Here is a 46029-nt window from a genome sequence, read left to right on the forward strand (position 1 = left end):
ATCGCTCGAGAGAGAAATTGTGGTGCATTGTGTGTATTTACAGGCATTGTGCGTCAAGAAGAATCTAAAGAAAAATTCCAAAGAGATTCTAAAGCACAACCTAACACAGAATCTCATGCACATACACAATCCCACGGAGGCATAGATTCTCATAATCCTTGCGCACAGATGGTAAGTGCTTTAAGTTTTGAAGTGTATGAGCCATTGTTGTATAAGTGGTTTCAATCTTGGCAAGCAAAGGCAAAGGAAATGGGCGCGTTGCTGCTTATGGCACATTCTGTAGGCGATGTTTCCCATACACAAAGTTCTTATATGTGTGCGGTTATTTCAAGGCAGCGTCGTGTAGCCCTTGCGTTGTATGAAGAGTTTATCGAGGATTTTAAGGCAAATGCACCCATTTGGAAATATGACATTATTGGTGGAGAAAAGGTTTTTGCACTAAGTCGTAGTATGCCTATCAATGGTAGCGGAGTGCTTGGGTAATGCCAAAAATCGTAGCTTTTAGCGGTAAAAGCAATAGTGGCAAGACTACACTAATTTGTGCTATTGCTGAAATATTGCGCACTGAGGGCAAACGCGTTGCGATTATCAAACACGATCCTAAGGATAAAGCAGAGTTTGATACGCAAGGCAAAAAAGATGGCAAAGATAGCTATAAGTTTTCTTGCGTGGCACAACATGTCGCAGTGATTTCTCCAAAAAAGAGCGTAATGTTTGGATTTTGTGATGATATGACTCCTAGCACTGAATCTATAAGTGCGTATGAATTACGCGAGTTTCATCGTGCATTGGAGTTTTTTAACGAATGCGATTATATTTTTATCGAGGGGCTTAAGTCCTTGCCTTATAAGCGTATCATTGTGGCGCGTCAAGAGTTAGATAGACAATATATATCTTATGGTGTTGCGATTGCTATGGATTTGGCATTACAAGAGCGTGTGGATAAAGATATGTTGGGGGGTTTAGAAATTTTGGATCTTAATAATCCACGTGAAATTATAGATTTTATCAATAAGGAGTATTGATGCAAACAATCAAAATAGGCATTTTGGTATCCTCTGATCGTGCCTCTAGTGGTGTGTATGAGGATATTTCTGGTAAAGCAATTAAAGAAGTGCTAAGTAGCTTTATCGCAAATGAATGTGTTTTTGTGTATGAAGTGGTGAGTGATGATTTTGCGCCATTGCAATCTGTGCTAAAAAAAATGTGTGATGAGGAAAAATGTGATTTGGTCGTTACCACAGGTGGCACGGGACCTGCACCACGCGATATTATCCCTGAAGTTACGCAGAGTGTGTGTGAAAAAATGCTACCGGGTTTTGGGGAGCAAATGCGTGCGGTGAGCTTGCAGTATGTGCCCACCGCGATTCTCTCTCGCCAAAGTGCTGGTGTGCGAGGTAAAAGTCTCATATTAAATCTCCCTGGTAAACCAAAGAGTATCAAAGAATGCCTAGAGGCAGTATTTCCGGCGATTCCATATTGTATAGATTTAATAGGCGGGGCGTATATCGAGCCAAATACGCAAGTTATCACGGCATTTCGCCCAAAATCTTAAAATGGAGTGAGATTCATAATGCTTAGATTTTATATACAAAGACTAATTTATAAGGTGCTTTGTTGGTTTATTCCAAAAAAAGCGTGGCGTATAGGGCTTGGTAACAAATTTGGTTTTGGCGATCGTTTGGTTTCTTATAAGGAAGTTGATATATATGTCCCCAAAGCAGTGTTAGATTTTATGCATACACATGCACCTACGGATATAAATCCTTTTAAACATTCATATAAAACACAATTACAACCTACACCATTACAAGAAATTCTTGCTAACAAAACTTCTTTTGCCTCCCCCCCCCCCTAATAGTTTAGAGGATTTACAAGCCAAAGCCAAACTTGCGCATACAAAAGTAAGACATAAGGGATATTTTGAACTCGATCCAGATTCATCTAATCCCAAATCTCCGCGCAATCCTTGGGCGTATATACGCGTAAAAAATGAAGCCCACACGCTTAGGGCAAGTTTGTATTCTATTTTGCCAGCAATACAAAGAGGTGTGATAGGGTATAATGATTGTGATGATGGGAGTGAGGAGATTATCCTAGAATTTTGCACAGCGTTTCCAAGCTTTATCCCTGTGAAATATCCATATAGCGTGGATATTTATGAGCCACAAAAAGAGGAGAATAAGCTGTATGCATATTATAATTATGTTTTGAGTGTGATTCCAGAGAATGAGTGGTTTACTAAAATCGATATAGATCATATCTATCATTCTCAAAAGCTTTATAAGAGCTTGTATCTGTTAAGAAAGCCTTGGGAAGTATTAATATGGAATGTGTTGGATTTTGATATAAGTGATAATAAAGTGTATGTTAGAGATATGAAATGTCGTAGAGAATATGATCATTGGGTATGTTTTAGATCTAGAATTCATTTTCGTGAAGCAATAGCGGCATGGAATGGCGTAGATTCAAGAAAGGGATCTTTTGAGGTGTGTTTATTACCAACGATAAAGAGGTGTATTCTTCCAGAGCTTACAAATTGGCATTTTCCATTTATAAAGGATTCTCGTAAGATAGCTGTTAAGAATCATAAATGGCTTTTACCAAAAGAGTGGCATAGCCCAGAAATAGGGACTATGATAGATCCAATTATGCTAGATTCTACACTTATTGAAGAGCTTTGTAAGGATTTTGAATAACTTGAGAGTGAGGGCAATGGGGAAATGCCATTGCCCTTATGTATGATAAGATGTGCTTTAAGAATCTTTTTTGTCTAAAACTTCAAATGCTGGTAGCACCTCGCCTTCTAGTAATTCCAAACTCGCACCACCACCTGTAGAAATAAAACTCATATTATCACGCTCACCGGCTTTATCGATCGCATCGGCAGTATCACCACCACCAATGAGGCTAAAAGCATAGGTATCGCTCACGGCGTGGGCAAGGCTAAAAGTCCCGCGTGAAAATGCTCCAATCTCATAGATTCCTAAGGGTCCATTCCAAATGATTGTTTGAGAATCTCGTACCACCTCACCAAAAAGTCTCGTTGTAGCTGGTCCGATATCCACTGCCATATAGCCCTCTGGTATGTCTTGAGCAGGTGTAACTTTAATATGCTCGTGTTTTTTAATGTCATCAGTGCTTACAACATCTACAGGAAGATAGATTTTAACTTTCTTTTCTTTTGCAGTATCAAGAATCTTGCGCGCTTCGGCTACGAGGTCATCTTCCACGAGAGATTTTTGCATATCAAAGCCACGCGCTTTAAGAAATGTATTGCTCATCGCACCACCGATAATAATTTTGTCTATAGAATCTAAGATATTATAGAGTAGGCTAAGTTTGGAGCTAACCTTACTTCCTCCTACGATAAGCAACACCGGCTTAAGTGGATTAGCCAAGGCTTTAGCAAATGAATCTATTTCTTTTTTGAGCAAAAGTCCTGCAACTTTTTCTTTGACATATTTTGTAATTCCATAGGTGCTAGCGTGCGCTCTGTGGCTTGTGCCAAAAGCGTCATTGACATACACATCACATAATGTGCCAAGCTTTTGTGAAAGTTCATCGCTATTTTTTTCTTCCCCTTCATAGTAGCGAATGTTTTCTAGCAAGATTACTGCATTTTCTGTGCTAATGCTTTCTTGCAAAACTTTTACAGATTCTATACTATCAGCAAATGCCACATCTTTACCCAAAAGGCGCTCAACACGCTTAAGAATGTGTTTTAATGAAAATTCTGGAGTATGCCCTTTTGGTCGCCCCAAATGGCTAACAAGCGTGATGTTTTTTGCACCATTATCAATGCAATAATTTATCGTAGGCAATGCCTCGCGGATACGCGTATCATCAGAAATATTAAAATCATCATCCATTGGGACATTGAAATCCACACGAATAAGCACACGCTTACCCTCCACATCTATGTCACGTATGCTTTTTACGCCTTGCATAAGTTGGATACCTGCTACTTGTTTCATAATCATTCCTTTAGTATATTTTGTGTGAAGTATTGTATCTTATCTTTGCTAGAAGAAGCTAAAAACTCCCAAGTTTCTCACCACCAAGTATATGAAAATGCAAATGAGGCACTTCTTGTCCACCATCTCTACCTATGTTACTTATGATTCTATAACCGCTTTTATCAATTCCTAAGACTTTGACTACTTCTTGGATAAATGCACTAAGTTCTCCCAAAAGCTTAGGATCTGCTTCTTGAAAATCCTTGATACATTGTTTTGGAATCGCAAGAACATGAATTTTTGCTTTTGGTGCGATATCATAAAATGCCAAAAACTGCTCATTTTCAAGCACTTTTTTGCATGGAATCTCTCCAGCGACAATTCTTTCAAATATTGTCATTTTTTGCTCCTTGTGTGAGAATAAAAAATTATAACATATCCTTTTTTAAGTTGGTAGGTTTATGCCATAGTGTGTGAATGACTTTTATAGCTACACTAAAGAGTATGCCTTCAAAAATCGCCCCAAAAATGCACGAGGTATAGAGGGATTGCGAGATAATCCCAAATTTTAATCCCATACTTGACGTAATGACCAAAAATGTAAGAGGCATACAATCACTAAGTGCGAAGAGTAGGGTATTTTTGATACTTTTAAAGAAGCGTAAAAACACAAGCAAGGAAGCGCTAATGCGAATAAGTAGCATACCACATATAAGATAGAGCGCGTGCAAGAGAATCCAAGGAGATTCTAAGACGCTAGGAATATGTATTGTTGTGCCTACATAGACGAAAAAAAATGGCACAAAAAAGCCAAATCCCATATCATTTAGTTTTTGGGGGAGTGTGTGTTTGTATTTAAAATATGTAGAGAGAATAACACCTGCGATAAATGCCCCCAAAACCTTTTCTAAATGCAATCCTGTAGTGAGCAAGATAAAGATAAAAAGTAGCATAAACACAAAGCGCAAATCTTGGGAGTTACTATCATTGTACGGGAGCAAGAGAAGCTTTAGATTAGGAAACCACCAAAATAAAATATTAGCAAGTTTAAAAATACCTACAATACATACTAAAAAAATCGCCAAAATTAAGAGATTTTCACCCAAGCGCCAATTAAAGCCATAACGATACACGCCCTCTAGGGTTACAAGCACAGAGATACTAATTACTTCGCCAAGGACACCAATTTTTAGCGCGAGGTTGAGCCAAGGTTTGTTTTTACCATAATCTCGGATAAGCGCCATAATCATTCCCAAGCTCATCACAGGCAAGATCGCGATAAAAATCAGTGGTAATTGCAAGGTGATAACTGCGATTGTAGAGAGAGAATATAAACTTATAAAATAAAAAAGTGCTTGATAGAGAAATTTAGAACCCATAGAAAGAAAAGATTTTAAATCCACTTCTAACCCACATAAAAACATCAAAAATAAAAGCCCTATGTCTGCTACAAGCGTAATGTAACTATTATGTGAATCTATAAATCCTAAATATTGCCCTATAATCCCCAAAAGAATTTCTGTTACAACTATAGGGATTTTTGTAGCAGTGCTTAGCGGTACGGCTATAGTGATAAGAATAGCAATGGCGACAAATGGCAAAAGTGGCGTGATAACTTCCATATTAATTCCTAGTGCGTAATCCAAGTGCCTCTAAGAGTGCCTGTGGGAAAAGCTTGTATTCTAGTGTGTGGATTCTAGATTCAAAATCTTGCAGGGATTCATCAGTAATTTTTGGGAGTTTTTCTTGCATGATGATTGTCCCAGAATCTAGCTCTTCACTCACCCAATGCACACTTACGCCCCCAAAATCTTGATTGGATTCAAAGCTATCTTTGATAGCATGCGCACCTTTGTGATAGGGCAAAAAAGAAGGGTGAATATTAATAGCGCGTATGTGTTGCGTAAATATAGGCGTGAGGATTCGCATAAATCCACTAAGCACACACAAAGTAGGATCATAACGCTTAATCTCACGCACAAGCAATGTGTCATATTCATGGCGTTCTAAGCCTTTGTGAGAGAGCACAACACAAGGAATATGAAACTCTTGGAGTGCTTGTATGCCTTTGGCTTGGGGATTATTACACAGCGTGCCAACAACCTCAATGCGACACGCACAGCCTGTGTTATCGACAAATTCATGCAAATGAAGGGTGCGTATGAGGTTTATCATATTGCTCCCTGTGCCGCTAAAGAGGATAAAAAGCTTATGTGTTTTCATGCAAATAAATCTTTGTGTTTTTGGCGTAGAGATTCTATGGTTTCAATCATTTCATCGATACCATATGGGCTTTCTTCATCATATTCTGCCGAATCTAACAATTCTTCATATAATTCTAACGCATCTTCTAGTTTTTCTTTTTTGACACCTGCATAATACAATGCCACACTTAGCGTATCAATAAGCTGTTCGGCGAGTTCTTGGATTGAGATTTGTGAATCTTTCATGAAATATTCCTTGTGTTATAAAAGTTTTTGGAGAATTTGTTTTTTGATATCTGCATAAAAAAAACTCTCCCTAAAGCCATCAAGCTTCCCTCCCGCAGCGTTTTTATGCCCACCACCATTAAAATATTCTTTACTCAGTGCGCTCACATCACACTTGCCATTTGCACGCAAACTCACATTGCCCTTGCTATTAATGTCAATGTAGAAATCATATTCAGGATTTGATCGCAAAAAAAGATTTGCCAATACACTAATGCCACCCATACTATAGCTTAAAAATCCTAGTTTGTCTTGAAAATGCAAGGAGCATTCTTGTTTTTTGGTTTCTAAAAGTCTTACTTGAGCACAAGAAGTGATGTGATCCATTGTTTGTGTTTGTGGATTACCGCCTAGGATTTGTTTTTTGAGGCAAAAGAGCGCATTATCAAACTCCACGGCACCATTTTCCCTTTCTAAAAAGTCTTTGGTAGATTCAATAAGGCGGAATTTATAGAATCTATGCTCACTATCAAACATAAAGCGGTTAAGTTCATTGCTTGTGCTAATCATATTCATAGCGACTTTACCAAATTCAAAGTTGTATCCATCTTCTAGCCAAATATCTACAGAGTTTGTCATCTCCACGAGATTTTGTAACCAAGCTTTGTGGCTTGGGTTTTTGAGTGGATAGAGCTCCAAAAGCCTCTCCCAAGTGATTTTGGTCGCACAACGCGTAGAATCCAAAAAATACCACGGATATTTATTGGCGCACTCTTGCCCACTAATATGATGATCTAAGAGCATAAGCGTAAGGTCATAGCCTTGAGATTGCAGGTCTTGGACGCGTTGATGAAGATTGGTAGCTTCAGTAAGCGTGAGGTTTAAATCTGTGATAAGGATAAGAAAAGTATGAGATTTTTGGGAGTGGAATTTGGCATTAAGTTTGTGCGCTAAATCAGAAGTAATAGATTCTAAAATCATTTCCAAACGCACCCAAACTTCTTTGCCATAGTTTGCGTTAAAAAACTCTATGTCTTCAAAAAATTCTCTAGCGATAAATTGACAAGTGTAGCCATCTAAATCTGTGTGTGAGAGATGAAAAACCTTCATAAAAATCCTTATAATGTCGTATCAATTTCAGAAAGTAGCTCGTATTTGATATGCGTATCAATTTCGGCATTGCTAAGCACCACGACTTTGCTAAGCGTATGGAATCTGTGGCGGTATTGTTCTATGAGATTTGAAACTCCCTTGCGGAGTCGATAATCTACAAGCAACACAGCAGGCACAATACCACGATCGCTTAGTTTTTGGGCTTCTGTGCTTATAGCGACACTTAGCGCTTCGGTTTCTTCGGCATTAAGTAAAAGCATACGATCTTTGAGTTTGCCAAAGAGGAATTGCTCCACGCGTGCAGAGAAAATCATAGCCTTAAGAATATTGTCATCGGATTTGTATAAATCCGTGATTGTCCTAGAAAGTCTCGCGCGCACTTGTTCTACGAGGGCATCTGTGTCGTTTTGTAATTGTGGATATACATCTACAAGAGTTTCTAAGATTGTGATCATATCGCGGATAGGCACACCCTCTTTAAGTAAGCTTTGGAGCACTTTTTTAATGGTGCTAAGCGAAATGTTTTGTGCTTCAGATACGATTGTTGGGTATCGGTTGGAGAGTTTATTCATAAGGGTTTTTACTTCATCAATCGTGATAAACTCTTCGGCATACTCTTTGATGAGTTCTGTAAGGTGCGTGGTAATCACACTTGCAGGATCGATGATAGTATAGCCTTGAATTGCTGCTTCATCTTTTTGGGACATATCAATCCATAATGCGTCCATACCAAAGACTGGCTCTTTGACCGCAATGCCCTCGAGATTGCCTTTATCCATAACCATACCCACATCCATTGCAAGCATTTTGTCTGGGATCACACTACCGCTCCCAATAATCACGCTTTTAAGGATAATATTATAGGTATTTGGATCAAGATTGAGATTGTCTCTAATGCGCACTTGTGGAATCAAAAATCCATAATCACTTGCTATTTTTTTGCGCATAGATCGTATGCGCTCTAGTAAATCACCATTTTGACGCACATCAACAAGTTTAATAAGATTATACCCAAGGTGAATCTCCAAAACCTCCACTTTGAGGGCTTCATTAAGCATTGCCTCTTCTTGTTCGCGAATTTCTTCCTCGCTTTTTTGTTCTTTTTGTCTTTTGTGGCGCTCTATATCTTCTGGAGTGCTAGGATTATCTTGGACAGGGGGTTTTGCTTTGATATTAAAATATTTATCAAGCCAAGATTCTATGGTATGGAAAAAACTCTTTGAATCTTCTCTACTTGCAAGCCATGCAATAAGAAAAAAGAATATTCCCACAAATCCAAGTGAAATAGGAAGTCCCGGCACAAGCGCAAACATACACAAAATAAACCCAACAATAAGTAAAATTTTGGCATTACCAATAATTTGTGTGACAATATCACTCGCAAAGCTTGTTTCACTGCTTTTTGCTGCACGCGTTGTGATGATACCTGTGGCTGTAGCGATGATGAGGGCAGGGATTTGTCCTACCAAGCCATCACCAATGGTAAGGATTGTGAATGTTTGTGCGCTTTGGGCAATACTAAGATTGTATTCAAACACCCCAATAAGAAAGCCACCGATGATATTTACAAGCGTGATGATAATGGAAGCAATCGCATCGCCTTTGACAAACTTGCTAGCTCCATCCATTGTGCCATAAAAATCTGCTTCTTGCTGGAGAGATTCTCTTCTTGCGCGTGCTTCTTCTTGAGTGATAAGTCCGGCATTTAAATCCGCATCGATTGCCATTTGCTTACCGGGCATTGCATCAAGTGTGAATCTCGCTCTTACTTCTGTGACGCGCGTTGATCCATTAGTAATCACGATAAGATTGACAATCACAAGAATACTAAATACAATCACCCCTATGACATAGTTTCCTTCTGCAACAAAGCGACCAAAGGCATTAATAATGCTACTGACATTATTTGCGCCATTATGTCCTTCAGAGAGAATCATACGCGTGGTGGCGACATTGAGTGCGAGGCGATAGAGGGTTACGATAAGCAATATCGTAGGAAATGCCGAAAATTCGGTGGGTCTATCGATATAAAGTGCCATAAGAATGATAAGCACTGAAAGCGCCAAAGAAATACTTAGCAAAAAATCAAGCACATAGCTAGGTAATGGCACGATAATGATCGCCATAATGACAATCACAAAAAGCACAACACTTAAGTCTTTTGATCCCATAAGTGTGCGCATAAAAGGCATAATTTTTTGCGATAAGATTCTTTGTATAGTATCTGCCAAATTTACCCTTTTAGAAATACTGCAAATTTCTTTATGCTAGGATTGTAACGAGATTTATGTAAAACTTTGCTAAGTAAGCGCAAAAGTCTCTATCTGTTTGTCTTTAAACGCACACATATGTGTGTAACCAAGCTCTAGGGCAAGATTTTTACAAATCTCATAACCTGCGCCTACTTGCTCTAAGCTATGCGCATCTGATGAAAAGGTGATAGGGATTTGCATATCTTTTGCCATTTCTAGGATATGTTGCGATGGGTATTGTTCTGCGCAGGGCTTACGCAATCCTGCGCTATTAATTTCTAATGCGCATGCATTGTCTTTGATAGATTCTAGAGTTGTTTTAAGTTTGTGGTGCAGGGTAGGGGGTGGTGGATTGTTAAAAACTTTTAATAAATCAAAATGTCCAATGATTTGAAATAGCCCACTTTGTGCCATTGCTGTAATAGAATCTAAATAATCACTCCAACATTGTGTCATATCTGTGTGCTTGTAGTGTCCGATAAATTCAGGATTATCAAACCCCCAATCATTTAAAAAATGCACAGAACCTATAAGATAATCTACTTGGGCGTTTTGCACTTGGGATTCTATGAGATTTTCTTTGCCCTTGATAAAATCTACTTCTAAGCCTATGCGTATATCAATGCGTGTTTTGTAGGATTGGCGCAAGGATTGTAGGGTCTCAAAATACTCTGGAAGTTGTGCCAAAGACATACGATATTTGGTGTCAAATGCCATAGGCGCGTGGCAAGAGAAACCATAAACATCAATCCCAAGGGCAATGGCTTTTTGTATGTATTCCTCTGGCGTGCCTGTAGCATGTTGGCATAAAGGCGTGTGATTGTGCAAATCAATACGCATGATTGTAACCTATTGAAAAAAATAATAAAACCATTCACCACCAAAGCCATAATTATATAAAGACCATTCTTTTTCAGGATAGTCTCTGATAACTTGGAGATACAATACATATATTTTAGATACAAATGCAATCACGCAACCCAGAGTTAGTAAATACTTGTCATTGCGTAAAACTAAAAACAAAAAATATCCAAGTGGAATATAGAGGTAAATGGAGCTAAAGCGATGCAATAAGTGCACCAAAGATATTTGTGTACTTAGCAAAAATATTGCATAGCCTATGATAATCCATCTCCATTGTGGATCAATGTTGTGGCGATAAAAAAATCCTAGTAATATAATCCCAAGAAGTATAAATGTTTTGATATTATAAGGACTAAATTTTTCTACATAACCTACATAAAATGGAAGTTTATTAGTCAAGATATCGGGCAGAAATGAGACATAAGAGAAAATTAAAGAAAAAAAAGAGCTTGTAAGCAAGAGCATACTTCCTATACCAATAATATATAATCCAAATTTATGGTGGTATCGCAAGAGATATAATATTATAAAAAAAATTGGTGCTGTGACATGACAACAAAATGCAATAGCTAAAAATAGTAGCATTTTTGGTTTAGTGGTTTGACTAAAGGCAAAAAGTATAAAGATTGTAGAATAAAGTTGGCGTAACAGATGAGTGGACATATAATAATAAAACATCAAAAGTGCTAAGAACACACATAATGCAGCTTCCTTTTTGTCGAATTTCTTGATTTCATAGATTTCTAACCATAGATAAAAAAGCAATGCAATACTTGCAGCATTAAGAAACATAAATGTTAAAGGTTGCATATCGCCAAAAATGAGGGTCCATATTGCCCAATAAAGAGGAACAATAAATTCAAAACCCTTGTTAAAAGCAAAAATACCATCAATAATATCATAATACATAAGGTATTGGTAAACTCTGTAATAGTTCACAACATCAGACATAAATGGGACATCACCAAAGCTTAGCACACCACTAAAAATTATGCAAACTGCTAAAAGCACACGCGTAATACTACTAGGATAAAAAAATGCTATGCCAAAGAGTATTATAGCACTAAGAAAAAATGCTATAGGTGCGCTAAACATTAGCACAGCATATGAAATACAAACCATGAGCATTTCAATAAGGATACGTATAGATGAAGAATTCAGAGAATTTGATGTATATTGTAATTGTGTATTCATTTATTTGACCCCTACATATAGTGTGGCTACATTGGCGCTATAGCCCTTAAGGAGGAGCGTGCGTATGCCTCGCTCTTGCATAAGTGCTTCTAGTTCATTTGCGCTTACAAAATTTTGCATAGATTGTGGCAGATATTGGTATGCTTTGAGATTTGATGAAATGATCCCACCTATAAATGGAAGGATTTTGGTTGTGTAAAAACTCATACATTTTTGGAGCAGGGTTGTGTTTTGTGGTTTGAAAAATTCTAAAATCACCACTATACCATTTGGCTTTAGCACACGCACAAACTCATCAAGTGCTTGTTTGTATTCCAAAACATTGCGCAGTCCAAAGGATATAGAGAGAATATCAATGCTTTGATCTGCAAATGGGAGTTTTTTTGCTTCGCCCTTGAGTAATTCTATGTTTGTGTCAAGATTATGCAGTTTTTCTTGTGCGACTTTTAGCATTTCCTCGGAAGGATCATATCCATAAATTTGCTCTATGTGTGTATCTTTTGGGGCATTATGAATCCAAGAAGTAATCATATCACCACTTCCACAAGCTATATCAGCTATGACGATGTTATGTCGTGTTTTTAGCTCCAAAAATGCGAGACGACACGCCTCCTTGCGCCATGCCCTATCAATCCCCAAACTCATAGCGCGATTTGCTAAGTCATATTTTGGTGCGATCGCATTAAACATATCAATGATTTGTGTTTGCTTATCTTGCATAGTTACTCCATAGCGCTTTTTGCTTGTGTGATAAAGGCTTCTAAACTTGCAATTTGTGCAAGTGTTTGCGCGCTTGCTGTGCCGCCTAAAGAATTGCGCGCCTCCATGCTAGATTCTATGTCAAGCACCGCACTTGCGCCATCTTTGATCCGAGAATCTATACTTTGGAGCTCTTGTTGTGTGAGTGTGCTTATATCCACGCCCTTTTTTTCTGCATATGCCACGACTTTGCCTGTGATATGGTGAGAATCTCTAAATGGTATCCCACATTCGCGCACCAAAAAATCCGCCAAATCTGTAGCGCTTAAATGCCCTTTGGTAGCCATTTTCCGCATATTTTGTGTATGAAAGGTTGTTGTAGCTAGACATTCTTTGAGGATTTGGAGTGAAATTTTGGCAGTATGCACACTATCAAAAACATTTTCTTTGTCTTCTTGCGTGTCTTTATTATAGGCAAGAGGGAGAGATTTCATCACACTTAAAAGCGCCATAAGATTCCCAAAGCTTCTCCCGCTTTTTCCACGCAAAAGCTCTGGGACATCGGGATTTTTCTTTTGTGGCATAATCGAACTACCTGTGCTATAGGCATCACTTAGTGTGATAAAGCCAAATTCTACGCTGCTCCAAAGCACAAGTTCCTCACTTATGCGTGAGATGTGCATCATCAGCATAGCAATATCATAGAGTAAATCAAGCGCAAAGTCCCTATCGCTTACAGAATCCATAGCATTAAGTGTGGGCGCGCTAAATCCTAATTCCTTGGCGACAAATTCCCTATCATTGCCATAAGGTGTGCCTGCGAGCGCACCAGATCCTAGAGAGGAGAAATTGTTGCGTATAAAGCTATCTTGAAATCTCTGCACATCGCGTTGTAGTGAGCAGCACCACGCTACAATATGAAATGCAAGGCTGACAGGTTGGGCGTGTTGGAGATGTGTCATACCGGGCATAATAGTGTGCGTATGGTCTTTGGCAATAGTAAGGAGGGTTTGCATGAGTGCCAATATAGAATCTCTAAGAGATTTGTTAGCCCTAAGACTAAAGAGACGAAAATCAAGTGCTACTTGATCATTTCTGCTGCGTGCAGTATGGAGTTTTTTGCCACTTTCACCGATGAGTTGTGTGAGTTTGGATTCTATTGCCATATGGATATCTTCATCGCTGTTGCTAAAGACAAATTCTCCAGATTCAATCATAGTAGCGATTGTATCTAAGCCACCCATAATTGAATCTAATTCATCTTGCGTTAAAATCCCTATGTTTTTTAGCATTTTGGCATGTGCTCTTGATCCTTCTATATCTTCACGCCACATTTGCCAATCAAATCCAATAGAGGCATTGAAGTCTTCAAGCAGTTTGCTAGATTCACTCTCAAAACGCCCACCCCATAGTTTTGCCATACGCACTCCTAAAATGGTTTGATGACTACAAAAATCACGATTGCTATAAGACAGAGTGTGGGAAATTCATTAAAGATTCTAAAAAATTTGCCACTTTTTTGACAGCTGCCATTGCCTAGTGTTTTGATGAAATATCCACATAAAAAGTGATATATCACAAGAAACACTACAAATAAAAGCTTGGCATGAAACCACCCACCATTGGTAAAAATACTCGTATTTGCAAGTATGAGTGCCATACCGCTAAAGATTGTTACTACAAATGCAGGCATACCTATATAAGCATAAAGGCGTTGTTCTTGTAATTTTACAATTGCAATAAAATCTTTGTTGTCTCGATGTTGGGCGTGATATACAAATAACCTAGGGAGATAAAATAACATCGCCATCCAAGAAATAAGTGCAAGAAGATGCAAGACTTTGAATTCCAAATAATATGTGCTAAAAAACTCCATAAATAAACTCCTTAACAAAGATATGATTATAGCGTATTTTTTAATGTATCTAGTGCTTTTTGTGTCCCAGAGCACAAAATTTCTATGCTAGATTCTCTAAAATTTTGTTTTGAGAGTGTGATATCAAGATTTTTGGCAAGATATTGTAATTTGGAAAACTGCGTGTAAGGAATGCAAAGAGCAAGAGTGTGTTTTTGGATAAAAGGAATGAGAGTGTGCGCGGCTTTGGCGTTATGGAGTGCTGCATGTGTCGCAGCAGTGTAGGCTCTTACCAATCCTCCTACCCCAAGCAATGTGCCACCAAAATATCGCACAACTACACAGCCTACATTCACAAGGCATTCACCCCTTAGGACATTGAGACAAGGCACACCTGAGCTACCTTTTGGCTCTCCATCATCACTAGAAGATTCTATGATACTAGCTTCTGTATTGTCATTTTGTGCATACGCAAAAGCCCGCATAGCACTTACAAAATGCACAGCCTTAGTATGCTTGGGTTTGAGTGTTTGTATATAATGTTGCAAGATAAGCTTTGGCGTGGGCGCGTGTATATCGCATTCTATAGGAAAGATAAAGGCTAAAAATTTTGATCCCTTAGATTCAAACATACCCTCTGTATCTTGTGTGAGAGTAAAGCATTGTTTGGTAGAGGGGTTTTGCATGTGTTTAGGGTATGAGAAAATAGGCTTTGAATCTATTGGCGAGAATAAGCATATTTTGGGACGCCTTGCTATCGTATAAATCTGGATTTGTGATTTGTCCATAGGTGCTTAGGCGATCTTTGTATTCTTGTAGCGTGATGATGTCGTATTCCCCTTCAAGACTACGCAAAAACTCAAATTCATAATCCATAACTTCTTGAGATTCACAAAGTTTGCGCGTAAAGGTGCGCTTGGTGATAATAAGCTTATTTTGCTCAATTTGTATGTTAGCTGTGTAGTTATTACACCCCGTATTGCCATAGATTCTATTTTGTTGCGTGTCAAAAATCATAGTAGCATCTTGTGGTGCAAAAAGCACTTTGGTATCGATACTTAGTCGATAAGCTTTCCATTCTTTATCCGAGAGGGTTTTTGGTTTGATATTTGTAGAGCACGCCCAAAACAAACATACATATATTATCGCACAAACACAGGCACTAAGATATTTCATTTATACACTCTTAGGGCATATAAAGGTTACCAAGCCACGCTTTTGCGGTGTGTTTTAGTGCATTGACATCATCACTTGCAAAAAATTCTAAAGAATGCAATGGGCGTTGTGTAGGTAAATGATAGGTGCTTTGAATATATTCTACAATCGCTTCACCACTATGAATAAGGATTGTATCTTTACCAAAATATGCGCTAAGAGCGTGAGCAATGAGCGGAAAATGCGTGCAACCTAAAATAAGTGCATCAGGGGGATTGTATCCACTAAAGTAATATTCTAGCAATGCTTGCATAGGTTTGCCATCATAGATTCCCTCTTCGACAAATGGCACAAAAAGCCCCGTTGCTAGACTTTTTACATTACAAAAACCTTTTTCTTGGAGTTTGGTAGCATAAAGATTTGAAGCAATTGTAGCTTTTGTGGCAATTACAAGGATAGAAGAATCCTTAGAAGAGAGTTTGTTTTGTGTAGCAAGCACACCGGGCGTGATAACTCCTATAACTGGGAATGGAGCATTTTGACTAAGTGAATCTAGCGCGTATGCACTTGCAGTATTACAAGCTACAACAAGCATATCGATATGTTGAGAGACAAAAAAATCAAGTGCTTGGAGAGAAAATCGGATAATGGTTTGCTTGTCTTTGGTTCCATATGGGACACGAGCGGTATCGCCATAATATACGATAGATTCAAAAAGTTTGGCTTCCAAAAGACTTTTTAAAACGCTAAGTCCTCCAACACCACTATCAAACACGCCGACTTTCATAGCTTTACTTATTCTTGGGGATTCATAGCATTTAAAAATTCTTCATTATCTTGAGTTTGTTTCATTTTACTATAGATGAAACTTAGTGCTTCCACATCATCCATTGTATGCATTACATTACGCAACATCCATACTTTTGTGAGCTTATCTTTGCCAAGTAGCAACTCATCTTTGCGTGTGCCGGATTTGAGAATATCAAGTGCTGGATAGATTCGGCGATCCGCAACACTACGCGCAAGGACAATTTCGCTATTTCCTGTGCCTTTAAATTCCTCAAAAATCACCTCGTCCATGCGCGATCCTGTATCAATAAGTGCAGTAGCGATAATAGTGAGACTACCGCCTTGCTCGATATTGCGAGCCGCACCAAAAAATCGCTTTGGTTTATGCAAGGCATTTGCATCAACCCCACCGCTTAGCACTTTGCCACTAGAGGGCGTGGCGGCGTTATATGCGCGTGCTAATCGTGTGATAGAATCTAATAAAATCACGACATCTTTGCCCATTTCTACCTTGCGTTTAGCGCTTTCTATGACAAGTTCAGCGACACGAATATGATTTGTTGCAGGGAGATCAAATGTTGAGCTAAATACTTGTCCTTTGACGCTACGCTCCATATCGGTTACTTCCTCTGGGCGTTCATCTACCAAAAGCACCATGAGTTCAACTTCTGGGTGATTTTTGGCTATACCATGCGCGAGTTCTTTCATAAGTTCAGTTTTTCCTGTGCGTGGTGGAGCAACAATAAGTGCGCGTTGCCCCTTGCCTATAGGCGTGAAGAGATCAAGCATTCTACCTGTTACCATATCGGATTGATATTCAAGTTTAAGTTGCTCTATAGGGAAAAGTGGTGTGAGATTATCAAAAAGTGGGCGATTTTTGATTTCATCAAGTGAGATAAAATTGACCGCTTCGATTTTTAAAAGCGCATAGTAGCGTTCTTGATCTTTTGGTGGGCGCACCTGTCCCATTACTATATCACCATTTCTTAGTGCAAAACGGCGAATCTGGCTCTGTGAGACATAGGTATCGTTTTGGCTATTACTAAAGCTTTTATCAGATGCACGCAAAAATCCGTGTCCATCAGGCATAATTTCTAAGATTCCTGTAAGAAGAATGTAGCCACCTTGCGTAACTTGGGTTTTTAGAATCTCAAAGATGAGATCTTGTCGGAGATATTCTTGTGGATTTTCAATACCGAGTTTTTTAGCAATTTCAATTAGTTTAGCAACAGAGCTTGATTTAAGATCTTCTATTTTATAACCTTCTACTGGTGTATGCGTTCGTGTTTTTTCATTAGCCATTTAAGTCCTTAGTGAAGTAAGTTGAAGTTTTAGAGCAGTAAAATTAGCCATTGTAGCGATTTTTTGCTTAATTCTGCGTAAAGATCGCTATTTGCTTCATTTTATAATTGCATATTTTCAAGTAAAAAATCTTGATGAAAACGATACATTTTGTTGCGGACCTTGATAAGAATTCCTGCGTCCATAAGTTGCTTAAAGGTTTTGACAATCGTTGGTTTGCTGACATTAAGATGTAGCAAAATATCTTCATACGATCCGTGAAAAATCTTATCTTCATCGCAATGTTCGATGAGGAATTTAACAATTTCTATTTTTTTGCCACCAACAAAGGTAGAAATAGCCTTAATAAGGAGACTTTGTGCTTCTATTTCTTTGGCTTGGACAAAAGGTAAAATCGCCTTTTGCAAGACTTTTAGTAGCGAATCTATTTCGATAGGCTTTAGAATATAGTTATCTACTCTAAGATTAATAGCTTCCAAAAGATATTTAACTTCAGTGTGTGCGGAAGTAATGACAATAGGGACATTTGGTTGGGTAGAATGGCGGATAAGCCCCACAAGATCTAGTCCACTAAGTTTTGGCATTAAAATATCAGTAAGCACTACATCAATTTTGTGCTGATTAAATAAATGCCACGCTTCTTGTCCATTTTTTGCCAAAATAAGTCGTCCAACATAATCTTCTAGCACCATTGCAGTGAGTTTTAGCGTATCTTGATCATCTTCTGCATAGAGGATCGTCAAATCTTTTAAGCTACGCTTAGGGTGATTCATACTTTATCTCCTTGTGTGGTTTAGCTTTATGGTGCTGTGGTAGCGGTTTGTAAAATACACGCACTATAAGGAATAATGATACTAAAAGCACTTCCTTTAGATTCCTTATGAGCAATATCGGAATCTTCTTGAAGCTTAAAAGTGATATTTTGCACCGCGATACTGCCAAAAAATTGTTTTTCAATAATTTGTTTTGCCATATAAAGCCCTATTCCTGTTCCTGCCGATTTGTGCTTGGTTGTAAAATAAGGCTCAAATATTTTTTGTATGTCATCAAGCTTGATACCTCCTGCATTGTCCTTGACATTGATAGCTAGATTTGTATCACAAGGCGTAATGCTAATCTCTACAAAACGCTCATCATTAGGAATCTTAGATTCTTTAAACGCATCTATGGCGTTATTAAGCAAAACAAATACCACTTGCGTAAAAGCATTTTCGTAGCCTAAAATTGTAAAATCCTCTTGCACATTGGTGCTTACTTGGATATTTTCATCATACAGCACCCCAGAAAGAAGCTCAAGAGAATCTAAAAGTGCTTTTTTGATACTAAAGCATGTTTTTTCTTTGTCGGGGCGGAAAAATGTGCTAAAACTCTCGATAGTTTCGGACATATTTTTCGCGATTTTGAGACCATATTGGGTTTGTGCATATAGAAATTCTTTATCAAACTTGCCTTGATCGTATTTGGTTTTAAAACTCTGTATAAGAAGTGTGAGAGAATTGAGTGGTTGTCGCCATTGATGAGCGATATTATGAATCATCTCTCCCATAGAGGCTAATCGCGCTTGTTGATACAAAAATAAGTCTTTTTGCTGATTTTGTTTCACTTCATATTCTATGGACTTTTGGAGATTATTATTGAGTGTTTGAAGCTCGATAGTTTTTTGTGCCACAAGGTTTTCTAGTGAATTATAGGCATTATTAATAGAATCTGTAATGGCTTTAGAGAGTATGAGAAACATACAGGCTAAGACAAGCAAGAAAAATCCCAGAATCTTAAGGCTAAAGTCATAGAGCGAATCGCTCACTTCTTTGTTGATTGTTGCGAGTTCTATATTGCATCGCACAAGTTTAGTAAAAAGATCGTAGCGAGATATATTGTGTTCTTGCAATGCCTCATCAATTTGCGCGATTATTTCTCGCTGCATATTAGAAAGCCTTATAATCTCTTCTTTTTGTTCTCTTAAAAAACTAGCTTGATACCAATGGCGGATTTTATTAAGGAATTTGTAGCGGTTTTCTTTTTCTTGTAAATCGTGTTTATAGGTCTGCCAAAGTATTTGGACATTATCATTATTGGTGCGTGAATCTAAAAAGGAGTTTTGCATCTCTTGTGCATAGAGCATACTCATTTTTTGTGTGGGATAGTTGCTATCATAATCTGCCTTTAGTCCCATAAGTGCCAAAAGTCCCATAACCCAGCAAAGCACAAAAATAACAGCGATGAGATATAGTAAGATATGTGTTTTGCCTTGAATGGTGATTTTTTGGAGTTTATTTTGGATTGATTGTAGCACATTGTGTCCTTTGTTTATAGTTCTTTTTTAGTGGGCTTTGTTTGTCGTTGGCGTAATGCTTGAGTAATTTCTGTTGGCGTGAGATCGCGTATATGCGCAAAATCACCATAGATTCTAAGAAGTTTTTGTATTTGAGCAACACTAAGATTTTTTTCTATACCCAAAGCTTGGGCTTGTGTAAGGTTTTTTAGCTTTTTACTCCTGTGGAAAGTGATTGCATAGCGATGTGCTTCATCGCGCAATTTTTGCAAAAATTGCAATCGTTTATCGCTTGGTAGCAATCGCATTTCTGTTGTTTGTGTATGTTCTTGTGTCGTGTGTTTAGAATCTAGCATATACACACAATCACTAGCACTTCCTTTCGCCCGATGTGCGCGTCCATTGAGTTTGTGCTTGGCAATTCCTAAGATATCTATTTGCACTCCTGCGCTTTCTAAAATCTCTTTTGCTATAGCAATCTGTGCCGCACCGCCATCAAGTAACCAAAGATTTGGTGGGGGATTAGATTCAAAATCTAGGGCTCTGCGCGTGAGCATTTCTCGCATTTGCGCGTATTCATCAGTGCCCTGCAAATGATAATGTCTATAGGCATGTTTTAAAAATCCATCATTTTCATACACGACCATTCCTCCCACACAGGCGCTTCCACTATGGTGTGAGGTATCAAAAATTTCTATGCGATAGGGGAGATTTGAGAGCGCAAAAAGTTCGCGCAAGGCTTGTAGTTCTTGCGTGTAGTGTTGTTTTTGTTGCTCTTGTAAGCGCATAAGTTCTTTGGCATTTGTGCGTGCAATATTGATAAGTTCGTGCTTTTTACCTCTTTGGGGTTGAAGTATGGTAATTTTTTTGCCTGTGCGTTCTTGCAAGATTTTTTCTAAACGCATTTTTTCTTCAAAGATACCAATGTCATAGGGCAATAAAATAGAATCCGGCAGCAATGGCGCAGGGGCTTTATAATGGTTGAGTAGGGCTTGGGTGTATAGAGAGTGCAAGACTTGAGATTGATCTAATTGGGGAGATTCTGTAGTAAGAGATTGCAAGGATTCATCATGGATAGATAAAAAATCACTCGAGCTTATGCATCCATTGCGGATAAAAAGCTTCATCATTATGCCATAATGATTACTCTCCGCACAAAACACAAAGACATCAAGATTACTATAATCTAGCAAATCGATATGAGAAAATGCCTGCATTTGAGTGATTTTAGCGATACTATCGCGTATTTTTGCGGCTTCTTCAAATGCACAATGTTGTGCGAGCGTTTGCATTTTGGATTCTAAGATAGTAATGAGCTTTTTTTTGTGCTGTAGTAAATCAATGGCTTGCTCAAGGAGTTGGGCATATTGTTCTTTGTTGATCTTGCCCTCACACGGAGCTAGACAACGCTTAATCTGATAAAACAAACATGCTTTTTTGCCTCGAAGACAAGACTTTTTTTGCACCAAAGGTAAGGATTGCAAGATACTTTCTAGCAAATCACGAGCCCCAGTGCTAAATGGTCCAAAATAGGTGATATTGCGTTTTTTAAGTAGTGTGCGTGTGATCTCTAGTGTGGGAAAATCCTCATTATAATCAATGTAGATATATGGGTATGTTTTATCATCGCGCAATAAAATATTATATTTTGGTTTGAGGCTTTTGATAAGAGAGTTTTCCAAAATGAGCGCATCTTGTTCGCTTGGAGTGATAAAGGTTTTTATTTCAGATACTTGCGATACCATAGAAGCTATGCGTGGGCTTAGTTTTGCGCTTGGTGTGAAATAACTCTTGATACGCTTTTTAAGGTTTTTTGCTTTGCCTACATACAAGAGATGTCCGTTTTTATCAAAGTATTGATACACGCCAGAATTTTGTGGGAGATGAGCGAGTGTGGGCGATGCATTATTGGTAGTGAGATGTAGCATTGTCACCTTTACTTTAAGCACAAATGAAATATAATGCGAATTTTAGCCTGTAGATTCTATAAGCCAACTTAAGGAATGTAATGAAAGTTTGTATCGTAGAAGATGACATAAATTATCGCAAATCGCTAGAAATCGCCTTTAACGACTATCCAGACTATGATATAAAGAGCTTTAAAAACGCCAAAGAAGCGCTAAAGGCAATTTCTACACTTCAGCACACGCCACAAGATTTTGATGTGATTATTACCGACATTAATATGCCCCAAATGGACGGACTACAATTTTTGCAAGAATTAGAGGGTAAATATATAAGCATTGTTGTTACAGGTAATGCGTCTGTGCAAAATGCGATAAAAGCTATCCGTTTAGGTGTTAAGGATTTTTTGGTAAAGGGCTTTAGTTTTGAGGAATTAATCCAAACCCTAGAGAATCTCAAAAAAGAGCAAGAAATCTTAGGTGAATATAACCAAGAAGATTCTATAAACAAAAAAACAAGTAAGCTAAAGGTACAACCCACACAACCTACGCAAGATATACACAAAAAATTTTTCATTGCCTCTTCTCCAGCTCTTGAAAATGCCAAAAACATCGCCCTAAAAGTCGCCCCAACTGACGCAAATGTATTTTTGATGGGGCAAAGTGGTGTAGGCAAAGATGTGTTTGCAAACTTTATCCATACACATTCTAAGCGTGCTAATGCCCCATTTATCGCTATTAATATGGCGGCAATCCCTGAACATTTGCTAGAATCTGAACTTTTTGGGTATGAAAAAGGTGCATTCACAGATGCGACAAACCCAAAACCTGGAATCTTAGAGGACGCTAATGGCGGAAGTGTGTTTTTAGATGAGATAGGCGAAATGCCTATTGCCTTGCAAGCCAAGTTGTTGCGAGTATTACAAGAAAAAACACTCACGCGTTTAGGAAGCTCCAAAAAAATTCCTATCGATGTGCGGTTTATTTCTGCGACAAATGCTAATATCATGCAAAAAATCACGCAAGGTCATTTTCGCGAGGATTTGTTTTTTCGTTTGCAGACAATCCCTATTTTTGTCCCACCGCTTAAAGAACGCAAAGAAGAGATTTTAGACATTGCACGATATAAACTTCAAGAAACGATACAAAAATATGGATTTGCTCCAAAAGTCTTGCACAAAGATAGTGAAAAGGCATTGCTTGAGTATCCTTGGTATGGGAATGTGCGTGAGCTTCTCTCGGTGATAGAGCGTGCAGTGATTTTAAGTGATGGTGAGCAAATCACACCAAAAGATTTGTTTTTAGAATCTAGGCAAAGGGTTTTTGGCAGTGCAGGGGAGATAGGAGGGTTTGAGGAGATAGAGCGCGAATTTTTAGCACAAGCACTTAAGCATAATGATAATGATTTAGAGAAGGTAAGTGCTTTGCTGGGTATGGAGCTTAGTGTGTTGCGACACAAAAAAGCACATTATGGACTTTAGGTTTAGGAATCTAAAGAGGCTTTTTTAAAGTTAGTTAATGTAAAATAAGATATTTGTCAAGTTTTTGGAGTGTGGCGGTGCTAAAGAAAATACAAAATTTTAATGAACTTGTGATGTTTGAGCACACAATTTTTTCTGCGTCCTTTATCCTCATATCTATGGTTGTTTCAAGCTTGCAAGCTGATGGAAGCGTTTGGATGGGGTGGTCTACATTTTTTTTGTGTGTCGTGGCACTTGTGAGTGCGCGAAACTTTGCAATGGGTTTTAATCGACTTTTAGATAGAGATATAGATGCGCTTAATCCACGCACCACAAATCGTCCTAGTGTTGATGGTAGGGTAGGGTTTGTGGCTTTAAGTGTGTTTTGTGGTGTCAATGCCATTATTTTTGTGCTTGTGTCTTATTATATCAATACCCTTGCTTTTATGTTGTCCTTACCTTTTTTGGTGATTTTGGGAGGATATTCGGTGATGAAGCGCATTTCTTCACTCGCGCACCTTGTGCTTGGTATCTCACTAGGTCTTGCACCTATTGCTGGATGTATCGCAGTGTTAGGAAGCCTAGAGTGGTGGTGTGTGGCTTTGAGTGTGGCAGTGATGTTTTGGGTGGCTGGATTTGATTTGTTGTATTCCTTGCAAGATAGGGAATTTGATATAAAGCATAATCTTTATTCAATTCCTTCGCGATTTGGGGTGCAAAATACCCTATATCTTTCAAGGCTATTTCATTTGTGCGCGGTGATTTTTTGGGGAATCTTTATATATCAGACACAGATTCTAGGGGTTATTTCATATGTAGGCTTAGTAGTTTGTGCAATAATGCTTATATATGAACAATACCTCGTGCATAAGGATTTTGTGAATATCCCTAAGGCATTTTTTGCGACCAATGGATATTTAGGGTTTGTGTTTTTTGCATTTGTAGCTTTTGATGGAGTGTGGCATTATGGACTATAAGGCATTATTAGAATCTCTGGGGATTTCAACGCGTTTAGGGAGATGTCATCTGCACCTAGCCTATGAATACATACAAGCTCAAACAATGCCTTTGTATGAGGAGGAGTTTTCTACTCTTGCGACTTTTAGCCAAGCACCTATATTGAAATGGATAAAAACTATGCATTCTAAGAGTGCTTTGGGTGAAGAAAATGTCGTGATTATTGAGATTTTAACCGAAATGTATAAAAAGCTTGAGAGATTAGAGCAGATTCTTACGCATAAAGAACAAGAGCTTTTGCCTCTTGCGCACAAAGCCAAACTTAAATTTGTCGGACATGATGCGTTGTGTCTTGATGAAGATCAAAGTTTTGGGGATTGTGAGGGAGAGAATGCGATTTATGTGCGTATGTTTGTGCCATTTTTTCCTGAACGCACACTTGGAATCTTTGCAAGAGTTTTGCACCCACAAGTTGCCAAAATCGAACATATTCATATCAAAAACCGCACATATTTTGATACGTTTGTAGCAGAGTGTGAGCGTGGTATGATTTTGGATACAAAAAGCCTCCAACAAAAGACAGAATAAAGGATAGCGTAGTGTTTGAATTGTCATTTCAAAATCTTAGTATGATTTGCAGCATTGCTTGTTTGCTTGTTGTCATCGTGCTTGTTGTAGCAAATTATTTTCGCAGTATGGATACATACAAGCGTCTTAGGCGTTTTGAGCGTGGGATTGAGGATTTAAACAAGGAAATGTATAAAATTAAAAAATGGATAAAAGACAACGAACTTGAAAACCAATACACCAACACTGCGCTTGGGAGCAAGATAAAAGCCGAAGTGCGAGACGCACTAAGTAATGGGCTTATCAAGGTGCAACGACAGATAGAAATCTTAGAATCTGATATTCATAAACAAAATGATTATATGGAAGAAAAAACCCTTATGCTTGAGGAAAAACTGCGCGAGTTAAATTATATGCCCTCAAATGGAAATACTATCGATGAAAAACGCATTAGCGCACTTTTTAGAGATGGCTGGAGCATAGATTCTATTGCCAAAGAAATGCGTCTTGGTAAGGGAGAAGTGGAGTTTATCCTCAAGCTTGCTAATATCCGCTAAAACTTTTTGCAATGCGTGCAAGTCAAAACCTTGTCTCTTAAGGAATTTTTTTTGCTTATTGCTTTAAAATTTAAGAAAAGTCCTAGATTCTATGCACTTATATAGAATCTACAGCAAGGTTGGTGGCGTGAAATATCTTTCTTTTAGTGCATGTCTGTGTATATTGTATGCGTTTAGTGGCTGCAAGTTAGACACAAATAACGCAACACTTACGCGACATACTCTTATGGATGGTGCAGATTCAAAAATGTGGGCTTCCTATGAAGATGATATACGCACAACAAAAAAACCCAAAAGAACTTTAAGTGGCAATGCAAATACTTCATTTTTTGGTCGTGATAGCCTTTTGGCACAATCCGATCTTGCCTTAGAGAGTGAATTGCATAATAATTCAGACTTTTCAAGCCAAGCAAATGAGAATCTCAAAAAAGCCCATAAAGCCCATAGGCAAGAATTAATGAATCTTAGTGGGAATATTTCAAAAAATTGGGGAGAGAGCGAGTTTGAAGTATCAGATACCTCAAAGCTTGTTAAATATAGCGATCATTATCTTTCGCGCTCAAGCATTGATTTTACAAGCGGTAAGATTCGCGTAGAAACTATCGACACATCAAACCCCACCAATGCCTTAGAAAGTGCAATCACCAAAGCATTGCTCACTCCAAAAGATCCTAGAGGTATGGATTTGTATTCGGATTCTGAAGTGAAATTTGATGGTAAGCCATTTCTTGCAGGACTTATTAAGGATAATGAGGGACAGGATATTTTGTATGAATGGCGAGCCAAAAGGTATGCACAATATTTGGTGCAAAACAAACTCCAAACACGCACAGATTCTAGCGGACACAAGGTGTATTATGTAGATTTGCAAATGAGTGATGATTACCAAAAGCTTGCTGGTAATAGTTATCAAGCCATTGCACAACGCTATGCCAAAGAATTTGGTCTTGATCCTGCACTTGTGATGGCAATCATTCATACAGAATCTAACTTTAATCCCTATGCGATGAGTCATGTGCCTGCATATGGATTAATGCAGATTGTTCCAAGCACAGCGGGGGCAGATTCACATAAACTTATCACTGGTAATGCTGGAGTGCCAACAAAAACAATGCTTTTCACGCCAGAGACAAATATTAGGTATGGTAGTGCATATTTACATATACTTTTTACTCGTTATTTGCAAGGCATTAGCGATCCAAAATCGCAGGAATATTGCGTCATAGCGGCGTATAACACGGGAAGTGGAAATGTGTTGCGTGCGTTTCATAGCGATCGAAAACAAGCTATTAGCGTTATAAACTCTCTTTCTTCAGATCAAGTATATAAACGCCTCACAACAAGACTAAGCCAAGATGAGGCACGCCGCTATGTCCAAAAGGTTACAAATTTTAAAAGGCAGTATGTAGGGCTATGATGAAAATATTTGAGTTTTTTTCAGATTCTAAACATTGTAGCTATCTTGCTGATCAACAAAGCACAATGCGTTATTTTCATATTTTTCATTGCTCTGAATCTTTTTATTTGGGTTTATTGCAAAGGGGTTGGAGACGCTTTGGAAAATACTTTTTTGTTCCTGTGTGTCAGCATTGTAAGGAGTGCATTTCTATACGCACTCTAGTGGAAGATTTTGAATTTAGCAAAAATCAAAAACGAGTGCTAAAAAATAATCAAGAAACCGCTCTATACATACAAAAACCAACTTTAACACAAGATCATCTTTTGTTGTATGACAAATATCACCGCGTGATGAATCTCAAAAAATCGTGGGAATACACACCTATTACAGAGCAAAGCTATCATGAAATGTTTGTTGAGGGACATCAGGAATATGGTTATGAGTTTTTGTATGTGCGAGATTCTAAGCTCATAGGCGTTGGATTGGTGGATATACTTGGAGATAGCATAAGCGCGGTATATTTTTTCTATGATCATGATTATGGACATTTGAGTTTGGGGACGCTTAATATTCTTGTGCAACTTAAAATTGCTAAAGAAAGGGGATTACGTTATTTTTATCCCGGTTATTGGATAAAAGATCATTATTCTATGGGTTACAAAGAGCGATTTGGACCTTTTGAATATCTACATAATGCACCAGATTTATTTGAAATACCAGATTGGAGAATCTATGAGCGGACAAACATATGATTTAGTAGGTCTTTATGGTATTAGTGATGAAAAACTCACGCCATTTAGCACTCTTATAACTCAAGTGCAAGAAGCCATAGCGAGCGGTATGAAAATCTTTCAATTTAGAGACAAAAATAGCCTAGATAAGGATATTATAGAGATTATTAAGCACTTAATGCATATATGTGCTAGTTCAAATGTGCTTTTTGTCTTAAACGATCGCATAGAGCTCGCGATAAAGCTTGGTGTTCCGGGATTGCATATTGGCAAAGATGATGGGAATCTTGCGTCGGTACGCAAAAGATTCAAAGGTATTTTGGGTGTTTCAAGTTATGGAGACATATCGCGTGCCAAAGAAGCACAATCTCAAGGCGCAGATTATGTTGCATTTGGCGCTATCTTTCCTTCTTTGACCAAGCCAAATGCTATGTGCGTTGGGGCAGAGATTCTTGCTGAAGCAAAGACAGTGCTTGATATTCCAATTTGTGCTATTGGAGGAATTAGCAAAGATAATATACAATTGCTAAAAAATGCTGATATGTTCGCTACAATAAGCTCTTTGTGGAATGGAAATCCACGCCAAAATGCTCAAAATCTTGCTGAAAGTTTTATGCGCGCCAAACTTGCAAAATACTAAAAAGGATATTTCGTGAATCTAGGACTTCCTATTGCATTGTGGCGAGGTGATATTCCCCCTCCAAAAACCGCCTATAAACAAACAAATATTTTTTTGCGTCATAAGGACTTACAGAGTATTTGTGATTGTGAGGATTTTCACTCACAAGCCACTACATCACGAGATTATAAACATATTATTATTTTTGTTGGTGGGCTTATGGATAGCTATCATCATGTAGTATTTAGGGAATTTGCACAATTTGTAAATGGTAGCTATCAAAAACTTGCACATATTCCTTTTTGTGCAAAAATATATACAACCTTTGATAGTAAAGCACTTTTTTATGCGTGCTTACCCACACTTATTAATGCGGGGTATTATCCTTATATATTTGCGCATAGCTGGGGAGCAGCAAATATTACAAAGGTCTTAGCAACGCTACATCTTGCACCACAAAGCATTCCTTTGCTTGTAACAATGGATCCTGTGGGGTATTGGCGCTTGAAAGAAAAGCCACAAAGTATCCAAAAATGGGTGAATATTTATATCGCCGATAAATGGCAACATATCACACCACCAAATATTTGCACATATTTTGGACATGCTTGGAATCATTGTATTAGCGCTGATAGGGAAATTGCAGTGCAAAACTATCATATATCTACTAAGAGTGCTAAAAATCAAAAAATTATCACACATGCTAGCATTAGAACAATGCTACATTATTTTAATACAAGCACAGAATTTTCTTTGTGATACCAATATAGTGAGAATCTATTCTATCTTATAACCATTTTTAAAGATCCACCAACTTAAAGCTCGTGCTTCTTGCAAATGCTGATACAAAGAAGAGGCAAGCTCCTTGTCTTTTGTGCGCTCTAAGCCTTGACTCACATACTCTATATGCGCCCCATCGTAGATAAATCGCTCATTTGCTACCACTTTATTACCAAATGCTTTATAGAGATTTTCTTGATATGGGCTGTTTTTGTTGCTAAGAAGTGGTCTTCCAAAACTTACATATTCGTGTTTGTTTGGTGCCACTAACTCAAGGATTGTTGGCACAATATCCACATGTGAACCCACATTGGAAAGCATTATGGGCTTTAGACTTGGTGCATAGAGAATAAAAGGCACATTATATTTGTTTTTTGGTGTAGAGATTTTGGCGGTGTTATGCGTGCTTGTTATCACAAATAGCGCATTTGGGAATCTCTCGCTTATATCTGCTATAAATTTAGCCAAAATCTTATCTTGTTGGTATAGATAGCTTAATAGATGTATATCACCTTGTTTAGCGATTTCTGGATGTGTCTGTATGAATTCTTGTATATATTGCGTATAGTTAGATTCTATCTCTTGATCTTTGGTATAAGGCGTGGTTACTATAACATTAAAGCTTTTTTGTTGATAGCCTACAAACAATCTATCTCGCACGAAATTTACAAGGTATTGGTTATAAGCACCCATTGTATGTTCATATGGAGGTTTATAGGATCGTGTTTTGGCGTTTTGGGTAATTTGTGTGTCATAAAAACTCTTATCAAAACCTTGGGAATGCACAAACTCATCAAGTTTATCCCAATGATCTCTATTGCCACCAAAGAAAAAGTTTGTTGTATATCCCAATGCTTTGAAATTCATTGCCAACGAAGTTTTGAGATTCTCAATCTGCTTGGAGGCAAGGCGTAAATCAATACCGATATCAAAAAGACCACTTATTTGCGTTTCAAGACTAGCTATATCACTAGAGGCATTTTCCAAAAAGATATTTGCCTTAAATGCACCCTCTGATACAAGTGCGTTTAGTTCGCTACATACTCCAATCTCATCAACCCCTTTTTCAAAACACCAGTCATTGAGTTCATCAACGATGATATAAAAAATATGATTAATTTGCGTGTTAGATGCGTTGTTGGTGCTTTTTTGGAGAAGCTTTTGCAAATCATAGTGTGGCAAATCCTCTTGTAGTTCAAAAAAATCTTTTACAACCTCTGTGGGTGATTGATCTATGTAATCACCAAAAGAGGAATGATTGATTTGTTTATAGAGTTTGTATGTTTTACTAAGGCTATGTATCGCGTTAGGTAGTGTTTTTTGGAGATTGCTATGGAGCTGTAAGTGTTTTGTCGCTATATTCCTTAATGCAAAAGCCTCCCAAATCACAAAACATACCACAAGAATAAGCAGGGGCGAATATTTGGGAGCTTGATAGGAGAGGCGTGTATATGGATTTGTTTGATACACAAAATCTATAATCTTAAAGCCAATGCGCATAATCCCCAAAAACACAAGACAACTTATAAGAAAGATAAAAAGTTTCCAGTGTGTGTATTCTTCCCAAGGTGCTATAAAAATAGAAAATTGTATATTGTCGCGAAACAAATTTGCATCAAAGATATCGTGATAAAGATGATAAAACCATATTTGGCTCAAACCTACATAGAGACTTATGATGATACACAAGACAGCAAGTATATGTAAAATCTTGCGTCCCATAGAGGATTGATACAAAAAAAGACCCAAGATAAACATTATAAGTGTCAGAATTCCTACGATATTGCTATCATATAACAAGCCATAAAATAGTATTCGGAAATAGGTAGAAAAAGGAATATGTGTTATGTCGTGATCAAAAACATCAATATATGCCACAAACCCTAAACGCAGCGCAAAAAAGACTCCATATATCGTGAGTGCAAAAACCACACACTTCCACAATGAAGCTCTAAACCAAAATGCGTTTTTCATAATATTTCCTTAGTGATATAAAACTCATAAAAAGCGTGTAGCCTACACTATAAACCCACAAATACGGACAAAAGATGTTATCTAAGATATTGTGCGTATCTGTGAAAAAGAGAGCAACAGAGGCTAAAGCAAGAAAGATTCCCATAAGCATATCACTATATATCATCACTGCTATCACACCCAATACAATGAGATTTTCAAAAATTGGATCAAAATGATAAACATCAAGCCAAGGCACTATGTTTAGCGTGCCTAATAGCAATAATGCCCCAAAGACTGCGTAATACAAAAATGTTATGGGTTGTAATGCAAGGGGTATGGAGATTTGTTTGTGCATAAGAGTCCCAACATCTTGCACAAAAGTTTTAGCCAAAAAAGTAAGCGCAATCAAAATAGTTATAATGCTTGGTGCATCAAAAAACGCATATATGATTTCAATACTACTATAATGTGTAAAAAATATCGGCATACAGGCTAATACAATACATATAAGACACAATATATATTTCACAAGAATCCTAGATTCTAACAAGTGAGCGCCAAGCCATAATATAATCGCTACATACATAATCCATAAGCCAAACATTGTTACTTAACCTTTTTAACCCTTAGTGTCTAAAATATTGGCATATAAAGCCCATTGTGCGCAAAATAAAAATCTCTAAGATACAAAAGTGGATCTTCTCCAGTATCTTTATCTTGTTCTTTAAAAAATACGGGATTTTTTTCTTTTGCTTGAGCGATAAGCTCTTGGAGTGTATCAAGGCGCACCTTGGCATATTTAATTTGTTTGCGATTGTAAGTGTATGTGATGTAGAGATTTTGAGAATCTAGCACTGCAGCAGGATAGCTTACCTCTCCATTTTTGCTAATATCAAGTGTTAAAAGTCGCTCAAACATACCTTGTGCAGAATCTTTTAGCCAAAATATACTCAATGAAGCCCTAGAATGAATATGAATGTCTTCCCCATAAAGCTGATACAACTCCAAAAGAGGATTATTAAAGCCATCATTATGGATTAGCACGACTTCTCCTCCGATATTTACAAGCACACTTGAGCTATCATAATTTATGAGATTTGTTTGTATAGGTTTGTGCCATACATTGCCCATATCATCGCAATGTTGCAAATACGCATAATCAGCGTGATATGATCGAGAAAACTCAAGGCATTCAGAAGAAGTAGTAGCGACTATACTAGGTTGGAGTTGCCCACGCAAATTATTAAGGCGTTTGCTAAACTGCATATGTCCTTGCGCGTCAAAGAAAAGTGCAAGCGGGTATTTGTCGGCAAGTTCATGATATACTGGAAGCATAAATCCGCCATTTTCTAGCAAAACCGCTGGAGTTCGCACGAGATGAGAAAAATTTACAAACACCCCTAAATGCAATTCTCCAACATAGGTGAGATTCTCTAAAGTCTCATCAAATAAAAGTTGATAGATTTTGGAAGTGCTCCACCCACCCAAGCTTACCCCCACAACAAAGAGGTGCGTCCTACCCAAACTATCGCGAAATGCGACTGGATTACCAAGCTTTTTTATGAATTTGTCACTTTGTTTAGATAGCCATTCTGGCGTGAGAATAGGTTTTGGCTCACTCCAAGACTTACTACCTTTGTATAAAAAGCTTTGATAAATCTTGACATTACGAGATCCCTCTTTGTCTCCGGCAAAAAACAACACCATAAGTTTAGAATCTAAATCCAATACAGAGCTTGCATGTGCGCTTTTTTCAAAATTTGGCACAAGGATAAAATCTTGTGAAGAATCTTGCATATCTTGTGCGGTATTTTGCAAGAGAATAGGGGAGTTATCAGAAAGCGGTGAGAGTGAATCTGGTGTGCGTAAAATAAATGGTGCAGTGTTAGTGTATGTGCTTTGGTAGGTAGCTATACTTAGCGTTAATGCGCAAACTCCAAAACACACAAACTTAAGGATTCTCATAAATTATTGAGAATCCTTAATAAATCGCGCAATTCGTTCTATTCCTAATTGAATCTGCTCTGTGTTGCATGCAAAAGAAAAGCGCACATAGCCATCTTTACCAAAAGCGCTACCTGGGACAAGTGCCACGCCTTGAGATTGCAATAGCTCTTGACAAAACCGCATAGAATCTCCCTTAAATTTTGCAATTTCTTGGATATTGGGGAAGAGATAAAATGCTCCTTGTGGCTTTTGGAGACTAATGCCTGGCAAGGTATTAAAGAGTTTGTAAGCAACTTCCATGCGTTCTTTAAATGCAAGACGCATTTCTTCTATGTCTGCCACGCATTCTTTACCAAGTGCGACTACACTTGCTTTTTGCGCGATAGAATTGACATTTGAGGTGCATTGACTTTGGAGATTATCCATATATTTGATAAGCTGCTTATCTTTACAAGCGACATAGCCTACACGCCACCCTGTCATCGCTACTGCCTTGCTCAATCCATTAATAAGAATTGTGCGCTCTAGCATATCTTGACTAATAGCTGCACTAGAGCAAAAGGTTATATCATAGACAAGTTTTTCATAGATTTCATCACTAAGCACCCAAATATTACTTCCTGCCAATATCTGTGCTAATTCTTCTAGCTCTTCCTTGCTATATACTATGCCTGTAGGGTTTGAAGGAGAATTTAAGACAAGCATTTTTGTCTTGGGTGTGATGGCTTCTTTGAGCTGTTTTGGTGTGATTTTAAAATTTTGCTTTTCGTCTGTAGGGATAAAAACATTTGTTCCACCACAATATGTTACAATTTCTGGATAACTCACCCAATATGGCGTAGGAATTATTACTTCATCACCCTCGCATACAAGTGCTTGAAGCACATTAAAGAGCGAATGTTTGGCGCCATTACTTACAATAACCTCACTAGGGTCGTAATGTAAGCCATTTTCGCGCTCAAGCTTTTCGCAAATTGCTTTGCGTAATTCTGGAATACCACCCACTGCTGTATAATGTGTAAATCCACTATTAAGTGCTCGTATTGCCTCATCTCTGATAGGTTTTGGCGTATCAAAATCTGGCTCACCGGCTGAAAAACTTAAAATATCTTTGCCTTGTGCTTTAAGATCGCGTGCTAGAGAGCTAATTGCAATAGTAGTAGATTCACTAAGAAGCTGGATTCTAGGTGCATATGTAGGATTTTGCATATTTTCTCCTTATGCGTTAATCTGTAGCCTTTTTATTGAAAGATTAAGATTGTAATATATCTTTACTTTTACAAAACTTATGTAATGGTGTTGTGTAATGAATGTATGCAAACATTAGCCATTAAAATACACAAGAGCAGAGCCCCAAGTAAATCCTCCACCAAATGCATCAAGCAGGAGTAGATCACCATTTTTAAGCTTGCCTTGCGTATAGATTTCATCAATAGCCATAGGAATTGAGGCAGCAGAAGTATTGCCGTATTTTTGCACGGTGAGCACAATTTGTTCTGGAGAGAAGTCTAGCATTTCTCCAACAGCATTAATAATGCGTAGATTTGCTTGATGTGGCACAAAGAAATTCACATCTTGAGGTTTAATGGCATTATGTTCCAAAATATCTTTCACATCTTGCGCAAGTGTTTTTACTGCCTGTTTAAAAACTTCATTACCCTTCATTTGTAGGCATTGTTTTGGTGAATTGCTTGTAGCACCAAGTCTAGGTGTATATAGCAAATCAGCATATTGCCCATTTGCAGCGACATGCACATCAAGAATAGATTTAGATTTCTCTGTCGTGGCACTCACAACTGCAGCACCACTTCCATCTCCAAAAAGCACACATGTGCCACGATCTTGAAAATCTAGCACTGAACTTACTTTTTCAGCCCCTATGATGAGAATATTTTTGTAAGTGCGTGATTGTATAAAAGATTTTGCTATATCAAGAAGATAGATAAAACCGCTACATGCGCTACTAATATCAAAAGCGGGTTTATTGTGTATCCCAAGTTTATGAGCAGTAATGCACGCTGTGGAAGGCATTGTAAGATAATCTGGACTTAATGTAGCAACGATTACGACATCAATGTCATTGGGTGTGAGGTTGGCGCGCTCTATAGCAAGTTTTCCTGCTTCATAAGCAAGATCACTTGTGTTTTGCTCCGGAGCAGCAAAGTAACGCGTTTGAATACCTGTTCTCTTGCTAATCCACTCATCGCTCGTATCTAAGGTTTTTTCAAAATCCTTATTGCTTACGCATTGTGATGGCACATAAGATGCAATAGATTTGAGTGAAGCAAAGAGTTGTTCCATAGTATTCCTTATCGAGATTCAAAAACCTTCTCTAGTTTTGCACAAATGTCAGAATCTAGGGCGTGGAGTGCTTGATACACAGCACATTCTATAGCTCTAGCATTTGAGCTTCCGTGGCTAATAATCACAACATTTTTGACGCCTAGCAATGGTGCGCCACCATACTCACTATGATCGATTTTCTTTTTAAGATTCTTGAATGCACCTTTCATAAGCATTGCGCCAAGTGTGCGAATAGGGCATTTCTTGATTTCTTGCTTAAGGATTTGGGAAATAGCACTTGCTACACCCTCGCTTGCCTTGAGGACAAGGTTGCCTGAAAATCCATCACACACGACTACATCGACACTGCCATTAAAGATGTCTCTTCCCTCTACATTGCCTTGAAAAAACTCAAATTCTTTTAACAATGGAAATGTTGCTTTGGTGAGTTCATTGCCCTTTGTGTCTTCCTCGCCATTAGATAGAAGTCCTACGCGTGGATTAGCATATCCCATAACACTCTTGGCATATTCATGCCCCATAATGGCAAAATCCACTAGGTATTCGGGTTTGCAGTCTGTGTTTGCTCCAGCATCAAGTATCATACTAGGATTGCCATTGATAGTTGGCATAGTAGTGCAGATTGCAGGGCGAGAAACACCCTTAATTCTACCAAGCTTAAGAGTAGCAAGACTCATTGTTGCGCCACTATGTCCGGGTGATACAAGCGCATCAGCTTTGCCCTCACGCACAAGCTCTGTAGCGACAAAAATAGAAGTTTCCTTGCGTTTTGATGCATTTGTTGCACTTTCTTCCATTTTGACATAATCTAGGCAATGCACAATTTGCACACGATTTACAAGCTCACTTGGCAATAATGGGCTAATTTTGGCTTCATCACCTACAATAAGGGCTTGAAATTCTCTATGCTTTAAGGCTTCTACCACACCAAGCACAATGGGCTCGATACCATGATCTGCACCCATTACATCAATGGCAATTTTTCGCATCGACTCCTCCCTCTTTCAAACACACAAAATATCAAATATGCTTACTTGTATTGTCCGCTAAATTTATTGATACGATGAGGCATTTTCCAGCTGCCATCTTTATCCTTGATAGGCATTGCAAGACTTACTTTGTAGTGTGTTCTTCGCTTTGCTGCGCGTGTTTTACTTACTCTTCTTTTTGGAACTGCCATATTATTCTCCTTTTATGTGATAATCCATTTTTATAGATTCTATCTCGCTTTGCAAGATATACTCTAAGTCTATAAAACCATCGAAAAACTCGATAACATCAAGGCTATCAAGATTACTTTGGCTTTGTGTATCCCAAACACCATCTGAAATATACAAAACCAAAGGCTCATTAAAATCTTTGATAAAAGTTTCTCCGCTTTGCGCACAAATAAGCTCTAAACCACCACTAAGCGTGGCATCAAGTTTAGAAAGCTTAGAATCTACACGAGTAAGTGTGCCACGAAGCTCCAAACCCTCAGATTCTAAACTAAAGGATTTTGGTGATGCGGCAACTTTTCTAAAAGCAATTTTCATAGATTACTTTGTGCATTTTTTAAGATACAAAACACAAAATGCTATTACTAGCAAATTTCTCGCTTGGCAAAGAAAAATGCAATTTCATTTTTAGCATTTTCAAGGCTATCGCTACCATGCACAGCATTTGCATCGATACTATCGGCAAAGTCTGCTCTGATTGTTCCAGGTTTTGCTTCTTTAGGATTTGTCGCACCCATAAGATCGCGATTTTTAAGCACAGCATTTTCTCCCTCTAGCACCATAACGACTACAGGACCGCTTACCATAAAATCAACAAGGTCATTAAAAAATGGGCGTTCTTTGTGTATTGCATAAAATTCTTTTGCATCACAGCGTCCAAGTTGGAGTTTTTTCATCGCTGCTATACGCAAACCATTGCTTTCAAATCTATCAATAATTTTACCAATAACGCCCTTTTTGACAGCATCAGGCTTAATGATAGAGAGAGTTTGTTCCATAATGATTCTCCTAAAAAGAAATAAAAGTGAGGGATTCTAGCACAAATAAGTTTTTTAAAACCTTAGAAAACTTAAACTAACACTTTTTGTGCTGTATTTTATAGAATCTAGTAGCAAATTATAGTGTTTTAGAGGTTTATAGAAAGCCTAGAAAATTTTGTGTATGCAAACCTTGCATAGAGGCTTTCATCAACATTTTGCCCTGCCTGAACCATATTTTTTTTCCATTGCTTCCTTAAAAAATTCCCTTTGTGTTTTGGGAATCTTGTCGGGGTGATGAATGCGCATATGCTCCAAATATTTGTCATAACTTGGCATACCTACGAGCAAATGCAAGAATCTATCGGAGCGTTGATAGATTCTTTGCGCATGCCTCCAAATTTTTGCAAATATCATTTATGCACGGCAATTTTGCCATCATAATCACTTGCTTTTATATATGGAGATTCAGCAAGAGGTATGGTTGGCTTACCGCTTATAGTCCTAAGACAGATTCTAATACATTGCAACAATACAAGACATGTTACAAGCATAAAGAATGCACACAAAATTGCATTAAGCAAGTTATTACTAGCAATGAGATTGAATTTATCTACTTGAGCGCTAAGGCTTGCAATAACTTCAGGATCTGTTTGTGTAGCCATCTCTGCAAGTTTTTGAGCCGCAGCTGCTTTGTTGTTTTGCCATGTCGCAATATGGCTTACTGAATCATGAAGCTTCTCACCATTTGCTGGAAGTAATTTCAAAATCCCTGCATATAGTGTGCTTACCAATACCCAAACAGCAGGTAAAATCGCAATCCATGCTTGTTTGGCTTTACCCATTTTAAATAGCACCACTATCACAGCAAGCAATGCCATACCCGCTAACATTTGATTAGAAACTCCAAAGAGTGTCCAGAGTGATTTTACACCACCTTGTGGATCTGTAACGCCTTTGATAGAGATATAACCCCAGCCTATCACACATATTAATGTTGCAAGGATTCCATAAAATATCGAATGGATATTTCCAAATGGCTTATAAACATTGCCTAGCACATCTTGAACCATGAATCTACCAGCTCTTGTCCCTGCATCAACAGCAGTCAAAATAAAGAGTGCTTCAAACAAAATCGCAAAATGATACCAAAACGCCAAAGAGCCTTGAGAAAATAATGGTACTTGTGAAATGATAGTTGCCAAACCTATTGCAAAAGTTGGCGCACCACCAGTTTTACTAAGGATTGATTTTTCACCTATCTCATTGGCAGTGTTAAGAATCTGTTCTGGTGTAATCACAAATCCCCATGATCCAATTGTTTGCGCCGCTGCCTGTGCTGCTGCCATTGTGTCTTGCAACACACCGCCTTGATAAAAACTAGCTGTTCCAAGGGCAGCTGGTGCAACATTGACAGAAAAATACAAACCAGGTGTAAGGATTACAGCAGCAATAAGTGCCATAATCGCCACGGCAGATTCCATAAGCATAGATCCATAGCCTACCATTCTTGCATGAGATTCACGCTCTAACATTTTAGGTGTTGTCCCACTTGATATAAGGGCGTGAAATCCACTAATCGCACCACAAGCAATTGTAATAAACAAAAATGGAAAGAGCTTGCCACTAAACACAGGACCGCTTCCATCGATAAACTTTGTAACACTTGCAAATTGCACATCTGGCGCTACTATAAGGATACCCGCAGCCATAATCACAATCACACCTATTTTTAGAAAAGTGCTTAAATAATCTCTAGGAGCAAGCAAAAACCATACAGGCAAGATTGCTGCGATAAATCCATACGCAATCATGACATACGTAAGTGTAACAGGACTTAATGTAAAAAGTGGTGCGAGTGTTTCGCTTTCTCCCACTGCGCGACCATAATAAAGTGCTAAAAGCAACAAAATAAAGCCAATGATACTTGCTTCACCAATTTTACCAGGACGCAAGAATCGCATATGTAATCCCATATAAATAGCTATAGGAATAGTCATAGCGATTGTAAAAAGTCCCCAAGGAGATTCAGCGAGTGCATTGACAACAACAAGCGCTAAAATTGCGATAATAAGCATCATAATACCTAAAATCCCAATCATTGCGATACTTCCCACGCCTTTGCCTAACTCAAGCTTGATAATTTCTCCCAAGCTTTTTCCATCTCTACGCATAGAAATAAAGAGCACAGTAAAGTCATGAACTGCCCCTGCAAGCACCACACCAACCACAATCCAAATCATACTTGGTAGATAACCCATTTGGGCAGCGAGGATAGGACCAACCAAAGGACCAGCACCAGCTATGGCAGCAAAATGATGTCCAAAAAGAACAATCTTATTTGTTGGCACAAAATCATGTCCATCATTATGGGCTACTGCCGGAGTAGCGCGATTATCATCAAGTCCTAAAACTTTGTAAGCAATATATTTGGAGTAGTAACGATATGCTATCGCATAAATACACACCGCTGCTACCACAATCCATATTGCACTAATACTTTCTCCAGTATGCAGTGCAAGCACACCAAAACAATATGCACCTACAAGCGATACTAACGCCCATAGTGCAATACTTAAAGCCTTATTCATAATACACCTTTGTGTTTAGATTCTCATTTTGCAATGACTAGTCCATTGTATATAAGTGTTTTTGTGTAAGTCAAGATTTTTAGGATAAGTTTTTGAGAAACACGATGAGATGTAACATTAATACATGTATGCAAATATATACCATACGATACAAATTTAGCGTATTGGTATATACACATAAATAAACCTTAAGTGCGCTTATTGCATAATGCAGAAAATGACTTATCGTATCAGGAATCTGTATGGATCGCACACAACGAATGTATATACTCGCAATGTTTTTTGCTATGTCGCTTTGGGCGATAGCTTGGCCCTGTTCAAAGATTTTGATTCAACAATCTCACCCTTATCTTATTGCGCTTATGCGTTTTGCGCTTGTATCGGCGTGTATTTTGCCTTTGATGTTATTATTTAGAGTTTCTTTTAGTCTTTCTAAGACACAATGCTTTTTTGTGTGCATTGCTGGGGTGCTTAATGCTCTTTATTCTTTATTATTTTTTCAAGGGCTTATGTTTGGCGATGCAGGAAGAGCAGGGGTTATCTCTACGACACTTTCACCTATTTTTGGATCATTATTGAGTATGTTTTTTGGTGGTATGTCTATTAGTATGCGTGAGAAATTTGGACTTCTACTAGGGTTTGTCTCTGGGATATTTTTATTGCATATCCAAGAATTTTCTTCTTTGTTAAATCCTTTTAATCTCTTTTTTATTGGTGCGGCATTTTCTTGGGCATTGGTAACGCTTTTGAGCAAAAAAGTTCATATCCATCCACTGAAATTTAATGGCTATGTATCCTGCATTAGCACCTTGCTTTTTCTCCCATATCTTTTCTTGGGAGAGGGGATAGAGGAGAGCCTAAGGGCTGCGGATAGTGCATTTTGGGTTTGTTTTTTTATCGTGAGTGTTCTTTCTGTGGTGGTGGCTACAAGTATCTTTTACAAAGGTGTAGAGGTATTGGGTGTGCATAAAGGTGGAAGCTTTTTGCTCCTTGTGCCTGTCTTTGCACTCATTTTTTCGTTTTTCTTGCTTGATGAAATACCCGACATACGCACACTTGTAGGGTGCGCATTAGCTTTGGGTGCTATCTATTTGCTTAGTCTATATAATCACTCACATATTTCGTGGCTTAAAAAATATGTGAGATTCTAGGGGTTTTTGGACTTTGCAAGAGCCTTAATTTCATAGCTAAAAACATTTGGGCTTGGTTGGTGTGTGGCGCTTGCTGTAATTTTATTCCAAAATTTATATTGGAATATATAAAACTTTAAAAATATTTTTCTAATAATTTTTTTAATGCCGCTGCTTCCACTCATAGCATATTGATCAATTATTTTTACATCATCAAATCCAGCCATTTTAAGAACATAAATAAGACTCCCAGCAGTAAAAAGTGTGGTATGAGTAAAATCTTCATATGCCCAATAACATCCAGTGTGGCTTTGTGCATTTGGAACTGCAATAAATAATTTCCCATTATCAGTAAGGCAGTGTTTTTTGAAATGAGTGAGTATAGGAACTATCATATCTTTAGGAATATGTTCCAAACAATGCGTACTAATAATGAGATCGAATTTTTGTGTAGGAAAAAATTCCAAGATATTTTCTACTACCTTTGCATCTACGCCTCGAGACAAACAATATTCTATAGCCTTTGGATTAATATCAATACCAAATACACTTAGATCTTGCCCCCCCCCCTTATAGGATTTCCAAAAAAAAGATTTATGTTTTATTGCATAGAGAGTTTGTCCGAAACCACAGCCAAAATCTAGGATTCTTGATCCTGAATCTAACTCCTCGATAATCTCCTCAAAATATGATGGAAGTTTATAATCCACATAAAACTCACTGCCGACATTCCTTGCTTCAAAATATTCCATAGTATCTCCTTTGTTTATAATTTAGTAATCAATCTAGCCAAAAAGTCTTGAACCTATGCGCACGAGGTTTGCGCCACATGCTATAGCAATCTCAAAATCTTCACTCATACCCATAGAAAGGGTTTTTGCTCCCACATTTTGGAGTGAATCAAACACATCTTTGGCAAGCACAAAACTCTTTTCTATAGCCTTATAATCTGTGCTATGCACCCCAATGCTCATCACCCCTTCTAGTTTGATATTAGGACATTGTGCCAAAATCTCTAAATATATTTCTTTGGCTTGTGTTGGTGATACGCCACTTTTGGTAGATTCAAAAGATGTATTAAGTTGCAATAAGGCGCGCATTACCTTACCTTTGGCTTCTAATCGCTTTTGTAACGCTATGGCAAGTTTTAGAGAATCTAATGAGTGCAATAAAGTAGGATTAAGATCAATAAGCGTGTTAATTTTGTTTTCTTGCAAAGTGCCTATCATATGCCATTGTAGCGGTAGAGATTCTAAAATGTGCATTTTTTGTTTAAGGTCTTGGACTTTGTTTTCGCCAAACGCCCTTTGTCCGCATTCATGCAAAAGCGTAATTTGCTCGGTTGTAGCGTATTTGCTTACTGCCAAAAGCGACACGATGTGATGAGGATTGTAAGCTAAGCGTGCGCGTTCAATTTTTCGTATGACAAGATCAAGATTGCGTATATAAGATGCATGCATAGATTCCCTTTAGATTCTGTAGTAAGCTAATTATAGGACATTATGCCTTAGATTTTGATTTTATGAATATTTTAAAGTTATAATTCACATATGAAACGCAACATATTTTTTATTTTTAGTGCTTTTGTTTTCTTGTGCGAGGTTCTTTTTGGCGCACGCCCTATGAATACCGATGACGCCCGTGTCGTCGCACCAAAAAGTTGTCAAATAGAAAGCTGGACAAAATTTGGAGGTGGTCATGAGCTATGGGCGCTTCCTGCGTGTAATTTTTTGTTTGATACCGAAATGACACTTGGCGGAAATTTGACTTATCAAGATTCTTCACATACTGGTCCTTATGGCGCATATCAGGGTGCTGCTGTTTTTGCTTTTAAAAAAATCTTTTATGATTTGGAGCGTGATGGATTTAGTTATGGGCTTAGTGTTGGTAATGCGCGTTTAGGACGATTTTTAAACCATAATGATACTTTTTATACATATGCGCTTTTTAGTAAAGCATTTTTTGCTAATCAGCTTTTTTTGCATACAAATCTAGGCTACAAAGCCACAAAAACCCACAATCTCTATACGCTTGGCGTTGGGTTTGAATACGATATGAATGAATATATTTGGCTTATGGCAGAGGGATTTAAAGAGCAATTGATACCTGCAATGTATCAAGTAGGCGTGAGAATCTGGCTTAAACGTGATATGGTGCAAATAGATTGCACATATGGCAATGCGTTTGAGCAACCTTTTGGTAAAAATATGGCGTTTGGAACTATTGGTATACGACTTTTGAGCGAAAAACTCTTTTAAGATTTTAAGGAATTGTTGTATAATCCGAAGTTTTTGGTTTAGAATCTTAAATTCATCTTTGGAGTAGCTATAATGAAACAATACAATGTAGGGATCGTCGGTGCGAGTGGTGCTGTCGGTGAAGAATTGGCATTAGTCTTAGAAGAACAAAATTTTCCTGTGGGCAAGTTTGTGCCACTTGCAAGTGCGCGTAGTGCAGGGGAGAGCGTCTCATTTAGAGGCAAAGAGTATGAAATCTTAGAAACCACTGATGAAGTGTTTGCAAAAGAAGAAATTGAAATTGCGTTTTTTTCTGCTGGTGGGAGTGTGAGTGCAAGATATGCACCTAGTGCGGTCAAAGCTGGTGCGTTGGTTATTGATAATACAAGTCATTTTAGAATGGATACTGATGTGCCACTTGTCGTCCCAGAGGTGAATCCAGAGGATATAGCATTATATAAAAAGCGTGGTATTATCGCAAATCCAAATTGCTCAACAATCCAAATGGTGCATATTCTTGCGCCATTGCATAGGGCATTTGGTATTGAGCGTGTCGATGTAAGCACATATCAAGCAGTTTCAGGAGCGGGTAAAAGAGGCATAGAAGAGCTTTTTACACAAATGCGTCAGATTCTAAACTTTGATATTCAATCTTGTCAAGCAGAGGTTTTTGCACATCGTATAGCGCTTAACGCAATTCCACATATTGATGTCTTTTTGGATAATGATTACACCAAAGAAGAAATGAAAATGATCAACGAAACAAATAAAATTTTGCATACAAGCCTACCTATAAGCGCGACTTGTGTGCGTGTGCCAGTGTTAAGGAGTCATAGCGAGAGCATTACAATCCGCTTTGAAAATGCCATAGATAGCACAAAAGCCAAAGAAGTGCTAAAAAATGCTCCAAATGTTGTGCTAATCGATGATGTTAAAAACAATCAATATCCTATGCCACTGACTGCTACAGAAACAGATCAAACTTATGTCGGACGCATACGCGTAGATAACTTTGATCCAAAAATTTTACATCTATGGTGTGTAGCGGATCAACTTCGTGTGGGTGCGGCAACAAATGCTGTGCGTATCGCCCAAAAATGGATTGAGCTATGATTTTTGTTGATGCGTGTTTTAGGAAACCTACGCCATACACACCCATATGGCTTATGAGACAAGCAGGGCGATATTTAACCGAATACAAAGCCACACGCGCACAAGCTGGAAGCTTTTTGGATTTGTGCAAAAATGTGGAGCTTGCTACCGAAGTTACGCTTCAGCCTGTAGAAATCTTAGATGTTGATGCAGCGATTTTGTTTAGCGATATTTTGGTAGTGCCACTTGAGATGGGCTTGGGGCTTGAATTTGTCGCTGGAGAAGGACCAAAATTTAAGCAAACAATCGCAACCCAAAATGATGTAGATTCTCTTAAAAGTGGTGCGTTTAAGAATCTAGAATATGTGTATGATACATTGAGTATGCTACGCCAAAAACTTCCCAAAGATAAGGCATTGATAGGGTTTTGTGGATCGCCTTGGACACTTGCTACATACATGATAGAAGGCGAGGGGAGCAAGACATACACAAAAAGCAAAAAAATGCTTTATAGCAATCCAACACTCTTGCATAGTTTATTAAGCAAAATTAGTGATGAACTCAAGGGTTATCTTGCACGACAAATAGAATCTGGTGCAAATGCGGTGCAGATTTTTGATAGTTGGGCTGGGGCACTTGAGTGTAGTGCGTATTTTGAATTTAGTTGGCGTTATATGCAAGATATTGCACAATTTTTAAAAAATAAATACCCACATATCCCTGTAATGCTTTTCCCTAAGGGTATTGCAGGATTTTTGGATCATATTGATGGGGTATTTGATGTGTTTGGTGTGGATTGGAGCACCCCTATGGAATTAGCCAAACAAAAACTTGGACACAAATATGTTTTGCAGGGTAATCTTGAGCCCGCAAGGCTATACGATAAAGATTCTATGATAGGTGGCGTGGAAGCGATATTACGCGTTATGGGAAAAGAAAGCGGACATATTTTTAACCTTGGACATGGTATGTTGCCAGACTTGCCGCGCCAAAATGCCATAGATTTAATACAAATTGTAAGAGAGCGCACAAAACGCTAATGACGCGATAATCAGCAAGGTTTTTATATCTCTTGCTGTGTGTGGGATAATACTTGGGTCTGATAACTTTTGTAGATATATCCAAAGTTTGTGAGATTTTACATACTAATTTTTGATATAATGCCTGCTTCGCCTTTTATATATGGGGTTGAAAAGGAATTCGACAGGAAGTGTAGAATCTAAGTGCATGTGAGCCGGTAAGCTCTAAAACTGCCAAATAGCAATAAACGCAAACAATACAAATTACGCTCCAGCTTACGCAAAAGTAGCGTAAGTCTTATTTCCTTTGGGAGCCGACATTTCTAAGAGTTCTAGCCTTTTAGATTCTGTCGTCACTATGCTAGATGCTTGCTAAATATGTCTTGGTTTAGCAAAAAGACAAAGAGACTGCTTGTCGTGTAGAGTTTGGGGGTTTTCTCTTGGGACAAAAAGATAAAAATCCTATCTAAACATGTAGAGTCTTAGTGGAAATGCTTTTTGGACTGGGGTTCGATTCCCCACAACTCCACCAAACTGCGTATTTTTCTCATTTTTTCCTTCTTTTTTATAAATCCTACAACATCGATACACAGGCACTTTTATGGGTTATAATTGCGTATTTTTTATCCATTTTAGATGGTGTCCAAAATTTAGTATAAAATGTTATAAATGTATAAAAATATTCTCTATCCTTAGGGCTCTAAAGCCCTATAAATAGGTATAAAATGATATAATTGTATTTTGAAGCAAAACAAAATGTTTTAATAATCTTTTAATAATCATCTACGAACTGGAATTCAAAATTTTATTAAAAGAAAATGCCATTATATATCGCTACAATCGATATTTTATGAGTGTCGCTTTGGGTTTATTTTTTAAATTTTTATTAAGGTTTTTTGCATAGAAAACTTAAACGCATTG

Annotated in this window: 49 protein-coding genes and 1 other RNA gene (1 of these 50 running past the window's edge); 18 read left to right on the forward strand and 32 right to left on the reverse strand. The window is 38.0% G+C overall.

Translation table 11 applies throughout. From position 1 onward, the window contains the following. The 5 genes in view from B9T66_RS04205 to B9T66_RS04225 are tightly spaced (at most 18 nt apart) and all read left to right on the forward strand, a layout consistent with a single transcriptional unit that may run on beyond the window. Positions 1-483: the 3' portion of a molybdopterin synthase catalytic subunit gene (locus B9T66_RS04205; RefSeq protein ID WP_095627738.1), read on the forward strand. It extends 66 nt beyond the left edge of the window; only the last 483 of its 549 coding nucleotides appear in the window; its start codon lies beyond the left edge, outside the window; the stop codon is at positions 481-483. Beyond that, a complete protein-coding gene (gene mobB / locus B9T66_RS04210) occupies positions 483-1025 on the forward strand; it encodes a molybdopterin-guanine dinucleotide biosynthesis protein B (protein ID WP_095627739.1) in 543 nt (180 codons plus the stop codon). Before B9T66_RS04205 ends, mobB begins: the two co-directional genes overlap by 1 nt. After that, positions 1025-1555, forward strand: coding sequence for a molybdopterin adenylyltransferase (gene mog / locus B9T66_RS04215; protein ID WP_095627740.1), 531 nt, complete (start codon positions 1025-1027; stop codon positions 1553-1555). The genes mobB and mog overlap by 1 nt, the downstream gene beginning before the upstream one ends. An 18-nt stretch (positions 1556-1573) precedes the next feature. Continuing rightward, on the forward strand, positions 1574-1858 hold the full coding sequence (locus B9T66_RS04220; RefSeq protein WP_095627741.1) for a hypothetical protein: 285 nt from the start codon (positions 1574-1576) through the stop codon (positions 1856-1858). Then, a complete protein-coding gene (locus B9T66_RS04225; RefSeq protein ID WP_257874599.1) occupies positions 1821-2699 on the forward strand; it encodes a hypothetical protein in 879 nt (292 codons plus the stop codon). Before B9T66_RS04220 ends, B9T66_RS04225 begins: the two co-directional genes overlap by 38 nt. Before the next feature lie 57 nt (positions 2700-2756). On the opposite strand, the gene B9T66_RS04230 is transcribed toward B9T66_RS04225, so the two are convergent. The 19 genes from B9T66_RS04230 to uvrC all read right to left on the reverse strand — a co-directional run bounded on the left by B9T66_RS04230 (position 2757) and on the right by uvrC (position 21811). Further along, positions 2757-3977, reverse strand: coding sequence for a phosphoglycerate kinase (locus tag B9T66_RS04230; RefSeq protein ID WP_095627743.1), 1221 nt, complete (start codon positions 3975-3977; stop codon positions 2757-2759). A gap of 58 nt (positions 3978-4035) precedes the next feature. After that, positions 4036-4359, reverse strand: a complete 324-nt coding sequence (locus B9T66_RS04235) for a histidine triad nucleotide-binding protein (RefSeq protein ID WP_095627744.1) — start codon at positions 4357-4359, stop codon at positions 4036-4038. Positions 4360-4387: 28 nt separating this feature from the next. After that, positions 4388-5581 (reverse strand): cation:proton antiporter, encoded by a 1194-nt coding sequence (locus B9T66_RS04240; RefSeq protein WP_095627745.1) that lies wholly within the window; start codon positions 5579-5581, stop codon positions 4388-4390. Between the two features lies 1 nt (position 5582). Next, complete coding sequence (purN, locus tag B9T66_RS04245) at positions 5583-6182, reverse strand: phosphoribosylglycinamide formyltransferase (protein ID WP_095627746.1); 600 nt, start codon at positions 6180-6182, stop codon at positions 5583-5585. After that, a complete protein-coding gene (locus tag B9T66_RS04250; protein WP_095627747.1) occupies positions 6179-6409 on the reverse strand; it encodes a hypothetical protein in 231 nt (76 codons plus the stop codon). The genes purN and B9T66_RS04250 overlap by 4 nt, the downstream gene beginning before the upstream one ends. Before the next feature lie 15 nt (positions 6410-6424). After that, positions 6425-7498: a DHH family phosphoesterase gene (locus B9T66_RS04255; protein ID WP_095627748.1), complete on the reverse strand. Its 1074-nt coding sequence runs from the start codon at positions 7496-7498 to the stop codon at positions 6425-6427. A gap of 8 nt (positions 7499-7506) precedes the next feature. Further along, positions 7507-9732, reverse strand: a complete 2226-nt coding sequence (flhA, locus tag B9T66_RS04260) for a flagellar biosynthesis protein FlhA (protein ID WP_374220123.1) — start codon at positions 9730-9732, stop codon at positions 7507-7509. Positions 9733-9801: 69 nt separating this feature from the next. After that, a complete protein-coding gene (gene hisJ, locus B9T66_RS04265) occupies positions 9802-10593 on the reverse strand; it encodes a histidinol-phosphatase HisJ (protein ID WP_095627749.1) in 792 nt (263 codons plus the stop codon). Positions 10594-10602: 9 nt separating this feature from the next. After that, on the reverse strand, positions 10603-11811 hold the full coding sequence (locus B9T66_RS04270; RefSeq protein WP_095627750.1) for an EpsG family protein: 1209 nt from the start codon (positions 11809-11811) through the stop codon (positions 10603-10605). Further along, positions 11812-12531, reverse strand: coding sequence for a bifunctional demethylmenaquinone methyltransferase/2-methoxy-6-polyprenyl-1,4-benzoquinol methylase UbiE (gene ubiE, locus B9T66_RS04275; protein ID WP_095627751.1), 720 nt, complete (start codon positions 12529-12531; stop codon positions 11812-11814). A gap of 2 nt (positions 12532-12533) precedes the next feature. Beyond that, positions 12534-13931, reverse strand: coding sequence for an argininosuccinate lyase (gene argH / locus B9T66_RS04280; RefSeq protein WP_095627752.1), 1398 nt, complete (start codon positions 13929-13931; stop codon positions 12534-12536). Positions 13932-13939: 8 nt separating this feature from the next. Beyond that, positions 13940-14386: a protoporphyrinogen oxidase HemJ gene (gene hemJ, locus B9T66_RS04285; RefSeq protein ID WP_095627753.1), complete on the reverse strand. Its 447-nt coding sequence runs from the start codon at positions 14384-14386 to the stop codon at positions 13940-13942. Between the two features lie 26 nt (positions 14387-14412). Then, positions 14413-15051, reverse strand: coding sequence for a YigZ family protein (locus B9T66_RS04290; protein WP_095627754.1), 639 nt, complete (start codon positions 15049-15051; stop codon positions 14413-14415). Between the two features lie 4 nt (positions 15052-15055). After that, positions 15056-15541: an META domain-containing protein gene (locus B9T66_RS04295; protein WP_095627755.1), complete on the reverse strand. Its 486-nt coding sequence runs from the start codon at positions 15539-15541 to the stop codon at positions 15056-15058. Between the two features lie 10 nt (positions 15542-15551). Continuing rightward, a complete protein-coding gene (murI, locus tag B9T66_RS04300) occupies positions 15552-16307 on the reverse strand; it encodes a glutamate racemase (protein WP_095627756.1) in 756 nt (251 codons plus the stop codon). Between the two features lie 8 nt (positions 16308-16315). Next, a complete protein-coding gene (gene rho, locus B9T66_RS04305) occupies positions 16316-17611 on the reverse strand; it encodes a transcription termination factor Rho (protein ID WP_095627757.1) in 1296 nt (431 codons plus the stop codon). 101 nt (positions 17612-17712) lie between these two features. Then, positions 17713-18384, reverse strand: coding sequence for a response regulator (locus B9T66_RS04310; protein ID WP_095627758.1), 672 nt, complete (start codon positions 18382-18384; stop codon positions 17713-17715). Positions 18385-18410: 26 nt separating this feature from the next. Continuing rightward, entirely contained in the window at positions 18411-19904 is a 1494-nt protein-coding gene (locus tag B9T66_RS04315; RefSeq protein WP_095627759.1) for a sensor histidine kinase, read from the reverse strand. Positions 19905-19918: 14 nt separating this feature from the next. After that, positions 19919-21811 carry an excinuclease ABC subunit UvrC gene (gene uvrC / locus B9T66_RS04320; RefSeq protein WP_095627760.1) on the reverse strand — a complete coding sequence of 631 codons (1893 nt, stop codon included), beginning with the start codon at positions 21809-21811 and terminating at the stop codon, positions 19919-19921. Between the two features lie 80 nt (positions 21812-21891). Between uvrC and B9T66_RS04325 the strand changes: the two genes are divergently transcribed. The 8 genes from B9T66_RS04325 to B9T66_RS04360 all read left to right on the forward strand — a co-directional run bounded on the left by B9T66_RS04325 (position 21892) and on the right by B9T66_RS04360 (position 28836). Further along, positions 21892-23268 carry a sigma-54-dependent transcriptional regulator gene (locus tag B9T66_RS04325; protein WP_095627761.1) on the forward strand — a complete coding sequence of 459 codons (1377 nt, stop codon included), beginning with the start codon at positions 21892-21894 and terminating at the stop codon, positions 23266-23268. Positions 23269-23345: 77 nt separating this feature from the next. Then, entirely contained in the window at positions 23346-24224 is an 879-nt protein-coding gene (mqnP, locus tag B9T66_RS04330; RefSeq protein ID WP_095627762.1) for a menaquinone biosynthesis prenyltransferase MqnP, read from the forward strand. After that, positions 24214-24792 (forward strand): hypothetical protein, encoded by a 579-nt coding sequence (locus B9T66_RS04335; protein ID WP_095627763.1) that lies wholly within the window; start codon positions 24214-24216, stop codon positions 24790-24792. The genes mqnP and B9T66_RS04335 overlap by 11 nt, the downstream gene beginning before the upstream one ends. An 11-nt stretch (positions 24793-24803) precedes the next feature. After that, the gene (locus tag B9T66_RS04340) at positions 24804-25328 is read left to right on the forward strand and encodes a DUF6115 domain-containing protein (RefSeq protein WP_095627764.1); all 525 of its coding nucleotides are present in this window, start codon (positions 24804-24806) and stop codon (positions 25326-25328) included. Positions 25329-25455: 127 nt separating this feature from the next. Then, positions 25456-26745 carry a murein transglycosylase domain-containing protein gene (locus B9T66_RS04345; protein WP_180763333.1) on the forward strand — a complete coding sequence of 430 codons (1290 nt, stop codon included), beginning with the start codon at positions 25456-25458 and terminating at the stop codon, positions 26743-26745. Further along, positions 26745-27479, forward strand: a complete 735-nt coding sequence (locus B9T66_RS04350; RefSeq protein ID WP_095627766.1) for an arginyltransferase — start codon at positions 26745-26747, stop codon at positions 27477-27479. The genes B9T66_RS04345 and B9T66_RS04350 overlap by 1 nt, the downstream gene beginning before the upstream one ends. Beyond that, positions 27460-28098 (forward strand): thiamine phosphate synthase, encoded by a 639-nt coding sequence (gene thiE, locus B9T66_RS04355; protein WP_095627767.1) that lies wholly within the window; start codon positions 27460-27462, stop codon positions 28096-28098. The genes B9T66_RS04350 and thiE overlap by 20 nt, the downstream gene beginning before the upstream one ends. Positions 28099-28110: 12 nt before the next feature. Beyond that, a complete protein-coding gene (locus tag B9T66_RS04360; protein WP_095627768.1) occupies positions 28111-28836 on the forward strand; it encodes a hypothetical protein in 726 nt (241 codons plus the stop codon). A gap of 18 nt (positions 28837-28854) precedes the next feature. On the opposite strand, the gene B9T66_RS04365 is transcribed toward B9T66_RS04360, so the two are convergent. The 11 genes from B9T66_RS04365 to B9T66_RS04415 all read right to left on the reverse strand — a co-directional run bounded on the left by B9T66_RS04365 (position 28855) and on the right by B9T66_RS04415 (position 39630). Further along, positions 28855-30831, reverse strand: coding sequence for an LTA synthase family protein (locus tag B9T66_RS04365; protein WP_095627769.1), 1977 nt, complete (start codon positions 30829-30831; stop codon positions 28855-28857). After that, entirely contained in the window at positions 30809-31417 is a 609-nt protein-coding gene (locus B9T66_RS04370; RefSeq protein WP_095627770.1) for a hypothetical protein, read from the reverse strand. The genes B9T66_RS04365 and B9T66_RS04370 overlap by 23 nt, the downstream gene beginning before the upstream one ends. A gap of 29 nt (positions 31418-31446) precedes the next feature. After that, a complete protein-coding gene (locus B9T66_RS04375) occupies positions 31447-32778 on the reverse strand; it encodes an exo-alpha-sialidase (protein ID WP_095627771.1) in 1332 nt (443 codons plus the stop codon). Between the two features lie 3 nt (positions 32779-32781). Beyond that, positions 32782-33969, reverse strand: a complete 1188-nt coding sequence (locus tag B9T66_RS04380; RefSeq protein WP_095627772.1) for a pyridoxal phosphate-dependent aminotransferase — start codon at positions 33967-33969, stop codon at positions 32782-32784. A 114-nt stretch (positions 33970-34083) separates the two neighbouring features. Then, on the reverse strand, positions 34084-35061 hold the full coding sequence (locus B9T66_RS04385; protein ID WP_095627773.1) for a beta-ketoacyl-ACP synthase III: 978 nt from the start codon (positions 35059-35061) through the stop codon (positions 34084-34086). A gap of 8 nt (positions 35062-35069) precedes the next feature. Next, the gene (plsX, locus tag B9T66_RS04390; RefSeq protein ID WP_095627774.1) at positions 35070-36053 is read right to left on the reverse strand and encodes a phosphate acyltransferase PlsX; all 984 of its coding nucleotides are present in this window, start codon (positions 36051-36053) and stop codon (positions 35070-35072) included. Between the two features lie 41 nt (positions 36054-36094). After that, complete coding sequence (gene rpmF, locus B9T66_RS04395) at positions 36095-36244, reverse strand: 50S ribosomal protein L32 (protein WP_095627775.1); 150 nt, start codon at positions 36242-36244, stop codon at positions 36095-36097. Between the two features lies 1 nt (position 36245). Then, positions 36246-36599 carry a hypothetical protein gene (locus tag B9T66_RS04400; RefSeq protein ID WP_095627776.1) on the reverse strand — a complete coding sequence of 118 codons (354 nt, stop codon included), beginning with the start codon at positions 36597-36599 and terminating at the stop codon, positions 36246-36248. Between the two features lie 47 nt (positions 36600-36646). Then, on the reverse strand, positions 36647-37060 hold the full coding sequence (gene ndk / locus B9T66_RS04405; protein WP_095627777.1) for a nucleoside-diphosphate kinase: 414 nt from the start codon (positions 37058-37060) through the stop codon (positions 36647-36649). Positions 37061-37249: 189 nt separating this feature from the next. Further along, positions 37250-37456 (reverse strand): KCU-star family selenoprotein, encoded by a 207-nt coding sequence (kcuS, locus tag B9T66_RS04410; RefSeq protein ID WP_095627778.1) that lies wholly within the window; start codon positions 37454-37456, stop codon positions 37250-37252. Next, complete coding sequence (locus B9T66_RS04415; RefSeq protein ID WP_095627779.1) at positions 37453-39630, reverse strand: carbon starvation CstA family protein; 2178 nt, start codon at positions 39628-39630, stop codon at positions 37453-37455. Before B9T66_RS04415 ends, kcuS begins: the two co-directional genes overlap by 4 nt. A 242-nt stretch (positions 39631-39872) precedes the next feature. Between B9T66_RS04415 and B9T66_RS04420 the strand changes: the two genes are divergently transcribed. Further along, positions 39873-40781, forward strand: coding sequence for a DMT family transporter (locus tag B9T66_RS04420; RefSeq protein WP_095627780.1), 909 nt, complete (start codon positions 39873-39875; stop codon positions 40779-40781). Here B9T66_RS04420 and B9T66_RS04425 read toward each other — a convergent pair. After that, positions 40778-41512 carry a class I SAM-dependent methyltransferase gene (locus B9T66_RS04425; protein ID WP_095627781.1) on the reverse strand — a complete coding sequence of 245 codons (735 nt, stop codon included), beginning with the start codon at positions 41510-41512 and terminating at the stop codon, positions 40778-40780. The two genes, B9T66_RS04420 and B9T66_RS04425, sit on opposite strands and share 4 nt — an antisense overlap. 33 nt (positions 41513-41545) lie before the next feature. Continuing rightward, positions 41546-42220 (reverse strand): YggS family pyridoxal phosphate-dependent enzyme, encoded by a 675-nt coding sequence (locus tag B9T66_RS04430; protein ID WP_095627782.1) that lies wholly within the window; start codon positions 42218-42220, stop codon positions 41546-41548. Between the two features lie 90 nt (positions 42221-42310). On the opposite strand from B9T66_RS04430, the gene B9T66_RS04435 reads away from it, so the two are divergent. The 4 genes from B9T66_RS04435 (at position 42311) to ssrA (ending at position 45640) form a co-directional block, all read left to right on the forward strand. Then, on the forward strand, positions 42311-43018 hold the full coding sequence (locus tag B9T66_RS04435) for a hypothetical protein (RefSeq protein WP_095627783.1): 708 nt from the start codon (positions 42311-42313) through the stop codon (positions 43016-43018). A gap of 72 nt (positions 43019-43090) precedes the next feature. Then, positions 43091-44110: an aspartate-semialdehyde dehydrogenase gene (locus tag B9T66_RS04440; RefSeq protein WP_095627784.1), complete on the forward strand. Its 1020-nt coding sequence runs from the start codon at positions 43091-43093 to the stop codon at positions 44108-44110. Continuing rightward, positions 44107-45129, forward strand: a complete 1023-nt coding sequence (hemE, locus tag B9T66_RS04445; RefSeq protein ID WP_095627785.1) for a uroporphyrinogen decarboxylase — start codon at positions 44107-44109, stop codon at positions 45127-45129. Before B9T66_RS04440 ends, hemE begins: the two co-directional genes overlap by 4 nt. Positions 45130-45273: 144 nt before the next feature. Further along, positions 45274-45640: a transfer-messenger RNA gene (gene ssrA, locus B9T66_RS04450) on the forward strand. Positions 45641-46029 lie beyond the last annotated feature (389 nt).

This window comes from Helicobacter sp. TUL (assembly GCF_002287135.1).
Classification (GTDB): domain Bacteria; phylum Campylobacterota; class Campylobacteria; order Campylobacterales; family Helicobacteraceae; genus Helicobacter_F.

Bases quoted from the DNA above. Each gene is read 5' to 3' on its own strand.
- B9T66_RS04310 (WP_095627758.1), bottom strand. From the start codon at position 18,384: ATGAATCACCCTAAGCGTAGCTTAAAAGATTTGACGATCCTCTATGCA.
- B9T66_RS04240 (WP_095627745.1), bottom strand. From the start codon at position 5,581: ATGGAAGTTATCACGCCACTTTTGCCATTTGTCGCCATTGCTATTCTT.
- B9T66_RS04325 (WP_095627761.1), top strand. From the start codon at position 21,892: ATGAAAGTTTGTATCGTAGAAGATGACATAAATTATCGCAAATCGCTA.
- B9T66_RS04370 (WP_095627770.1), bottom strand. From the start codon at position 31,417: ATGTTTGGCTTATGGATTATGTATGTAGCGATTATATTATGGCTTGGC.
- ndk (WP_095627777.1), bottom strand. From the start codon at position 37,060: ATGGAACAAACTCTCTCTATCATTAAGCCTGATGCTGTCAAAAAGGGC.
- argH (WP_095627752.1), bottom strand. From the start codon at position 13,931: ATGGCAAAACTATGGGGTGGGCGTTTTGAGAGTGAATCTAGCAAACTG.
- B9T66_RS04335 (WP_095627763.1), top strand. From the start codon at position 24,214: ATGGACTATAAGGCATTATTAGAATCTCTGGGGATTTCAACGCGTTTA.
- mog (WP_095627740.1), top strand. From the start codon at position 1,025: ATGCAAACAATCAAAATAGGCATTTTGGTATCCTCTGATCGTGCCTCT.
- hisJ (WP_095627749.1), bottom strand. From the start codon at position 10,593: ATGCGTATTGATTTGCACAATCACACGCCTTTATGCCAACATGCTACA.
- uvrC (WP_095627760.1), bottom strand. From the start codon at position 21,811: ATGCTACATCTCACTACCAATAATGCATCGCCCACACTCGCTCATCTC.
- B9T66_RS04235 (WP_095627744.1), bottom strand. From the start codon at position 4,359: ATGACAATATTTGAAAGAATTGTCGCTGGAGAGATTCCATGCAAAAAA.
- murI (WP_095627756.1), bottom strand. From the start codon at position 16,307: ATGAAAGTCGGCGTGTTTGATAGTGGTGTTGGAGGACTTAGCGTTTTA.
- B9T66_RS04425 (WP_095627781.1), bottom strand. From the start codon at position 41,512: ATGGAATATTTTGAAGCAAGGAATGTCGGCAGTGAGTTTTATGTGGAT.
- thiE (WP_095627767.1), top strand. From the start codon at position 27,460: ATGAGCGGACAAACATATGATTTAGTAGGTCTTTATGGTATTAGTGAT.
- B9T66_RS04255 (WP_095627748.1), bottom strand. From the start codon at position 7,498: ATGAAGGTTTTTCATCTCTCACACACAGATTTAGATGGCTACACTTGT.
- purN (WP_095627746.1), bottom strand. From the start codon at position 6,182: ATGAAAACACATAAGCTTTTTATCCTCTTTAGCGGCACAGGGAGCAAT.
- B9T66_RS04385 (WP_095627773.1), bottom strand. From the start codon at position 35,061: ATGGAACAACTCTTTGCTTCACTCAAATCTATTGCATCTTATGTGCCA.
- B9T66_RS04375 (WP_095627771.1), bottom strand. From the start codon at position 32,778: ATGAGAATCCTTAAGTTTGTGTGTTTTGGAGTTTGCGCATTAACGCTA.
- B9T66_RS04430 (WP_095627782.1), bottom strand. From the start codon at position 42,220: ATGCATGCATCTTATATACGCAATCTTGATCTTGTCATACGAAAAATT.
- hemE (WP_095627785.1), top strand. From the start codon at position 44,107: ATGATTTTTGTTGATGCGTGTTTTAGGAAACCTACGCCATACACACCC.
- mobB (WP_095627739.1), top strand. From the start codon at position 483: ATGCCAAAAATCGTAGCTTTTAGCGGTAAAAGCAATAGTGGCAAGACT.
- B9T66_RS04400 (WP_095627776.1), bottom strand. From the start codon at position 36,599: ATGAAAATTGCTTTTAGAAAAGTTGCCGCATCACCAAAATCCTTTAGT.
- B9T66_RS04440 (WP_095627784.1), top strand. From the start codon at position 43,091: ATGAAACAATACAATGTAGGGATCGTCGGTGCGAGTGGTGCTGTCGGT.
- kcuS (WP_095627778.1), bottom strand. From the start codon at position 37,456: ATGATATTTGCAAAAATTTGGAGGCATGCGCAAAGAATCTATCAACGC.
- B9T66_RS04365 (WP_095627769.1), bottom strand. From the start codon at position 30,831: ATGAAAAACGCATTTTGGTTTAGAGCTTCATTGTGGAAGTGTGTGGTT.
- B9T66_RS04250 (WP_095627747.1), bottom strand. From the start codon at position 6,409: ATGAAAGATTCACAAATCTCAATCCAAGAACTCGCCGAACAGCTTATT.
- B9T66_RS04295 (WP_095627755.1), bottom strand. From the start codon at position 15,541: ATGAAATATCTTAGTGCCTGTGTTTGTGCGATAATATATGTATGTTTG.
- B9T66_RS04350 (WP_095627766.1), top strand. From the start codon at position 26,745: ATGAAAATATTTGAGTTTTTTTCAGATTCTAAACATTGTAGCTATCTT.
- B9T66_RS04380 (WP_095627772.1), bottom strand. From the start codon at position 33,969: ATGCAAAATCCTACATATGCACCTAGAATCCAGCTTCTTAGTGAATCT.
- B9T66_RS04435 (WP_095627783.1), top strand. From the start codon at position 42,311: ATGAAACGCAACATATTTTTTATTTTTAGTGCTTTTGTTTTCTTGTGC.
- rho (WP_095627757.1), bottom strand. From the start codon at position 17,611: ATGGCTAATGAAAAAACACGAACGCATACACCAGTAGAAGGTTATAAA.
- B9T66_RS04420 (WP_095627780.1), top strand. From the start codon at position 39,873: ATGGATCGCACACAACGAATGTATATACTCGCAATGTTTTTTGCTATG.
- rpmF (WP_095627775.1), bottom strand. From the start codon at position 36,244: ATGGCAGTTCCAAAAAGAAGAGTAAGTAAAACACGCGCAGCAAAGCGA.
- B9T66_RS04270 (WP_095627750.1), bottom strand. From the start codon at position 11,811: ATGAATACACAATTACAATATACATCAAATTCTCTGAATTCTTCATCT.
- B9T66_RS04415 (WP_095627779.1), bottom strand. From the start codon at position 39,630: ATGAATAAGGCTTTAAGTATTGCACTATGGGCGTTAGTATCGCTTGTA.
- ubiE (WP_095627751.1), bottom strand. From the start codon at position 12,531: ATGCAAGATAAGCAAACACAAATCATTGATATGTTTAATGCGATCGCA.
- B9T66_RS04230 (WP_095627743.1), bottom strand. From the start codon at position 3,977: ATGAAACAAGTAGCAGGTATCCAACTTATGCAAGGCGTAAAAAGCATA.
- hemJ (WP_095627753.1), bottom strand. From the start codon at position 14,386: ATGGAGTTTTTTAGCACATATTATTTGGAATTCAAAGTCTTGCATCTT.
- B9T66_RS04220 (WP_095627741.1), top strand. From the start codon at position 1,574: ATGCTTAGATTTTATATACAAAGACTAATTTATAAGGTGCTTTGTTGG.
- plsX (WP_095627774.1), bottom strand. From the start codon at position 36,053: ATGCGAAAAATTGCCATTGATGTAATGGGTGCAGATCATGGTATCGAG.
- B9T66_RS04290 (WP_095627754.1), bottom strand. From the start codon at position 15,051: ATGCAAAACCCCTCTACCAAACAATGCTTTACTCTCACACAAGATACA.